The organism is bacterium (Candidatus Blackallbacteria) CG13_big_fil_rev_8_21_14_2_50_49_14, from assembly GCA_002783405.1.
In the GTDB taxonomy this organism is placed as follows: domain Bacteria; phylum Cyanobacteriota; class Sericytochromatia; order UBA7694; family UBA7694.
Genome location: PFGG01000078.1, coordinates 1 through 56,452, shown reverse-complemented (window position 1 = coordinate 56,452; position 56,452 = coordinate 1). Strand labels below are relative to the sequence as shown.

The following is a 56,452-nucleotide window of genomic DNA, read 5'->3' as shown; positions in this document are numbered from 1 at the left end:
TTGGTATTTGCCATTTCCATCTGACGCACGGTGCCTTCATCGGAGCTGTTGCCCATGGAGAGCAAATCTTGAAAGGTGCCGGTCCAGGTACGCCAGCTGGCACTGTTGAGAGCGGTGCTGGCTTGAATATTCAGGGCACGGGAGGTGGCATCGCTGGCATGGGCGGTCATATCGCGCACCGAGCGCAGAGCGCTTTCCTGACGGCTGATGGCCGAAGTATAGGCGCGGTTGCTGTCTACGAGTTTATTGTAGCGCTCAGGCAGGGTATCGTCTTGAAAGAAGGTGGGGGTAAACACATGGCCCCAGGAATTGGTGGCGGTGGCATGGACATTTTTCAGGGTTTCGAGCCCGTTGGTAAAAATCTGCATGCCTTTGCTTTCGGTGATCGTGCCCTGGCTGATTTCAACGGCATCATTCTGCAGGGCAGAAGTCAATTCGCTGCGGCTGATCTGGCCGTCTTTGTCGGTATCGACCTTGTCTTTGACACGGGGGTCGACCTTGAGTTCGTCCATGATATTGTTATTGTTTTTATCGAGTGCGCGGGTCAACCATTGTTGGTTTGAAAACTGAATACTTCCTGCCATGAATCTATTCCTCTTTAATTTTTTTTCACTTGAGCTTTATAAGTTCATTATCGTGAAGCGGTGCGCCAAACATTCTTATAATTGAGGTAAGTAAAAATTAATAAATAGTTAATTCCTGTTTGTCTTTATTGTGGGCTGTTTTGATTAAATTGGGCTTAAATTAAGAATCAGTCAGCTTTTGTATAACTTAACCTGTCTACCTGATCCTGGCCTTGCTTCCCCCTGGTACACTGAAATTATGCATGCAAGCCCACCCGTTCTCTATGCCGATGTTTTGATTGAAGATCTGCCCGCCCATGTGGAGCGGGAAATCTATACCTACAGTGTGCCCGAAACCCTGCGGCCAGAAATCGGTCTGGGACAACAGGCCACGGTTCCTTTCGGCTCCCGTCTGCGTTTGGGCTATATTGTGCGTTTGCATCAATCCCCCCCGCCCGTGAAAACCCGCCCGCTGCAGACAATTTCTGAACAACAATTGCTGGAGCCGGCCTTTCTCAAGTGGTTACACTGGATTTCAGCCTATTATCTCTGTTCGCTCAGTCAGGTATTGTCTACGGCTCTGCCCCGTCAATTGACGGGGTCTGTCAGACGTTTGCTGGCTCCCCTGGGATCGGTGGCGGAGTTTGTGGCTCAGCTTGAACGCCGCTATCTGCTGCAGCCTGACCTGGTTGATTTTGGCAAATACCTGATTTCTTCAGCCCCCAGCTGGAAAACCTGGCAAGGCTGCAAACGCAAATTCGGAGGTCGTTTTCAGGGCTGGGTGGACACCCTGCGCCAGGAGGGTCTGATTGAGGTCTTTGACCAGATTCAGCCCAAAGTACAGCCCCTGACCCGCCTGTTTGTGACCTATCTGCGTGAACCTACCGGGCTGACGCCGCGCCAGGCCGGTGTGCTGCGAACCCTGCGCCAGGCAGGGGGCTATCTCAGTCTGGCTGAATTGCTGGATCAGTCTGAAACCAATGCGGGTTTGGTGAATAAACTCGAAGAAAAAGGGGCGGTTGAAATTTCCAATGCCCGCATGCGCCGCGTGCCCCTGGCTTCACTTTCCAGCAAGATTCAGAGTGAACGCCCCCCACTGACCGAAACCCAGGAGCAGGTGCTGGCCAAACTGCTGCTTTTGCTTGAAAGCCCTCCCCAACCTGAACCCCTGGCGCTTTTGCATGGGGTGACAGGCAGCGGCAAAACCGAGGTCTATATGCATACCATGGCCCGTGTGGTGGAGCAGGGCGGCAGCTGTATTTTTTTATTGCCAGAAATTGCCCTGACGCCTATGATGTTGCAAAGGCTGCGCGGTTTTTTTGGAGAACAGGTGGCGATTCTTCACAGTGGCCTGGGAGAAGGGGAATACCTCGATGAATGGGAGCGCATCCGCGATGGGGATGCACCGATTGTCGTGGGGGCACGTTCGGCAGTTTTTGCGCCGGTTCAGAAGCTGCGCCTGATTGTGATTGATGAAGAGCATGAATCGAGTTATAAACAGGACAATGGGTTGCGCTATGATGCCCGCACCCTTGCGATGGGAAGGGTGTGGCTGACGGGTGGGCTGGTGCTCTTGGGCAGTGCCACCCCCCGGCTTGAAACCTGGCAGCGGGCCCAATCCGGTGAGATTCCCTATCTTGAAATGCCCCAGCGGATTCATGCCCAACCCCTGCCGCCTGTCAGCGTGGTGGATATGCGAACGGTTTTTAATGGCAGCAAGGCTTCAGCTTTCAGCCCGCCTTTGCGGCTGGCAATTGAAGCTGCACTTCAACGCGATGAACAGGTGATTCTACTTTTGAACCGGCGGGGCTATGCGGCCAGTGTGCTCTGTCGCAGTTGTGGAGAAACCCTGCACTGTCCACTTTGTGCGGTGAGTTTGACCTACCACCGCAGTGAAGAGCGCTTGAAATGTCATTATTGTGATTACCATTGCCCCATGCCTGAGCGCTGTGCCAAGTGTAAAAGTGTGGCGATTCATACCTTTGGTTTGGGCACTCAGAAGCTTGAAGAAATGACTCGCAAGCTTTTTCCTCAGGCTCGCACGATTCGCATGGACCGTGATACCACAGCCAATAAAAACGCCCATTTGGAATTGCTTGAAAGTTTTGGCTCGGGTCAGTCCAACGTTTTGATTGGCACCCAGATGGTCGCCAAAGGCCTGGATTTTCCGAAGGTGACAGTGGTGGGGCTGATGGTGGCCGATCTGGCCTTGAATCTTCCCGATTTTCGTGCTGCCGAACGTACCTTTCAGCTCTTGACCCAAGCTGCAGGCCGAGGTGGGCGGGGAGATCTGCCTGCACGTGTTTTTTTACAGACCTATGCCCCTGAGCATATGGCGATTCGCCATGCCATCCGCCACGATTTTTCTGCCTTTGCGCAGGAAGAACTGAGCTTGCGCAAAGACTTGCTTTACCCGCCCTTTGGCAGCCTGGTGCGTTTGGTCTTTGTGCACCCTCGCCAGGAGCAGGCCCAGCAGGTGGCTGAACACTTTGCGCAAGCGCTGCGGCAGGAGAATTTGCCAGATTTACAGATTTTGGGCCCGACGCCTGCGCCGATTGCCCGGATACGCAGTTTGTTTCTGGTGCAGATGATGCTCAAAATTCCCAATCTTCAGCATGTGCGCCCTGCTTTGCGCAAATTGGCGCGCAGTCATGCTGCTGAGGTTCAACGTCTGATTGTGGATATTGACCCCTATACCATGTTATGAGTGTTGGGCTTGAATTTGCTGGAATTTCGCAACTTTACCAATTGACAAGTTACTTCATATTACTTAATAATTAAAGGGAGCCAGCGAACTGCAAATTGAAGGGAAATACCGAATGAGCCTGATGATCTCTGATAAGACCTTGAATACCCTGGGCATGAGTGAAGAGGAAATGGCGCTTGAAATTACCCTGATGCTCTATCGCCAGAAACGTTTGAATCTGGGGCAGGTTTTGCGCATGACCCAACTCACGCCTTTTCAGTTGCAGTGTTTGTTTTCCCAAAGGCAGATCCCTCTGCGGGCCGAGCCTGAAGTCTTGGAAGCTTCGCTTTAACCGTTGCGCAGCATTTCAATACCGCGTTGGAATTCAACCATTTCCATTAATTTTTGCAGGGTCTCGCGGGTGACTTCCGCAGAGGGCAGGTAGCGCCCGCCATCACCTGAAATAGATTGAATAAAGCGCTGATTGCGCAGCATATCCTTGAATTCATCGGGGAATTGATACCAGCCTTCCGGAAAAGCTGCGGCAGGATCTGCTTCCAAGGTACGAAAAAATTGCAGGGCGGGTGCAATTTTGCGGTCTTCAGGATTGACCATTTCACTGCTCAGGCCGCGCAGCAGATTGTAACTTTGGGTCAGAGCCTGTTTGCTGAGCAGGGCAGAGGGTTGTTTCAGCGCCGTGCTGAAATAGTCTTTGGCATCCTGATAACTTTGCTGGTCTTGCATATCAATGCTTTTGCCCTGGTTGATGACAGAGGCATAACCCCCAATTTTACCCAAGGCCAGCATCATCGACGCAAAGGCCGGATCTTTCAGATTTTCACGCATGGTGGCTGAGGCTTTGGGAAAGCGTCTTTCAATTTCATTGGGGTTGGTAAAGCCATAGAAAAAGTCTTTGGCTTCTTTGTCGCTGCCATGGGATTTGATCAGGTTCAGCGTTTGCTCGTGTATCTGGCGCAAGACGGTATAATCAGCATCTCCCTTGCCCCGGATCTTTTCTGTGGAGATATAGGGCATATTCACGGCTTTGAGCAGATCCTGATGGGTATCGACAATCGCCAGTACGGTTTCGGCAGAAAGATTCAAGGGGCGTGGTGAAGCACCTGTGCCAATCATATTTTCAAAATGTTGGCGAATAAAACCATCGACTTGGGCTTGGGTCGGGTTGGTGCGGTATTGATTGCGCAGGGCTGCGCGAGCATATTCGATCACTGCGCTGTTTTGGTAATGCGTTTTTTCCTGTGCTCCACTGCCCATTTTGCGGCTTTGAATCGTGGGCAGGGCATTGATAAAAAAGAATTTTTCAGGTGAGCTTTCCATCAGTTGTACGGGATTGAGCACATAGGTTTTATACGATTCAGCAAAATCCTCCATGGGATCGGTGGAGGCGTATTCTGTTACAAAGACTTGGCTGCGTTCCTGGGGGGTCAGCTTCAGGCCATAATGGCCCTCATCCAGACGGGTGCCAGAAGCCAGTTGGTTATACACATCGACCATGTCCTCTGAGGTGCTGGAGCCCTGAATATAGCCATCGGCGGCTTCGCCTGTTGCGCGTTCCACCCAGCTGGAGAGTTTGCCAAACTCTGCAATATATTCGTTCTCATTTGAAAGCCCCAGTTGCAGATGGTGGCCCATCTCATGAATCATGACCTCTTCGGTGCGTGAAACCTGGGGGTTGGCGCGAAAAGCGTCAGAAACGTCGCGCAGCAAAAATTGCAGGGAGGCTTCACCAAACTGGCTTTTGGCAAGCTCTTGCAGTAGTTTTTGAACATGGGGTTCGGAGATTTTATCGAGGTTTTTCATGCGGTCCTTCAGGTTGACGACACGGGTAATCATGCCAAATTGAGGCGAGGCAGCCAAGTCTTGCAATTGCTGCAGTTCCTGTTTTTGAGCTAAAGACAGGGGGACATTGGCGTTGAGATATTTTTCAAGTAATTGGGCCTGTACAGTACGAATGCCCTGTTCGGTTTGAGCCGACCAGACCCCATCTTCTGAAATACTGGGCCGACCCCTGCCAATTAAATAGGGGTTCAGCATGCTTTGCAGGTTGCGGATTTCTGTCGGCTTGGCCTGCGGGCTGGCTGAACGGAGCGATTTTTGCAGTTCAGGATCCAGTTGTTGAGGCTCACAATTATTACAGGAGCAGTTTGAGAGCGCGCGCATGCTTTGCTCCATTTCGCTGTCCAGGTTGGGAAAGCTGTCCTGAACGCCCCGATCATAGAGAATTACAGAGCGGCTCTTCAGATCGTAATGGCCGGCTACCATTTTGTTTGCCATTTTCTCCATCAGGTCGGGGGCATGATCCTTATAGCCAAAGGCGGGTTCACTGTCTCTGACAAAATTGACGCCGTCGAGTTGTTTGCGGTGGGCCAGGGGCAATTGCTGAATCGCGTTGGTCAGATCGAGTAGGTTGCGCACGCTCCATTGGCGTTGATTCTGCTCTGAAAACTGAATATTTGCGCCTTTGCTTAAATCTTGAATCACGGACTTGATATTGGCGCGCAATTGGTTTTGGATTTGGCTGCTTCCTTTGGCTGCACTGACATTCAGGATTTTGATTTGGTAATAATTGGGCAAGCGAGCCAGTTGTTTCAGTTCATCAGGGGCAAGGTATTTAGAGGCGGGAATTGAGCGACCATCGCGGGTTTTAAGTGTCATGGCGGCATTGGATTGAGTTTGCTCTAGGTTGTAAAATGAATCAAAGAGCGCCTGATCGACTGCGGCTGTTTTCGGGGTCATTTGGTTCAAAACCTGGGTTTTAGAGACCTCAGGCAGGTGGATAGCGCCCATTTCTACCTTGGGCAGTGAGAGCGAAGAGCGAAAAATAGGAGACGCAGCGGAAATTGAAAAGCCACTGCCCAGGCGCTTGATGTCTCCCATGGTTGCTTGTTCCATCCTCCCGATCTTGTCTTCATTGCTATTATAGGCTCTGAGGAGCTGAATTTTGCTAGCCTTTACCGAGTTTTAAAGATCAAAAGGAGTTTACGCGGGTTCAAACTCCATCAGCACGCCTCCGGCTTGAACCTTGTCTCCAGCTGCAATCGCCACGTTTTTAAGGGTGCCACTGCGGGGAGAGAGGATATCATTTTCCATTTTCATGGATTCGATAATGCAGAGCAATTGACCGCTTTCGACGGTTTGACCGGCCTGAACCGCAACTTTGACAACGGTTCCTGCCATGGGGGCGGGGATTTGGGCCTGATTGCTGTCTTTGCGGTTGGATTTCGCACCGGCAGGGCGTGCCGTCTGGCCAGAGGGGGTGGCTGTGACTGTTTTCGCTCCTGCTTCAGGCAAATACAGCGCCACTTGAAAATAGCGGCCATTGACTTCGACATCCACCACTTCGCGCTGGCGGGCAGGGGGTTCTTCGGGGGCGGCGCTGGGAGCGGCTTCGGGCAGAAGCCCAGGCTCAAAATAGCTGGGCACAAAGCTGGTATCGTAATGGCCTTCGGCAAAGGCGGGCATATTCAAAGCCCATTGAAAGAAGGGGATCAGGGTGGTGACGCCTTCAATCCGATACTCTTTCAGAGCGCGTTGCATGCGCGCCAGGGCTTCTTCACGGCTGGGGGCCCAAGTGACCAATTTGGCGAGCAGGGAATCATAACTGCGGGGAATATCGTAGCCACTGTAGGGCATGCTGTCTACACGCACACCAAAACCAGCGGGTTCTTCATAAAGCGAGATCAAGCCGGGAACGGGTCTGAAATTTTGGCGGGAATCTTCAACGGTGATGCGGCATTCAATCGCGTGGCCTTCAAAATGAATTTGATCCTGGCTGTAACTCAGGGGCAAGCCCGAAGCAATCCGCAATTGTTCTTTGACCAAATCCACGCGGGTAACCATCTCCGTAATCGGGTGTTCGACCTGCAGGCGGGTATTGACTTCCATGAAATAGGCGTCCTGGCTGTTTTGAACCACAAATTCAAAGGTGCCAGCACCGGTATAACCAATGGCTTTAGCCCCTGCCACGGCGGCATTGAGAACCACCTGACGCACCTCTGCAGGCAGATGGGGGGCGGGGGTTTCTTCGATCAGTTTTTGATTGCGGCGCTGTACCGAGCAGTCGCGTTCCCCCAGATGAATCACATGGCCGTGGGTATCGGCCAGAATCTGTACTTCAATATGGCGGGGGCGGGTCACCAGTTTTTCAAGATAAACCGTATCATCGGCGAAATAGCTCTTGCTTTCACGCATGGCGGCGGCATAGGCTTCAGGCAGTTCTTCGGCGTTCATGACCCGTTTCATGCCCCGGCCCCCACCACCAGCACTGGCTTTGAGCAGCAAAGGATAGCCGATTTTTTCAGCCCAGTGCTGGGCTTCTTCGAGGGTGCTCAGGCGGGGGCTGCCGGGGGTAATCGGCACGCCCGCATTTTGCATCCGTTCACGGGCCAGCAGTTTGCTGCCCATGGCCTCGATCACTTCAGGGGAGGGGCCAATAAAGACGATGCCATTTTCACGACAGGCCTGGGAAAAGGCTGCATTTTCAGATAAAAAGCCATAGCCAGGGTGAATGCCTTCTGCACCTGATTTTTTCGCAATTTCAACCAAGGCAGGGATATTCAGATAGGTTTCGCTGAGTTGGCTGCCGGGCAGAAGATAGGCTTCATCAGCCAGACGTACATGTTTGCTCTGGCGGTCGTCTTCGGCATAAACAGCCACAGTGGCTATGCCCATTTCCTGGCAGGCACGGAGAATTCGGATCGCAATTTCGCCTCGGTTGGCGACGAGAACTTTTCGCAGCATGGTTCGTTTCCTGTCGGTGAGTGTGCATGCATTGTAGCAAATCTGGGCGATTCATGCCTTTGCTTTGTGAGTGCTTTTAAAGCAAGCTCAAAACCATTAAGAGCAGCATACCTGCCGAGAGCAGCGGCAGGGCCAAAGCGAGCAGGTTTTTGAATGGCTGGGTACTTTGAAACAGACCCTGCTCACGGAGCAGTTTTCCGGGAATGGCATCTACCAGATAGGCATTGGCTGGGTTTTCAGGCAGATAGAGAATTTCTTCAAGAGACTGATCGGTAATCGCTTCGATTTCATGGGTTTTGAGGGCTGTTTCAAAACTTTTACCATGCACTTCATAGCCAAAAATCAGCTGATAGATAGGGGCTTCTGTGCTCCCCGTTTTAACCACCGCTCCAGTCTCTTTCTGTGAGATCAGGCGGGCCGTGGTCAGTTTTCCGTTTTTGAGCAATTTCAGAATTTTCAAGCCCCGTTTGAAACCCGCCCCCCATACAAGCAGACCGGCAATGGGGAAAAACAGCACAGGATAGGCAACCCAGCTATGAAAGGTGGTTGCACGGAATCCGGCTTGGGTCATCCGGGCGGTTTCTGGGTTTTCAGGATTGAATTCGATTGAAACAGGCGTTTTCAGGGGCAATTCCTGACCTGTGGCATAGGAAACGGCTGTATAGTTTTTGCCCTGATACTGAAAGGCAAATTCATGGGCGTAAACTTTGACTTTGTTTTCTTTGGCTGAGGCGTATCTGACCTCAATGATCCGGGCTTGGGCCGTTTGCAGTGGATGATTGAACCTGAGCTGTGTCGAGAGCGTTTCGAGACTGAAAATCCAAACGAAAATCAAGGAGAAAGCGAAGAAAGCCCAGCCAAACTGGTTGATAAAACCGCCGAAAAGTGCGCCTGTTCTTACTGCAAAACCAACTTTGCGGGGAGCGGGTTGAAGTGAGTCAGACATAAGTGCTTAACAACCTTCTCTTGTTTGAAAGAATTATTCCATTTGAAAGTGACTCAGTCTAGCCTGGATTTACAAGCTGAACAAGCAAAGAGCAGCCAAGAGCTTATTCTTGCTGTTTGTTTTGGATTTGCTCATAGTTCTCTTTGCATTTTTCAATTCCCGTGATGAATCTCATGCCGGTATTGACTGCATAGCGAGACTTCATTCCCACTTTATAATTGGGTTTTGCCAGACTTTTATCATAATAATCATAGAGTTTGATGAGACTTAAACGCGGTACATCAAGACAAGGGCTGACTTTGAGGCGAAGCACAGATTTTTGATCCTGTTTGAGCTCCTTGCGAGTTTTTTGACGCGCTGATGGGGCTTTGAGTTCTTCTTTGGCCATGTAGCGGTTGAGATTTTGATAGTTTTGCTCCAGGCGATGCAGGCCTTCAAGCTCTTCAGGTTCATGAAAATAGTATTGCAGACCCACATAGACGGCTGTTGCCAAGAGCGCTATCCAAATAAGCGAGGACAGATGGAGGGTGGTTCCCTTTTTCTTGCCCTTATAGCGTGAGAGCTCTGCGTTTGAGACCATGCGAAAAGAAGGGGTGCGTGTATTTTCTTCTTCATCATCTCGGCTGATGGTTTCTTGGCCAGTATAACCACACAAAGAACAGGTTTTGCGCTTTGCGCCAGGCAAGATGGTAAGGGTCATATTGTCACACTGTGGACATTGTTCTGGTTTGGATTCAGCTTTTGAAGACACTGTTTGTTTACCTGAATATGAAATAAATGAGAATGGGAGATGCCTTATCGGGTGCAGGATTTATTGCAGGTTAAAAGATTATACAGGCTTATTCTGATGCTGAGAAGAGAAGCTTTTAAAAACAGACAGATAAATAGTTGTTGTTTTTGACTCTGAGTGAATGAATATATTAAGTTTTTTACTCGGTTTTGTTATTCCTGAAAAGGGTATTTTTTAAGCCGGGGTCGCTCAGGTCTTAGACGGAACAGTCTAGGAAACGGGTAAGGTAAACCAAAAAGTAGAGCCTTTGCCATGTTCACTTTCAACCCCAATGCGGCCCCCATGCAGTTCAACGAATTTTTGTACCAGTGAGAGCCCAATGCCTGCTCCGTCAAAAGCCTCTGCGTCAACAGCCCGTTGAAAACGCTGAAAAATAAGCGCATGATCTTCTTTGCGCAGACCCACACCCGTATCCCGAATCCAAATGAGGATTTCATTTTCTTCAAGCCGAGCGGCCACTTGAATATGGCCTTTTTCGGGAGTGAATTTAAGGGCGTTGGTCAATAAATTGAGCAAGACCTGGGTAATTCGCAGCGGATCCATTTCAGCAATCAGATCCGTTTCAGGCAGATCCAGTTCCAGGATTTGTTTTTTCTCGTTGGCTTTTTCAATCAGCATTTCAACGGCGTTGCGAATCACTTCACTCAGATTTTCAGCCCGGATATCCAGACGCATTTGTCCGGCCTCGATTTTACTCAGATCCATCAGATCCTCTACCAGGGCATAGACCAATTGCCCTTCTTTTTCAATTGCCTGGGCGGCCTGATAGACCCTGTCGGGCAGGCCGGGATAGTCAATCAGGATTTCGGGCCAACCCAAAATAGCGGTCAGGGGGGTGCGGATTTCATGCGAGAGATTGGCGATCAGCTCACTTTTGCGTTGGCTGAGGTTTTGCAGGCGTTGGTTATCGGCCTGGAGTTGCTGTTCTTCGGTCAGTGGGAGCAAAGCCAGACAGAGATATTCTTTTAGTACGCTCGGATAAACCATGATTTGCAGGTTTCCCTGCGCTGTGCGCAGGAGACTTTGAAAGGGATTCTGAAAGTCCAGATCGGCATGAATATCTGGTAAACACTGATTTGGACTGAGATTGAAGATCTCTGCTGAAGGCAGCCCGAGCAGGCGGGCTGCCGCTTGATTGAGATCCAAAAAATGGCTGAAGGCCCTGTCTGTCAGCATCAGGGGCATCAGTATCTGGCTGAAAAGCACCTGATACAGCTGTGCAGGCAAAGGGCCTTCTTGCATTATGCAGACTCCTTTAAAAGGAGTCTGCGGGTGTAATTCTTAACGACGACGATCTCCACCACGGTCTCCGCCACGGTCACGGTCTCCGCCTCGGTCGCCGCCTCGGTCGCCGCGATAGCCGCCACCACTGCGAGGGGGGCGAGGGCCACGGTCGCGATCTCCGCCACGATCCCGGTCACCACCCCGTTCACCGCGATCACGATCCCCACGGGGAGCGCCGCTGCGGACAGGTTCGGGATGTTCGCTTTCGCGGATTTCCACTTCCTGTTCCAGGCTGAGGTTGATACGGCCTTGGGCATCAATTTCGGCTACGCGGACACGTACGGTTTCGCCTACCGAGAAGACGTCTTCAATATGACGGGGACGGCCCGGCACTTTGGAGATATGCAGCAGACCATCCTGACCAGCGAGAACTTCGATAAAGGCACCAAAGGTAGTTAAACGCACCACTTTGCCTTCGTAGATCTTGCCAATTTCGGCTTCTTCGGTCAAACGCAGAATCCAGTTGCGGGCTGCATCGGCAGATTCCTGGTCAGGCGTTACGATAAAGACAATGCCGCTGTCTTCGATATCGATCTTGACGCCGGTTTCTTCGACGATCTGTTTGATCATCTTGCCGCCAGGCCCAATCACTGCCCCAATTTTTTCGGGGTTGATTTGCATGGTCAGAATCCGTGGCGCGTAAGCTGAAAGCTCAGGACGGGGTTTGTCGAGGGCTTCACGCATTTTGCCAAGGATATGCAAACGGGCGACACGCGCCTGTTCCAGGGCGGTTTTGAGGATATTCATATCCAAACCGTCGATTTTGATATCCATTTGCAGAGCCGTAATTCCCTGTTCGGTACCTGTCACTTTGAAGTCCATATCGCCGAGGTGATCTTCGACGCCCTGAATATCAGTCAGAACGGCATAGCGATCGCCTTCTTTGATCAGCCCCATGGCGACGCCACCGACCATGTCTTTGATGGGCACACCGGCATCCATCAAGGTCAGGGTGCTTGCGCAGGTACTGGCCATTGAGGTTGAACCATTGGAACTCAGAATTTCAGACACGACGCGAATGGCGTAGGGGAATTCATCTTCCTTGGGCAGAATAGGCAGAATTGCGCGCTCAGCCAGGTTGCCGTGGCCAATTTCGCGGCGGCCGGGGCCACGCAGAAATTTGGGTTCGCCCACGGAATAGCCGGGGAAATTATAGTGGTGCAGATAACGCTTGCTGGTTTCAGGATCTGTACCATCCAGCATTTGGGCATCACTGAGTGAGCCCAAGGTGGTCAAGGACAGTGCCTGGGTGGTTCCACGCATAAATATGGCCGAACCATGGGTGCGGGGAACCATGCCCACCATACAGTGAATCGGGCGGATATCTGCTGGCTGGCGGCCATCGATACGGACACCCTTATCGAGGATCGCTGCGCGCATCATGGCTTTTTCAATTTTGTAGAAGGCGTTGCCGATATCTTTGCCGCGTTCGGCAATCAACGCTTTGATTTCACTCTCATCAGAGAGCTCTGCCACGTGGGCTTCAAAGGCTTTGCGAATCACTTTGATCTGCTCACTGCGGGCTTTGTTGTCCACTATCTGCATGGCTTCCAGCATGGGCCCTTGAACCTGTTCACGCACATAGGCCAGGATGCGTTCATCCACGCTATAGAGCGGGGGAGCCATTTTGGCTTTGCCCAAGCGCTCAGCGAAGGCTTTGATCTGGGCGACAATATGGCGAATTTCTTGATGGGCGATGGTAATCGCTTCAAGCATCAGATCTTCGTTGACCATCTGGGCACCGGCTTCCACCATATTGATGGAATCATCGGTTCCAGCGACAATCAGATCGAGTTCGCTGTCTTCCATTTGCGGGAAGGTGGGGTTGATGACCCATTCTCCATCGATACGGCCAATCCGCACGGCGGCGGTGGGGCCATCGAAGGGAATATTGGAAATGCTCAGGGCTGCAGAGGCACCAATACAAGAGAGAATATCTGGCTGAACCACTTGGTCGCTGGAGAGCAGTTGAGAAACCACTTGCACTTCGTTGCGGAAACCATCGGGGAAAAGCGGACGAATCTGACGGTCAATCAGACGGGCGCTCAAAGTGGCGCTTTCTGGGGGACGGCCTTCACGGCGGATAAAACCACCGGGGAAACGGCCTACCGCATACATCTTGCTTTCGTAGTCAACAGTAAGGGGCATGAAGTCGATATCTTTGGGTTCGGCTGTAGCGACAGCAGCGACAAAGACCATGGATTCGCCAGAACGGACGATCACGGCAGCATTGGCCAGGGGAGACAAAACCCCTGTTTCAATGCGAATAACTTCTCCCCCCACCTCAAATTCAGTGAATTCGGGGGTTATATTCATTCAATCATTACCTGTACTTTCGCGGTTAATAGTTAACCAGCTTATTTTTTGAGTCCGAGACGTTCTACCAACTGGGCATGACGCTCAGGGGCATTGTTTAACAGGTAACGCAGCAATTTACGGCGGCGGCCCACCATTTTGATCAGACCACGGCGGGTTGCGAAATCTTTTTTATGCTTGTTCAGGTGCTCGGTCAGATATTTGATACGTGCGCTCAGAATAGCGACTTGAACTTCAGGTGAACCCGTGTCGGTGGGGTGAACATGATTGGCAACAATCAATTCGTTTTTATCAGTTTTCGTGAAAGACATAAACTAATCCTAATACCTCATTCTTTTATTGCGACCGGTGACTGGATTTTGATGTCCCGGCCTGTTCGGCTTGTGCGTGTATCACCTGCTATGGGGCTCATGAAACAGAGTCACGATGCATGCCGGCTGGGATCTCAGGGGACTCCCCCTGTACACACAGAATTCCATTTTATCCCTGTCATTGTAGCAACTCGGCGGTCAGCTAACAAGCAAACCGAAGCAGACAAGTGCAGATTTTAACGCAGATCAGCCCGTTTTTTAAACTCTGCGGCGATACAGCATGCGCACGCCGAGCCAACTTGTAATCGGCAAAGCCAGCGCAAACCCCATCAGCATAAAAAACAAAGAAACCAATTCGGCTAAAACGGGTTCCATTTGCATTAAACCAGGGGTTTCATTTTGGCCGTAGGTAGAGGTTAATACCTGGGCAATAAAGATCAGCAGATAGATGGAGCTTACCACTTCTACTGCTCCTCTGCTGGCCACCAGGGATTTTTTCAACAGTTCTGAAGGGTTGAGCGTGGGATCGTTGCGATAGTTTAAATGCACGGAATTGACGGTGGTGATCACCACATAGGCCAGACCGGCAGACATCTGCAGCAGAGCGCTGCCCGCCAGTAAGGCGCTGGGATCGACCAGGGAAAACCAACTGCCGATCCAGATCAGCACCAGCGTGGCTCCCAGGCTGAGGCTGGCTGCGCTCAGGGCGACGCTTAAACGGCGGGTTGCACCGAAGCTGAGCAGCCCGGCTGCGGTCAGGGTCACTGCCAAGGTGACCAGACTCAGCAAAAGCCAGGGCAGATGCAAGAGGTGGCAGACGAAAAAGCTGGCGACCATGCTGCCTGTGGTAAGCAGCGGTTTCAAGCCATACCAACGGGCAATTCCCAGCAGGATCAGAGCCGTGAGAACCATTGTCAGGGCGAGATGGTCGGAGCGTTGAACATCCACCAGGGTATAGTTCCGGCTGCCATCGACGAGCTGATCTTGAAAAAAGATGTATTTTTTGCCTTTGGCTGGCATGAGTTCCGTGGGGGTTTCAGGAGTATAGGCTTGCTCTACGATCACCGTTTCAGCCGGTTGGCCCTGTTTGCTTGGGAAACGAACCTTGAAACGGAATTTTTTTTCCTGGTGCCCAAAAGCCTCATCCACGATGGTTTTTTCGGAGAGGATTTCCTCTACCTGACCCGTGACATAATCCGGGCCATCAGTGGTTTTTGCTGCCTGGGTCTGCGCCGAAGACGGCGAACTGAAAAAAAGACAGAGGATCATCAAGGACCAGATCCAAACAGAGCGTAGATAAGCGAGCTTCAAGTGATTTCCTTTCCTGAACAAGGGCTACCGTGGAGGGAGGCTCCGCATTGTATTGTAACCGAGAGCAGGATCGGCGCAAAGAAAATCTTTTCGAAAAGTTAAGCTGAGGTTTAGGAGAATATTAACCCTATGATAAGAAAGCCGCTGTCTATTTTTGAGGATAAGTAAGCTAAGAACTTGGATGCTATTGATGAAGTGAAGCGTTTTTCTCAAATGAAAAGCATTTATTGCTTCGTTTAATTGCTTTTTATTTTTATTTTTTATTGTTAATTCAAAAATATGATTCAATTGGGTGGTTTTGTGGTCTATTCTGCTGCCGATTTTTCAAGAATGATGGACCCCCGTCTGCTTCAGCAGATGGCCCGGCGCAATGCGTTGCCCACACCCCTTGCCGCTCCGATTTCGGTGGCTCCTCCCCGTTTGAGTCTTGTCTCAGATCTGCTCAGGCAACAGGACCAGTTTCAGAGGGCTTTGCCACGTCAAACAACCTCTGTTGCTGTGCTTCGCCCTCTTTTTGGAACGAACCAGGCTGTTTCAGGCAATGCTTTGCTCAGTCAGAAACTTCAGCAGTCCGCACAGGCCGGTCTGGCGGAATGGCGCAAAGGGGTGCGTGAGACCGGTCGGAATACCAGTCCCCGGATCGACGCTTATGCCCGCAATGCGAAATTTGACCCGGGTTATGAATGGTGCGGGTTTTTTACAGCCTTTGCCCAAACCCAGGCGGGCTTTAAATACCCTGAACACTATGCTTCTTACCAAAAGGCCCGTGATTTTTTTATGTACCGCAGTTATACCAACCGCAGTGCCAGCATGAACCAGCAATTGGATCAATTGCGTGCTCAGCAGACCGCACAGGGCAGTACCCGTCAGTATTTTATGCTCGAGGAATCCCCCAATCGCCAATACGTGCGTGAACAGGGCAAAGTTTTCAGTCATTACAACCCGGATGCCCATACGTTTCGTTGGCAGAATCTGCCGGTTCAGGCCGGAGATGTTGCGCTTTTTCACCACGGGCATGTGGGCTTGGTCGTGAACTATAACCCGGCCACAGGCCAGTTGACCACCGTGGAAGGCAATACCTCGGGCAAGGGGCCCGATGGCAAACAATGGAGCCAGGCTGTGGTCATGAAAACCTATGATTTAACCCAAGCTTCAGACCGGGCCCGTTTCGATGGTTTTGGACGACCGGCCCTGGGGGATTTTAACTAGTCTGAAACGCTTTCTGTGGAGGGCTCCACAGCTTTCGCAGCGGCATCACGGGCCTTGCGAATCAGGTTTTCCAATTCGAGTTTTTCTTCACTCCAAATGGCCAGTTTTTCGCCGGTTTCCATCAGCAGCTGCCAGGTGGGGGTAAGGCTGATCTGGTACATCCAGAAACGAAAATCTTCACCGCCCTTTTGAATTTCTTTGATTTGGTTGAGCGGAATTTCTTTCTCACGCAGACGGTGGTGGGGAAAACGGGCAAAAAGCAGATCCAGGTTGCGTTTATAGCCCAGGGTCAGCCCCGTGCTGGAAAGTTTGAGTTTCAGGGGGAAATGCTGGTGCAGGCGGCGCAATGCGAAAATGCCCATGAAGTAGAAGGCTATCCCGGCACCCAGACCTGCAGACACCACGACCCGCTGTTGTGAGGCGTCTTTGACAAAGAAAAGATATTGCACGACCAGAATAATTGCCAGACCGATATACATGCGGTTGATCGCGGCATGGAGTTCGCGGGCCAGGGCTTCGTAGGAAATATCCAGTTCGAAAGGCAGGGTAAAAGCCGGCTGTTTCTTTTTCACGCAGGGCCTCCGCTTTTTACACGTTCATTGGCATTATAGCAGGTGTGACTCAGGGGCGCTGAGGCATTGTGACCTGCCGCTTGAATGCCGGGTGCCATGTTGACTCTACCTCTGCCTGTTTTTGAATTTCCTGAGTCTGCGATGGCCCCGATCAGGTCTTTTTGAAGCCTTTTTCTGTTGTCTCTCCTTGATTTTATGGCTCCCCAGACCCTATAAGACTCTGAAACTAGACCTCTCTTTTCCAGCGTGAGCATTCACTTTTCGGGGGGGAGTGACGATTTGCTCTAATGCCTCAGCGACGCGAATCAGCTCAAGATCGTGAAATCTTCGCCCCACGAGCTGAATACCGATAGGAGCGCCTTTTTTGTCGTGACCGATAGGCAGTGTTATGACAGGGCTTTCAGTCAGTGAAAATAAGGTCGTATAGGATTGTGTTGCCACGTAATAGGGGATGTTTTCAGCATTTACCTTCATCGGAGCATCATAGACTGAAAAGTTTCCAAAAGTTCGCGTTGACTTGAAATGAGGGAAGGCTGTGACTGAGGCGACAGGGACGATGAAAACATCATAGGGCTCTGTAAAGCGCTCTAAAATGTCAATACACTGATCTTGAATTTCCATTGCCTGCATGTATCCGGGCACAGAGATGGGGCCCACGATCTTCCTCTGCATCGGCGTATTTGCGACCGTTGCTTTTGTAAAAAAATCTCCAAGGCTGCGCATAAAATTGGATTGCTCATAACCCCCCTGTAATCCGACAAAGGCTCCCCAGGTTTCCCAGGCTTTTTCATAGGGGAAATCAGGGGGGCTACCTTTCTGAACCGATACGCCTGCGTTTGCCAATTGCTCGATATAAGTGGCCATCGCGTTTTGAATCTCAGTTTCGACCGGTATTCCCCCCAAGTTGTCGGCCCAGACCACTTTGAGTGGCCGCTGGGACAAAGGTGCCTTTTTTGTATCCTGGAGTGGTTTTACACGGTAGTCACCGGGCCCCGGCCCGGCAACAATCCTGAGTAGAAATTCTAAATCTGCCAGAGTGTGCGTAATCGGCCCTGCAACGGCCATTCGCCTGATTCCATTTAGTTCAGTGGGAAGCGGGGGGATATGCCCTCTCATGGAAACCAGTCCGTGACTTGGCCGCAGCCCGTAGACCCCGTTAAAGGCGGCTGGTAGCCTGATCGAACCCGCCAGGTCAGAACCAAACTCAAAGGGCGTCATTCTGAGCGCTACAGCGACAGAAGCACCGCCACTGCTTCCTCCTGCTGACCAGTCGGGATTCACACTGTTTCCTGTCACCCCAAAAATCGGGTTGGTGGTTTGCATGTCCATGGCCAGCGTGGGGGTATTTGTCTTTCCAAGCAGAATGGCCCCGGCGTCTAAGAGGCGCTGAACCACAACCGCATTTTCTTCGGGAATAAAATCTTTAAGTGGCGGGTATCCTGCGCTTGTGCGGACCCCTGCTGTTTGATAGGTATCCTTGATGGTGAATGGAACCCCGTGGAGGGGGCCCCATCTGATGCCTGAACGCAGCGCTTGATCTGCTTCCCGTGCCCGGGCCAGAGCCGACTCGGCATTTAAAGTCACGATTGCGTTATAAGCCGGATTGAGCGTTATAATCCGTTCAAGAAAAGAGACAACAACTTCCTCACTGCTCAGGGCGCCACTTTGAATTTCTGAGGCCAATTCTTGTGTGGATTTATTGATGATTTTTGAAGCTTCAGTTTGCCATGTGAGGGCTCTTGGTTCTTTGCTGATGGCAAATAGCATTTTTTTGAGTTCCATATTCAATTTTTCCATGCTGGGCTCGCCTCTTTTCTCCTGTGCTGCGTTGCGTGATGCGCAAGAACTGATCAGTATTGATAAACTCAGCATCAGGATCCAAACTCTGTTCATAATGAACTTCACGGAGCCTTTATAATGGATTGCTGAATCAGGCGAATGCCATTTTCAAGAAATTCAGTCCGGCTGATTTGATACTGGGCAAGCATGGAGTGCTCCAAAAGCAGACAGAATTGGATGAGTCCACTGGTTTGAGCCCATAAGGAGAGAGCGACGGAGAGAGGATCTCCCAGGTCTGAGCGAATCGAACCCTCTTTGATCCCACGCGATAGTTCGTCTGCAATCAAGACGTTAATCTGGTGACTCAGGTGATTGAGGCCCTGAAGTTCCGCTTTGAATTGCTGATCAAGCGCTGATTCTGTAGGGCTGTTTAGAGAAAGCCCTTCTCTGCTGAATCCTTGAAAATCCTGAATAGATTGATACTGTTCTGGATGTTGAAAAGCAAATTCTATATAGGTTCGCCCCAAGGCAGAAACCCCTTCCACCCCTGAGCCAGAAGCAGAGGCCTTCAGCGTTTCTTGGAAGGATTCATGCAAAAGGCTCAGTGCGTTAAATGCTGCGGAACAGAGAATGTGGTTGAGGTCTTTAAAATAGGTATAGATCAGGCTACGACTCAATCGAAGCGAATCAGCCACTTGCCCGATGGTTACATTCCTGACGCCATGGTTGTAGAAGAGTTCTTGGGCCGTCGCAAGGATCGCGCTTCGCCGCTCTTCTCTTTCTTCTTGTCTTCGCTGTTCTAATTTGTTCATAATTAAGATTATGCAATGTTTCTGACAATGTGTCAATATATGACATATTGTCAGAAACTTAAAAGATTTCGAAGTGGCTTCTCAATAAATCAGATCCGCTGATACGAGTATTTTCTGAGATAAAGCCCTTGATTTCTTTGCCTTTCGATTTGTATGATGGTCTGAAGCCGGGCAGTATTTTCTCCAGGGCCAGCGTATGGAGGTTGGTATACGATGCAAAAAAACTTTGTTTATTTAGAAAATCCCAACGGCAGCCCGGTCAAAGCCTGGGTCAAAGGCGTTCCTTTTGATCCGGGAACAGAACAGCAACTGCGCCAGGTGGCGAGTATGCCCTTTATTCACCACCATGTGGCAGCCATGCCCGATTGCCATTTGGGCAAAGGCAGTACGGTGGGCTGTGTTTTGCCGACCCGTGGCGCGATTATTCCGGCGGCGGTAGGGGTGGATATTGGCTGTGGTATGGTCGCTGTGCGCACCAGCCTCAAAGCCCATGAATTGCCTGATGATCTCAAGCCCCTGCGCGACTGGATCGAATCAGTCGTGCCTGTGGGCAGCAATGACTGGGGCCATTCCCCCTTTCAAAAAATGCAGGTCACCCGTTTCCGGCGGCGTGCCGAACGGGAATGGAAGCCCCTTGAAAAAGGCTATCTGGCACTTCTGGAGCAATATCCCAGGGTGGCGCCGCCTAAAAACCACCCTGTCCATCAGGTGGGCAGTCTGGGCGGTGGCAATCATTTTATTGAAATCTGTCTCGATGAAGCCGATCGGGTCTGGGTGATGTTGCACAGTGGCTCACGTGGGATTGGCAACCGCATTGGCAGTTTCTTTATTGAAGCGGCCCGCCATGAAATGGAGCGTCTGTTTATTCATTTGCCGGATCGTGATCTGGCCTATCTGGCAGAAGGTTCTGATCTTTTCGACGACTATGTACAAGCTGTGGAATGGGCGCAGCACTATGCCTACAGTAACCGTGAAGTCATGCTTGAAAACGTCTTGGCAGCACTTGAAGATTCCGGGCTCTTGCCCCCCTTTGAATCTGAAACTGAGGTGGTCAATTGTCACCACAACTATATTGCCCGAGAACACCATTTCAACGCCAATATCTGGGTCACCCGCAAAGGAGCCATTCGGGCCCGTGCCGGAGATTTGGGTATTATTCCCGGCAGCATGGGGGCGCGTTCGTTTATTGTGCGGGGCAAGGGCGAGCCTGAAAGTTTTGACAGTTGTAGCCATGGGGCAGGGCGCACCATGTCACGGGCCCAGGCCAAAAAGCGCTTCAGTCTCGAAGATCATCTCAAAGCAACCCAGGGGGTCGAGTGCCGCAAGGATTTGGGCGTGCTGGATGAAACCCCGGCAGCTTACAAGGATATTGATGCGGTGATGCAGGCTCAGAGCGATCTGGTTGAGATCGTGCATACGCTCAAACAGGTCGTCTGCGTCAAAGGCTAAAGTTTATTTCTGCTTGGTAAACCAGCGGGTCTTGCCGTCTTCATGAATGATGGCAAGACGCCGTTCGCGTTTGAGGTGGTTCAGAAACGAAACAATTGTAGATGAGAGCATATAAAAATTGGGAATGGTCTGTTCAATGCCAAAGGTTGCAAAAATCAGGGCCACCAGTTCTTCGCGTGTACGGGGCATTTGCAGATGCAGCAGAATCGCGTCTTCAATCATTTCGATCTGGCGCTTGTGAAAAAGCACCTCTGAATTGATGCTGAACTCCAGGGGTTTGCCGTGGGTGGGCACGAAATTGGAGTAGGCAGTGGCGAGCAGATAGTCCAGGGTTTTTTTGAAGGCTTCAACGCTTTCAAGATAGGGAATTGGTTTTTCTGCCAGTTCATCGAAGGTATACAGGGCGTCGCCGATAAAAAAGACATCATCGGGGGTGACGACCCCGCACATCCCCATCACGTGCCCTGACAGTTCGACAATCTGAAATTGTTTGCCTGTAGACATTGAAAAAGGTTTTTTGGGGTCGAGGGTTCCGTCTACCTGGCAGGGTTTGGGTTTGATAATGGAGCGCTTGTGTTCGCCTTCTAAAAATTCGACAACGGGTTCTGTACCCAAATCGTCTGATGCTAAGCTTTCTGTTTCGGGAGGGACTTCGGCCGAAGCCCCTTCTTCAGGGGGGGCTTCCTGTTTCTGATTTTCTGCCTTGAGTTGGGCCCTGCGCAATTGTTTTTCGGTTTCTTCGCGTTCTTTATCGACCACGGCCTGTACCATGGCCAAATAATTGGAGCGGGAAGGGTTTTCTAAAAAGGGGCGTTGGGTTGCTGTGGCGTAAATCTTACAGCCCATTCGCTTTTTTAAATAGGAGCTGCCCCCGCTGTTATCGGGGTGCGCATGGGTATTGAGAATTGCTTCAAGGCGAATGCCTTCGCTTTCGAGCAGTTCGGCGATCCAGTTTGCGTCTTCTTCAGTATAGCCGGAATCAATCAGGACGCCTTTTTTCTTGTGCACATAGAGCCCCAGATTGGAGTGCTCAAGTGCCATGAAGGATGTGGTTCCTTTGATGCGGCGAAATTTAGGCAGATGTTCTGTGTTCATTGTTTGTTTACCGTCCTCTCTTTATACCCTGATTAGAACCTGATTATCAAGCGCTATGATTTCTTGCTTGGGAAGGCCTTCATGATGCACTTTGTGCTTACCACGTATTCGGCTTCAGACAGGCAGCATAAATTGGGGAGCAAGCGGGTATAAACTAAAAAGAAGCCCAGAATAAAATCAGGACAGGATCTTTTGCCATGCAAGTCAATCCCGCCAGTCGTCAGGAATTTCTCAGTCAGGTCAATAGCACTATTTCTGATCGCCAGGTCACGCCTCAAGAAATGGAAAGCTTAAAAAAAACGCTGGCCGAGAGTCCGCTTTCTGCTGAAGATAAACAGGCTGTGGGCCAGTTGCTGGATAAATTGGGGGAGTTTACCCAAAAAGAAGGTGATTATTATTTGTCTGAACCTGAATTGAAATCGATTCAAACCATGGCTGAGCGCCTGAATTCTCCGGCTGCTTCGCGTTTCAGTGAAGAAATTGCCTCCCGCAATACCCCGGCTGCATCAGACAGTCCTGCCACGCCCGGAGTGAGCAGTGCCGAATCGACAGGCAAGGCAGGCAAAAGCCGCAACTTTTTTCAAGTGATTTGGGATGCGCTCAAAAGTGTCTTTAACTGGATTGCCGGCTTGTTTGGTGGGGGCGATAAAAACGACACCAAAAGCCATGCCCAGGCAGGTTTTGATCCGGCTTCAACCACACTGGGACCTGGCAATAACCCCCCACCCCTGAGCGATGATTATTATTCCGACTATGCCCGCCCGCAGGTTTCTGAGAGCAACCCTGATTTCGACAGCTATCTGGGCGATACCGCAGCCACGGAGGGCAGCACCTTGCCTCCGACCACAGCGATGGGCTCCGGGCGCATGTACCAACGTTCGCCCTACCATGACGCTACAAAATTCGTGCCCCGTTTTCCGATGGCAGCCTTTCACGAATCGGGGGTCTATCGCAAAGCCAATGATCCTTATGCGGTTGGGGCGATTTCGCGTCCACGCAAGAGCGACGATTTGGGCGGAAAAACCTACGGCACCTATCAGTTTGAATCTTCGGTCTATACCGATGGCTCCTCTCGTGACAATCGGGGCGGTGCGGGCAGTACGCTTTCCCGTTTTATGAATGACCCTGAAAATCCCTTTGGGTCACAACTGAAAGCCGCAGCGACGCAATATGGTTTGGCCAGTCCCCAGTTTGACGCGCTTTGGGCCCAGTTGTCGAATCAAAACAACAAAGAATTTGGGCAGGCCCAAGAGGCCTTTGCGCTCAAAGACAAGGGCCAGAATATTCAAAACTTTATGGACAAAGCGCAGCTCAGCCCTGAGGTGCGCTCAGACCCCCGCATTCAGGATTTGATTATGGGCACCACCAACCATGTTGGCAACCTGGCTGACAGTGCGGCTGAGCATATCGCCACACTGCAGCGTCAATTGGGCCGACCCATGACCGCCAACGAGGTGGGCAAGGCGATTGCTGAATTTAAAGAATCGAGAATTTCATCCTGGTTCCGCTCCTCACCCGGAGCCCAGGCAGGGATTGCCCAGCGTTTCCAGGATGAAGCTACTGCTTTTGCCTAAGCGGATGATTGCGTGCTCTGCGCCCTGAATGGGTTTTGCGCTGCAAAATAGAAGCATGTCAGTGCTTATTTTTGTCTATACTTATGAAGAGTAAGGTGCCCAGTAAATGGATAGGAAACGCGCATGCAAGTAAATTCAACCCGCCAGGATCTGCTTCAACAGGTGAATACGGCGATTTCTGATCGCAGGATTACGCCTCAGGAAATGCAGTCTTTGCAAGGGCTTTTGGCTTCAAGCAATTTGAATGCTGGTGACAAGCAGGCTGTTGGCCAGATTTTGAATAAATTAGGCGAATTCAGTCAAAGCGCAAGTGACCGTTTGCTTTCTGTTTCTGAAATCCAAACCATTCAAACCATGGCTGCACAATTGGATTCTCCTGCGGCAACGCAATTTACTCAGGAATTGGAAACTCAGGCTGCACAGCCCCCTCAGCGTTCTGCTCCACGGATTCATATGGTCAAAGCGCCTTCAGAGGGCGGAGAGACAGAAGCCAGTGCGCCGAAAAAACACCGTAACTTTTTTCAGATGATCTGGGATGCTTTAAAAAGTCTGTTTAACTGGATTGCCAGCCTATTTGGTGGGGGAGATAAAAACCATGTCAAAGGGCCTGGGCCCGCAGGTTCTGCTGCCAGTGCTGTTTCTTTTGACGAACAGCCCCCTGTTGCCGCGCCCCCTGAACTGGCATCTTTTGATGCTTCGCAGGATTATTCCGCCACTGAGTTTAAAGAGAGTGAATACCTGAACGAATACCGTCAGCCTGAGGTTCCGATTAATTTAGAGAGTTTTAACCAGTATCTGGCGGTACCTTCGCGCTTAACGCGTGAAGATGCAGGGGACACCACACCTCCTGGGGTAGATCCAGCCGATCCCAGTGCCGCCCCCACTGCAGCACCAGACAAGCCGACCTCTGCCCCCTCTTCTACACCTTCTGGCCCGATGTATCAGCGTTCTCGTTACCACGATGCTACAAAATTCGTGCCCCGTTTTCCAATGGCAGCCTTTCACGAATCAGGGGTCTATCGCAAAGAGGGAGATCCTTACGCTGTGGGTGCCATTTCAAAACCCAAAAAGAGTGATGATTTGGGAGGCAAAACCTACGGCACTTACCAATTTGAATCTTCAGTTTATCTGGATGGCAGCTCGCGTGGGAATCGCGGTGGCGCAGGCAGCACGCTTTCTGCTTTTATTAACGACCCCGCCAATCCTTTTGGCCCGCATTTAAAAGCTGCTGCCCAAAAATATGGCTTGGCAAGCAAACCCTTTGATGCGCTTTGGACCAAGTTTTCACGCGAATACAATCAGGAATTTGGCCAAGCCCAGGAAGCTTTTGTGCTCAAAGACAAGGGCGATAATGTGCAGCGTTTTATGGACAAAGCCCAGCTCAGCCCTGAAGTGCGCCAGGATTCACGCATTGTCGACCTGATCATGGGCACCACCAACCATGTGGGCGATTTGGCTGACAGTGCCGCCACCTATATTGCCAACCGTCAGCGCCAGTTGGGGCGGCCCATGACCGCCAATGAAGTGGGCAAAGCGATTGCTGAGTATAAAGAAACCAAGATTACTTCTTGGTTCCGCTCTTCTCCGGGAGCCCATGCCGGTATTGAAAATCGTTTTGAGGCTGAGGCCCGCGCGTTTAGTTAGGGTTTAATTTTAGTAAAGGATATTGCTTCAATGAAATTATTAAAAACAGTCGCTGTATTTGTTTTGGGACTCAGCTTTTTCTCCTTTGGTTTTTCAGCTCAAGCTGAGGAAATTGTGCAAACTTATCTGAAAATAGTCAAGTTGGAGAAGGGGCAAGAAAAATTGGTCTCTGCTCCAAAAATTGAATCTGAATTAAATCGAGAAGCCCAGTTATCCATTCACGCTTCTCAGGATTGTCCTGCTATTCTTGTTAAAATTCAAGTGAAGAAAAATGACAGTGGTTTTTATGATTTTTTGAGTGTATTTGAAGTGGATGGTAAAAAAGGGCAGTTTTTGATCTCGCATCTTGAAAAGATGGATACCCAGGCCAGCATGCTTTTGGAAACACAAAAGGGCACTTACCGAATTGGTGTTCAGTCACACCTCAAGAATTGATTTTTTTCCCTAAAGTTTGTTGTTTTTAAACCACTTTCTTCAGTCGTCTGAAGAAAGTGGTTTTGTGTTCTGGGCGGGGCAGAGGGGGAGATTCTCTCCGGCTTGAACAAAAATCAGGGATAATGGTGGAGAGATTATTTCAAGGAGCCCCTCTATGTCAGCCCATTCTTCCCCCGATTTGCAAACCCCTACCTGGGAAATGGAAAGTGAATATTCTGGCTTGGATGCCCTGCAATTGGCAGAAGAGCAGGATCAGATCCGCAAAGCTGTTCAGCAAATGGAAAGCCATGCTGAAGATTTTCGTGCGGCATTGAATCAAATGGAAGCTCTCTCAGAAGAAGCTCTCCAGGTGCTTGCTGAAAAAGCCTGGAAGATGATGGGGCTTGAGCATGAGGCGGAGCTTCTGCTCGATAACCAGCTCAGCTATGCCTATATGGTTTGGAGTACCAATGCCCGTGATCAAGATGCCAAAACCCTCTTGGAAAAACTCAAACGTCTGCGGGCCTGTTTAACCCAGGCTGGTCAACCTGTAGACCTGTTTTTATTGCATGCTCCCGATGCGGTCTTTGATTATTTTTTAAGTGGAGAAGCCGTGCAAAACAGCCAGTTTCTGCTGCGTTACCGCCGCCGTCTGAGCAAACGTTTGCTCAGCTTGCCCGAGGAAAACCTGATCACCTCACTCAGTCTCGATGGCCCCAATGCCTGGGGCAATCTTTATAGCAATATTACTGGTTCTGTCAGCTATGAAATTGAAAATGAGCAGGGCATCAAAGAGCAGGTGGGAATTGCCCGACTGCAGTCCCTTTTGGGTGAAAACAGTGAGCCCATGCGCAAAAAAGCCTATCAGGGTCTGGAAACGGTTTTTAGCCAGCATGAGGAAAGCTGTGCCGCCATTCTGAATGCCCTGGCCGGTTGGCGCCTGGAAACCTGCAAACGCCGCTCGCATACAGAACCTGTCAGCTTTTTGGATGAACCCCTGCACCACAACCGTATTTCCCGTCAGACCCTCGATACCATGATGCAGGTGGTTAAAGAGCATCGGGCCTTTGGGCAAAAGTCCTTTCATTTGATGGCAAGCTTGATCGACAAGCCCCGCCTGGACCCCTGGGACGTCAATGCTTCTGCGCCGCCCTTCGGCCATGCCCGTCGCCATATTCGTTTCCCTGAGGCGATTGATTTGATTGAAGAAGCTTTTGGCAAGGTGAATCCTGAAATGGGAGCTTTTGTGCGCATGATGGCGGATAAATGCTGGATTGATGCCGCTCCGGCCTCTAATAAAACCCCAGGAGCTTATTGCTCGGGTTTTCCCCGTTCGCGCAATCCCCGCGTTTTTATGACCTATCTGGGCAGCTATGTGGATTTGATTGTTTTGGCCCATGAATTGGGCCATGCCTTTCACTCTTGGGTGATGCGTGAAATGCCGATTGAGCAGACCCATTACCCCATGACCCTGGCGGAAACTGCCAGCACCTTTGGCGAAACGGTGGTGCGTGATTTTCTGATTCAGCGTTGCCAGACCCCGCAGGAAAAACTTGAAATTCTCTGGCAGGAAATCAGTTCCATTCCCCGTTTTACTTTGAATATTCCCACCCGCTATGAATTTGAAAAGCGTTTTTATGAGCAGCGTGCTGAACGCAGTTTTTCACCCCAGAATTTCAGTGAGCTGATGAGCACGGTTTGGCAGGAATGGCATGGGGATAGCACCTCTGCTGCAGATGCGATGTTTTGGGCCACCAAACTGCATTTTTATATCGTTGAACCCAGTTTTTATAATTTTCCCTATACCTTTGGCTATCTCTTTTCACAGGGAATTTATGCTGAAAAAGAAGCTCGCGGGGCTGATTTCTACCCCTTTTATGTTGAGCTTCTGCGCGATACCGGTCGCATGACGGCAGAAGAACTGGTGCAAAAGCATTTTGGGCTGGATTTGCGTGAGCCTGAGTTTTGGCTGCGTTGTATGCGTCCGCTGGAGCGCAATCTCACGACCTTTGATCAGGCAGTGAAGGCTTGGCTTGATTAAGTTCTACGTCTTGCCCTTTGGCAAAAAGCTGTGTCAAAGGGCAAACTGACTAAATGCTTCATACATTAAAAATTTGGATTGACTTGGCCCACCGCTGGCTCGGGTTGCTGGTACTGCTGCAGGTGCTCTTTTGGAGTGCCGGGGGGCTTGTGATTTATTTTCTTGATTTTTCAGATCTTTACCGTGAACCTCCGGCTCAGGCTCTGAATTTGGGAACCTCTGCCCTGAGTTTTCAGGCCCTTGAACAGAAACTCAGGCAAGCCGGTGTTTCGCAGAAGCTCACGGGCTTTAAGTTGGTACAACGAGGAGGAAGTACTTGGTTTCAGGTGCAGCCCCAAGGAGGAACCTCTCTCTTGCTGACTCCTCAGGGAGATAAGATCAGTCCTTTGCAGGCCGGGCAGATCGCTGATTTTGCCAAAGGCTACTATACCGGCCAGGGAAGCCTGCAAACAGTTGAAAAACTGGCTTCTTTGCGTGGCAATTATTATTCGGATGCTCCGCTCTGGCGGGTACGCTTTGCTGATTCAGTGGGCACAGAAATCTATCTTGAGCCTCAGACGGGCGAGCTTTTGGCCCGGCGCAAGGCGATTTGGGGATTGTATAACTGGATGTGGGAATTACACCTTACCAAGTACACGCCTTGGCCTGCTTTTAACAAGGCTTTGCTGGCGTTTTTGGCAGTGCTGAATATGATGGTGGCTTTAACAGGATTGTTTAAGTTTTTTCGCTGGGGGCGCAAACGGATGCCTCCCGTTCAGATTGTCTAAAAGGGAAGGGCTGCTCCCAAACCCAACCCAAGCGGGCTGACCTCTACCCCATAGACCAGAACCTCGAGACCTGCCAGACGGGCTTTTTGCAAGCCCTCAGCATAGGTCGGATCAATTTCATGTGCAGCACGAAAACTGTATCCGTCGCTGCGCTGAACTGCAAAAAGCAGCACCGCCCGTGCGCCTTGGGCCTGCATGGCCAGCAGTTCGTTTAGGTGTTTGAGTCCCCTTGAGGTAACGGCGTCTGGAAAGGCATAGTCTTTTTCCAGCAAAAGACTGACGTGTTTGATTTCAAGATAGCAATCGGGCAAGCCAGGCTGGGTCAATAAAAAATCGACCCGGCTGTTTTCGCCATAGCGTACTTCAGGCTTGACGCTGTGATAAGCCACCAGTTCCGCGATTTGTTTCTGCTGCAGCGCTTCGGCGATCAGGGCGTTGGTGCGCAGGGTATTCACACCAATCCAACAGCTGCCGTTGTACAGCATTTCAAGGGTATAGGCCAATTTGCGCTTGGGGCTGGGGTTGTGGCTCAGGCAGACAGGCCATCCTGGTTCCTGGCAGGAGCGCATGCTGCCAGGATTGGGGCAATGGGCGGTAATGATTTCACCCGTTTCAAGCTCTACGTCTGCCAAAAATCGTTTATAGCGTTTGACAAGCGTGCCTTTTACCAGCGGTGGCTCAAAATGCATCAGAGCTTGCGGTGGCTGCCATCGCAGAAAGGCTTGTTCTCGGAATGTTTGCAGCCGCACCATGCCACTTTTTTGGCTTCTTCAATTTCGGTTTTGAGCGGACGAAAGCCACTGCCAGCATGAGAACCATCACAATAGGGTTGATTCTTTGATTTACCGCAGGCACACCAGAAATAAATACCAGGCTCTACCTCCAAAACATAGGGGGATTTCTGTGGAATTTCAGGCTGGCTCATGCAGGGCTCCTTGTGTCTGTCATCTAAGATCTTCTTTTTCATTATAACAGTTGATGCAGGTGATATTTCCACGCTGAGGCTGGTATTCAGGGGCTTCCTCTGGCCGAAACCCGCTGCCAGGCGTTAAACTTGGGCATTGACCTTTTCCTGCAGGAGCTTGCGATGACCGTTCAGATTGCCACTTTTTACCGTTTTTTCTCGTTTCCGGATTACCAAGCGTGGCAACCCCGTCTGATTGCGTTCTGTCGGGCCCAGGCGCTGAAAGGTACGATTCTGCTGGCTGCAGAAGGACTCAATGCAACCTTGGCAGGCTCTCGCGAAGAGCTGGAAACCCTTTTGGCCTATCTGGGAGAAGATTCTCGGCTACTGGATCTTGAGCCCAAATGGTCAGAAGCCGCAAACATGCCTTTTCAGCGTCTTAAGGTGAGGCTGAAAAAAGAAATCGTCAGTCTGGGAGTGCCGGTGGATCCGGTGCGCAAGGTGGGTGCGTATGTGTCGCCCGAAAATTGGAATGCCCTGATCTCGGATCCAGAAGTGCTCTTACTGGATACCCGCAATCACTATGAAGTTCGGATTGGTACCTTTGCAGGCGCAGTTGATCCCCATACTGACAGTTTTCGCGAGTTTCCAGACTATGTGCGCAAAAACCTTGACCCACAAACCCATCGCAAGGTCGCCATGTTCTGCACAGGCGGCATTCGCTGTGAAAAGGCAACTTCCTATCTGCTTGAACAGGGGTTTGATCAGGTTTACCACCTCGAAGGCGGCATTCTCAAATATCTAGAAACCGTGCCTGCTGAAGAAAGCCGTTGGCAGGGGGAGTGTTTTGTCTTTGATCAACGCGTTGCTGTTGAACAGGGAGTCTCTGAGGGCCACTATGTGATGTGTCTGGCCTGTGGCGAGCCTGTCAGCCAATCAGATTTGGCTTCACCTGATTTTGAAGCGGGTGTCGCCTGTCCTGCCTGTGTGGCCACGCACAGCGCAGAGCAGAAAGCAAGGGCGCGCGAAAAACAACGTCAGAAAGTCTTGGCTGAGGCTGCTGCGAAAAAGCGGGCTTCCAGCGTTTCATCCCAGACCTGAAACCCCAGCTGCCATTGCTGGGTAAAAGCCTGGGTCAGTGTATCGATCAGATCTTGGGCGCATAGCTGGGGGTTGATTTCAGCGAGTGAGATCTGCTCTCTCAGTCCTTTTTCTGGAAAGAGCGACAGCCACAGGCTCGGGTCGGGGGCGATAAGTGGCAAACTGCTCTGTTGCAGAAAGGCGCGGCGGTTGCGCATTTGAGCTGAACCCACCAGCTTTTTACCCTGAATTTCAAGATCTGCAGGCGTTAAGCTGCCAAAGCAGGAGACTTGGCGTCGATAGGGATCTTCTGTGCTGGGAAAGACAGCGTTAATCTCCAACCGCTGCAGTGCTGCGATGACAGCCTGGGCAATCAGATGGTAGCTTTCGAGCAGGTTTTTTCCCAAAAATCCTTGGCTTGAGCTGACTATGCTCCAGCACAGATCCTGTCCGTGCAGAATGGCTTGGCCTCCAGTGGGGCGGCGTACCGTGGGGCACTTTAAGGCCTGAGCTTGGGCCTCAAGTTCTGGGGCGTTCTGAAAGCGTCCCAGTGAAACAGTGGCTTCTGACCATTGAAAAAAACGCAAAACCCCTTCGGCAGGCAAGGCTTCAAAATTTTGATAGAGCAGGCGATCGCGCTGCATATTCAGATCTCCGCTCAGGGGGGGATCGATGATCAAGAGCCAATTAGGCATGCCAAAGGGGCTTACATATCTCTGAAATGGTCAGGGCGATATTCGATTATTTCAATTACGGTGGGCAGTTCACAGAGGGTTTTACTTTGCACCTCAATGGCGCGGATACTCATTTGCAAACCTTCGTGAAGAATCTGGCTACTGGGAGTGATCACCTCATAATAACGGTGTTGATCATCCATAAAGACCCAACAGGTTTCTCCCAGGTGTTGGATCTTGGTCATTTTGCCATGCAATTGCATGGCTCTATCGCCCCCACAGCTCATCAGAGCCAGGGTGCCGACCAGAATCGCCAGACTGCGTTGAAACTTTTTCATGATGGCTATTATACTAGGCAAGCGGCTGGAGCGCCAAATATTTTTCTGAATAAAAGGGGTTTATGAAGCAGATCTTTTTAGCAGGACAGGGAGTACTCGGTTTTATCCTGATTTTGTTTTGTTTGAAATGGCTTTGGGGGGCTTGGCATTTTTTTGATGGCCGGAGCCCTTGTGTATTTGCCGAAGAAACAGGCCTCTTCAGATTTTAAATCGCAGAGAGGCTCTCTGATCCAGGCTTTGATTCCGGTTGTTTTGTTGGCGGGTTTGTGGAGTTTTAACTTTGATGAATTGAATATTGAGCCATTTTGGGCTTGTTTGTGGTTGTATGGAGGGCAGGCGCTGGTTCTAAGTGGTGGGCCTGGATTTTGGCAAGGAAGGTATAAAAGATGAAGAAAACAGGTCTGTATCTGGGAAATGCAGAGATTCAAATGCGTTTGCCGGGTCTGCGTCAGTGCTTGAAGGCTGAAGGGATTCAATCCGGTCAACGGGTTGCATTGCTGGGGCCTCCCAGCCCTTTTTATGGGCTCTTGTTTTGGGGGCTTTGGTCGCTGGGGGCCATCACTTGTCCTCTGAATCCAGCTTTTCCTGCCATTTTACGCCAAGGTTTGAGCGCAGACTGTGACAGGGTGATTTCTGTCCAACCCGAGGGATTGAGTCTTGAGCGCTGGCTGGACTGGAATGCATTGGCTGAGTCTGTTTCTGATTCTTCTGAGGGCCTCTCTGCCTTGCCTTGGCAGACCTTGAATCCGGAACAGCCGATCTGTCAGATTCTTACTTCGGGCAGTAGCGGTGCCCCCAAGGCAGCACTGCACAGTTGGGGCAATTATCGCTCCAGTGCCGAAGGCTCTGCGCACGTCTTTCCTCTGGGGGTTGAGGACCGCTGGTTAGTGGCGCTTCCGCTCTTTCATGTGGGAGGACTGGCGATTCTGGTGCGTACGGCATTGGCTGGTGCGACTGCAGTTTTTCCTGAGCCAGGACAGTCTCTGGCAGAGGCTTTGCAAAGTTTGAAACCGACACATCTCTCCCTGGTGCCCACACAGCTGTATCGCCTGTTGGATCAGCCACTGGCCCATGAGAGCTTGCGTGCCTGTCGGGCGATTCTCTTGGGCGGCAGTGCCATTCCCTCCGCTCTGATTCAGCGTGGAGTGGACTTGGGCCTGAAATTATATACCAGCTATGGTTCAACTGAAATGAGTTCGCAAATTTGCACCACTGCAGCCGGGGCTTCTTTTGAGGAATTGCAGACTTCTGGCAGGCTGTTGCCGGGCAGGGAGTTAAGCTTTTCTCCCCAGGGGGAATTGTTGGTGCGGGGTTTAACCCGTTTTCTCGGCTATTGGAAAGAGGGAGATTTGGAGCAACCCTTTGACACAGAGGGCTGGTTTGCAACTGGAGATCTGGGGGAATTTACCTCTGAGGGTTGGCTGCGTGTGCTGGGGCGCAAAGATCACCGTTTTATTTCTGGAGGTGAAAATATTCAACCCGAAGTCATTGAACGGGTATTGCTGACCTATGAAGGGGTTTATCAAGCCCTTGTGGTACCTCTTGCTGACCCTGAGTTTGGACAGCGGCCTGTGGCCATTTTAGAGGCTGATCCTTGGCCTGAACGGTGGGCTCTGCGTAATTTTCTGAAGCAGTTTTTGCCCGGTTTTATGCTACCCGACCATTTTTTGCCCTGGCCTCAGGTGGCGGAGAGGGGATTGAAACCCAATCGTCAAAATTTTCAGGCCTATGCGCAAAAAATTTTAGCTCAGGGTTGAGTTTAAGTGACTCGATCTGGAAGCTTGATCTGATCAGGGTTTGAGATCTTTGAGCGGGCTGATCATGGCGTGAACTGTGACGAATGGTCCATTTTTCTTCCAACATCTGACACAGACGTTGATCGGGGGGACGGGTAAATTGAAAAGAACAAACTACCCTCACCCTTTAGAAAGCGGAACGATTAACAGCCATGAGTCGTGTTCAAAACCTTGCCGTACTTCGGCGGGAACCCCTCTCAGATACCCAGCATCCCAAACCCTTTCTCAAGTGGGCAGGGGGCAAACGTCAGTTGGTCCCAGTCCTGCGCGAGCATTTACCCCCAGCCTTCAAGGGCTATTATGAGCCTTTTGTCGGAGCCGGTGCCCTGCTTTTTGAATTACAGCCCCGTCAGGCCGTGATCAATGATCTTAACCATGATTTGATTACCTGCTACCGTGTGCTCAAAAAGAATCCCCAGGCTTTGATTGAAAAACTGCGCGAGCACCGCAACGAAAAAGATCATTTCTATGAAACCCGTGCGCTGGATCGCCACCCTGAGTTTTCTCAATTTTGTGAAATTCAGCGCGCGGCCCGCATGATCTACCTGAATAAAACCTGTTTCAATGGCCTCTTTCGGGTCAATCGCAAAGGGCATTTTAACGCGCCCTTTGGCAATTATCGCAACCCAAATATTGTCAATGAAGAGGGCCTGATGGCGGTTCATCGGTATATCAGCCGCAGCGCACTGCAGGTTTTCAATACTGATTTTGAAGAAGCCGTTCAAACCGCACGTCGGGGCGACTTTATCTATTTTGATCCCCCCTATGATCCGGTTTCTGAAACCGCTTCTTTTACCGGTTATCAATCGGGGGGCTTTGGGCGCTTGGAACAGTACCGCCTGATGTGCGTGGTGACTGAGCTGACCCGCCGGGGTTGCCGGGTGATGCTCAGCAATTCGGCCACTGAATATATCCGCTCACTGTATAAGGATTTTAAAATTGTACGCGTGGCAGCCCATCGCATGATCAATTCTGTGGGCAGTCGGCGCGGCAAAATTGACGAATTCCTGATCACCAATTATGATCCCGAAACCGGCGCACTGTTGGGCCAAAAAGCCCGGCGCAGTTATTCGAATCTGATTCTTTGACTTTGCTTGATTTGAGCTTTGGGCAACCCTTGATTTTCAGGGGCTGCCCAAATTTTTTTACCGGAGATGCCGTAAAGCCCCTTCCTTATCTATGCTGTCCTGATCTGTAGCGTTCACTCGCGTTCACGAACAGCTCAAGGCTAGGTGGGGGAGTTCTGCCCGTATGGGTATATAAGGCATACCCAGCGTAGCTGGGTCATAAAACCATTCAGCCACCATTATTTTATACTGTACTATTTGGCGTAACATGTTGTATAATATCCTTATGTTGGTGTATGAATTCAAACTCAAAGGCAAGCCTCATCAATACCAAGCGATAGATGAGGCGATTCGTGTTGTGCAGTTCATTAGAAACAAAGCTGTACGGCATTGGATGGATAATCGAGGCTCAGGCAAGAATGACCTCTACTTCCGTTTAGCCCGCTAAGTGCCTGCGCTCTGCCTCTGATCTATGCTAAGCTGGAGCGGATGTTTACCTACAGGCATGCCGTTATCCGGCAAGATTTAAGCATCCATGCTGATTATGCCCGTCAAGGAGTCCGCCCTATGAAAATCCTCGTCAGTGGAGCCAGTGGCCTGATTGGTTCAGCCCTGATTCCTAACCTGACAGCTGGGGGACATGAGGTTTTACGCCTGGTGCGCCGCCGCAGTGAAAATCCCAGCACGGTTTACTGGAACCCTGTCAAGGGTGAAATCGACCAAGAAGCTTTGGAAGGTCTCGATGCCGTGATTCATTTGGCGGGTGAGAGCATTGCCGACGGACGTTGGAGTGAGGCCAAAAAGCAAAGCATTTTAAAAAGCCGTGTAGAAGGCACCCTTTTGGTGGCCGAGGCTCTGGCCCGTTTGAAAAAGCCCCCGGAATGTATGATCAGTGCTTCTGCGATCGGTTATTATGGCGACAGGGGCGAAGAAGAATTGTGCGAAGACAGTCCACCCGGTGATGATTTTCTTGCTGAGGTCTGTCAAAAATGGGAAGACTCCTGTGAGCCCGCCCGCCAGGCAGGGATTCGGGTGGTCAATCCCCGGATTGGCATTGTCCTTAGCTGCAAGGGGGGAGCACTTGAAAAAATGCTCATGCCCTTTCAACTTGGTTTGGGGGGCGTTTTGGGCAATGGACATCAATACCTCAGTTGGGTTGCGATTGACGATGTCTTGGCTGCGTTTCTGCATATCCTGGCAACTCCCAGTATCCAGGGGCCGATTAATCTGGTGGCCCCAGAGCCCCTGACCAATTCTGAATTTACACGCACCCTGGGGAAAATTCTTTTGCGCCCCACGATTTTGCCTGTGCCGGCTTTTTCATTGCGGGCTTTGATGGGGGAAATGGCAGATTCACTTTTGCTTTCCAGTGCTTTTGTCAGTTCTGAAGCGTTGATGAATACAGGTTTTCGTTTTCAATATCCAGATATTGTCTCTGCTTTGCGCCATGTCTTAGGGGCCAAACGCAAGTAGGTTATCTAAAGTTTAATTTTTGACAGATCTTCATTTAAGACTGACAAGTTCTTCTTCCCTACACGCCACAATTAACTTATCTCAAGCGTGTAGAAGAGGTTGATTGTATGCAGGTTCGTTTTCTCAAACTAAATTTTGCACTTCTGCTTTTGTCTGTAAGTTTGACTGCCTGTGGAAGATCGACCTCGCCTGTTCAAACTGTGGCCAATACCTATACAGGGCTTCCGCAAACAGCGACAGGTCAAACAGCTAACCGATCTACCTATGCAACGATGCAGCCCGCGAATACCAGTGCCCAGCCAATTCAAGGGGGGCGTGCTGTCGCTACGGCCAATGGCTATGCCTACCAGGCCGATCCTGCCAGTACCCAGGCAAACCCCTATGCGGGCATGAACTTTCCCAGCGGCAGTTATGGCTCCAACTATGGCATGAATAGCAGTACTCCAACCTATACAGGGGCCACAGGCACTGCTGGCTATGGTTCTGCCTATGGTACTGGGGCCGCTTACGGAACAAGCTATGCGACCGCTCCCAATGCAGCAGCCTATGGCACCGGCACCTATGGAGCTGGTACGGCCTACGGAACAGGCTATGCGACCGCTCCCAATACCACAGCAAGCTATGGCACCGGCACCTATGGAGCTGGTACGGCCTATGGAACAGGCTATGCGACTGCTCCCAATACCACAGCAAGCTATGGCTCCTATGCTGCTCCCAATCGGGCGCAAGGCTCAGGCTATATTCAATACAACGTGGCCCAGGCGCAGCAAAACCAGGCCAAACGTTAAACAAGATTTTCTTTAATTCTCTACGCTATCGGGCGGGATTTGATTCCCGCCTTTTTTCTTGCCTGAATTCAAGCTTTCAGCCAGTCTTCCAATCCCTTCAACAGACTGCCCTCAGCGAGCAGTTTGCTGGCTTTTTCGAGATCTGGGGCCAGATAACGATCGGCTTCGAGCATGGGAATTTGGGTTCTGACCTGGGCCAAGACCTGCGCGGCAATCGGTGAGGGTTGGATGGGGGCGCGCAGATCAAGCGCCTGACAGGCGCAGAGCAGCTCGATGGCCAGCACCTGACGGGTTTGCTCTAAAATTTGTAAGGCTTTGCGGGCTGCGATCGTGCCCATGCTAACATGGTCTTCCTGGCTGGCTGAGGTGGGAATCGAATCCACAGAGGCTGGGTGGGCCAATACCTTATTTTCAGAAACCAAGGAGGCTGCTGTATATTGGGCAATCATAAACCCAGAATGCAGGCCTTCGCGCGGGGTTAAAAAGGCGGGAAGGCCCTGATTGAGTTGGGGGTTGACCAGGCGCTCAATCCGGCGTTCAGAAATATTGGCGAGTTCGGCCAGGGCGATTGCGGCAAAGTCCATCACCAGGGCGATGGGTTGGCCATGGAAATGCCCGCAGCTGATAATTTCGTTGCTTTCAGGCAGAATCAAGGGATTGTCAGTCACCGAATTGATTTCTCGCTCCACGACCTGGCGGATATGGTTCCAACTGTCACGGCTGGCACCATGCACCTGGGGAGCGCAGCGAAATGAATAGGCATCTTGTACACGGTCGCAATCGGCGTGAGAGTTGACGATATCACTGTTTTGCATGGCTTTCCAGATCCGTTCGGCGCTCAATAATTGGCCTGGGTGGGGGCGCAGTTGGTGCAATTCCTTGCGAAAGGCTTGAAAAGACCCCAAAGCCCCTTGAATACTCAGTGCTGCAATCAGATCGGCCTGATCGAGCAGCTTTTCCATGCCAGAAACCACTGCGCAGGCCACCGCTGACATGGGCTGCGTGCCATTGATCAGGGCCAGGCCTTCCTTGGCTTCGAGTACCAGCGGCTCAATGCCTGCTTCTGCCAGGGCCTGAGCTGCCGGCCAGAGGGTTCCTCTGAATTCGACCTGACCTTCGCCCAGCAGCGCCAAAACCAGATGTGAAAGGGGGGCTAAATCGCCACTGGCTCCTACCGAACCCTGACTGGGTACTTGGGGGTGAATGCCGACATTGAGGCAGGCCAAGAGGGTTTCTACAACAATGGGGCGTACGCCTGAATGCCCTTGTATCAAAGTATTGGCCCGCAGCAACATCATGGCCCTGACCTGTTCCCGAGCGAAGGGTTGACCCACACCACAGGCGTGGCTGAGAATCAGATTGCGTTGCAGGCTGCGGATATCTTCAGCTGGTATTTGGGTATTTTTTAAATAGCCAAAGCCGGTATTCACGCCATAGACGATCTCTCCTGAAGAAAGGGCGTTTTCAACCACCGCACGGGCTTTTTCAAGGGGTTCCTTTACGCTGGCTGCCAGAGTCACCTTGCGGCCGGTCTGGGCGACTTCCTGTACAGCCTGAAGGGTCAGGCTGTGTCCATCAATGGTCAAAGCAGTTTTCATGGGGGTCTCCATCGGCATTAAATACAGAATTTGTGTGCCCAGAAAAGCTGATAGCGGTTTCGATCAGGTGTTTTTAACCGTACCAGGTTTGGGTTTGGTATTTGGGATCATTGTTTTGTTTTTGCTCATCGGCTGCCAGCCAACTGTAACGGGCTGGAAACATGCAAACTTCCAGAACCAGACTGACCACATTTGCATACTCCTGAATTTGAACCAATTTAATCGCCTGGGTGCGTTTTTTTTGGAGCTGAGCGAGATCATTCAGAACTTCTTGCAATCTTTGTTTTAGTTGCGCGATTTTTTGCTGACGTTTAGAGCCACCAAAGATGCCTTCAAACATACCTCTTTTGGTTTCGGTTTGAGAAATTTCGTTGCGCAGGCGTTGCTCTTCCTGTTCCAGTTCCTGGATTTGTTTTTCCATTTTCTGACGCCAGCTGTTGATATTTGGGTATTTCGAGCGTTGAAGATCGCCGCCTGCTTCATGGAAGAGTTTGTTCAGACCAAAGAGCATGGTACGGGCCAGGTGCAAGCCAGGCAAGTGGCGAGGCTCATTCTCAAATACGTTGATCAGGTTAAAAATAGCGGCTTCCGTATCGCGGATGCTTAAATCACGCAGTGCCGCATTATACGACTGTTGCGTAGAGACCAGCTGGGTTTTGCGTTCTTTGACATAACGCTTGTATTGCTGGGGGGTTAGGTAGTGCTCAAGCACCTTGATGAGCGAAACACGTAAAGCACTCATCTTTAAATATCATCCTCCGCAGAAAGCTCGCCCGTTACATAGGGACGCAGGTCAAGTTGACCCGTCACATAATTCTGATCGATCGGAATATCGCTGTTGCGCGAGAAAAACTGTTTCAGCACAGGATTTTCGGAGTCTTGAATCTCCTGGCAGGTACCCGAGGCGATCACCTTGCTTTTATACAGCATAATAATATGGTCGGCGATCTGAAACGTACCTGGGATATCGTGGCTGATGACAATAAAGGTAGATTTTGTGCGCTCTTTGGTGCGGATAATCAGTTTGTCAATGGCGTCAGACATGACGGGGTCAAGACCTGAATTGGGTTCATCGAAGAGAATAATTTCAGGATTTAAGGCCATGGCGCGGGCCAATCCGACACGTTTGCGCATGCCGCCACTCAGCTCAGAGGGGAGTTTATACTCTATCCCAGGCAAACCCACCTGTTCCAATTTATCTGCGACGATTTTCATGATTTCCTTGTTCTTCAGACGGGTATGACGTCTCAATGGGAAGGCGATATTTTCAGCGACATCCAGTGAATCAAATAATGCACCATCCTGAAACAGCATACCGAACTTTTTTCGAACTTCAAAGAGATCCTTTTTTTTCAGGCGGGTAATATCTACTCCATCGACCAGGATCGATCCTGAATCGGGTTTGAGCAGACCCACCAGCAATTTCAAGAAAACACTTTTGCCTGTGCCACTGGGGCCCACAATCACGGTGGTTTTTCCGCGCTCAATTTTGCAGGAAACGCCATTTAAAACAACCTGTTTGCCAAAGGCTTTGTATACGTTTTGAAATTCAACGGAAAAATCAGCCATAGATTGCCGCCGTCAGAAAAAAATTAAAGATCACAATAAAACTGGCAATGGTGACCACCGACAGATTGATCGCCCGACTGACCCCCTTGGGGCCAGGTTGTGAATAAAAACCAAAGAAACAGGAAAGCAGGCAACCGACCACCGCAAAGAGCGAGCCTTTCAACATGCCATTGAAAATATCTGAAAGCAGCACGTAGTTTTTGACGTCATTGATAAACTGTCCCGAATTTTGGTGAAGCTGAAAAACTGCCACCAGATAGCCCGCTGCTACAGAGAAAAATGAGCCAAACAAAACCAGCAGGGGAGCTGCAAAAATAAAGGCAATCAGGCGCGGTACGATCAAGAATTGAAAAGGATCGACAGACATCACTTCCAGGGCATCAATCTGTTCTTTCACACGCATGGTGGCAATCGTGGCTGAAATATCTGTTCCTGGCTTTGCTGCCATCATGGCGCCGGTTAGGATGGGGGCCAGTTCGCGTACACAGCTTAGGCCGACATAGGCTCCCAGAAATTCCTGTCCGCCAAAACTCTTGAAAATATGAAAACCCACCAGGGCGATATTGGTGCCCACAAAGATGCAGACGGCGATCAAAACAGGCAGGGTTTCCACTCCAATTTTATACATGTGCAGAATGACCAGCGAAAGATCCGGCCAACCTGAAAAAAGGGACCTGAACATGCGGCCTGCGAAAAAGCCCAGTTCTCCAAGGCTTACAAGCACTTTTTCAAGCTGTGTCATGGGGATGCTTCCTGTCTGCTGCCGGAACGAGGTTTAAAGGGGGAACATTACTGCATAAATCTGCATTTCGAAGTATAACAGAAACGTCCAGAATACGTCTATCTCTGCCACACAGCCTCTATCTTGAGAATTTTCAAGCAGAGGGGTGAGGTTTGTATTTTGCCAACCGTGTTTCCAAATCACGGGCGATTTGAAGTCTGCAAGCGCCTTTTTCTTCGGTATTAAAGTTCTGAAGGTATTCGGCAATCTCTACGATTTCAAAACAGATTTGCAATTTTTTAAACAGTTTTACTTTTTTTTGACCCGGAATATTGACATGGTGAAGTCCGCCACTGTAGCCCAGCATCATTTTTCCATGGCCTATTTTCTGTAGAATATCCGCAATGCCTCCCCGCACGCTCATGGGTTTGCCTTCTGAATCCAGTCCATTGGCCCGCATCATGCGCCCTTCGGGTGCTAAAGCCACCATAACCTCTGGGGTGATACCCTCCAGGAATAAATCCCAGGATTCATCGCGTTTACGTGAGATCGAAATCGTTTGGGGGGAGAAAAATTTATAAAACCTGCCAACAATGGGGCGGTTCATGGTCTTGTCTGCGCCTGGAACGCGGGTTCGCGAGGCTGCATCCCAGAGAAAAGAGGGCGGAAAGGCCCCCAGAAAGAGCGGTTCTAATAAACTGGTATGGTTCAAAAATGCGAAAACACGGATATTTTTCCAAACATTTGCAGGAGGTGTTTTGACCCAGCTGACTTCAAAGCGGTAAAAAATTCGACTGAAACACCACAGGCTGAGTGCGAGCAGACGGCTGATCAGGATATGCAGGATCATGGTTAGAACGCTTCACTTTTAGTGTTTTGGGTTTGTTTAGGCTTTTTAATTATGCGCCAAAAACAAGCTTGCTGTGCAGTTTTATTTGGCTTTGAAGCATGAATTATTAATTTTTTGTTATAATTTTATTAAGCCATTTTTCTGGGGAAGTTTTTTTAATGTCATCATTCATCAAAAAATCAGTGCCATTCTTTTTTCTACTGACGGCCTGTCAGGCACAGCCTTTGATTTCTTCAAGTCCCAGCAAGGCAATGCTTCGTGCTGCTTCCTTGCATGCACTGCCGCGTACCCTTTTTCCTGAGGTGCCTGTTCCGCCCGGCAATCCGATCACCCAGGCCAAAGTGGAGTTGGGGTTCCGTTTGTTTTTTGAACCTCTGCTGTCTGCCAATAATAAAATGTCCTGTGCTTCCTGTCATCAGCCTCAACGTGGCTTTTCCAATGGTCAGGCCAACGCTGCCGGTGTCAATGGTCAGCGCGGGAATCGCAATGTGCCCTCTATTTATGCCAATGCCTTTTACAGTTCACTTTTTTGGGATGGCCGTTCTCCCAGTCTTGAAGATCAGGCTTTGGGACCGATTCAAAACCCGATAGAAATGAATGAATCGCTTGAAAATGTCGTCAAGAAACTGTCTGGGCACCCTTATTACCGGGCCAAATTTCAGCAAACCTTTGGCACCCCTGTAACGCCTCAAGGCATCGGCATGGCGCTTGCAAGTTTTGAGCGGGCCTTAAATCTGCAACCTTCGGTCTATGATCGTTATCTGCAGGGCGATATTGATGCCCTAAGCCCTGCTCAAGAGCGGGGCATGGTCCTTTTTGGCCGTCAGGCCCATTGTGCCACCTGTCATAAGGGGGTACAGACCAGCGATAATAAATTTCACAATCTGGGGGTGGGCATGAATTTGCCGCAGCCAGATCTGGGGCGTTTTAACGTGACCCACAACTCTGAAGACAGAGGCGCATTCCGTACCCCTTCCCTGCGCAATATTACCCGTACGGGCCCGTATATGCACGATGGCTCCCTGCGCAGCCTGGAAGAGGTGATTGATTTCTATGACAAGGGGGGCATTCCGAATCCCACCCTTTCGAATGAAATGAACCCGCTCAATCTGGCGCCTGAAGACAAGGCCGATCTTTTGGCCTTTTTAGAGGCCTTGACCTCTGAGGACAATCTCAGAGAAATTGCGGCTTTGCCAGGGATTCAAATGCCAGCTGAACGTCTGCCGGAAACCATCGCGCGCCTGCGTTGATCTGTCTGGCGGCTTCTCGGATCAGGAAAGCAAGCACGGGGCTTCTGAATTATTTTTTTTAGGGTCTTTTCTGCTCTTTTCTTGGATCTGATGATAAAACAGGTATAATAATAAGCACGCTGTATGACTCATTTTTGCAAGCTTTTCTTGTGAAGGGTTCTTTTGACACATTCATTTCTTGGGAATTCTGGCAAAATAGTGAGACAAATGTTTAATTTAAATTTTGATACAGGCAGAGGTGCGCTTTGAAAGTCAGGTTCTGGGGTGTTCGTGGGTCTATCCCTACCCCGTGGAAAGAGGCCATGGAAGTAGGCGGAAATACCTCCTGTGTTCAGGTCTTGCCTTCTACTGAGACCTTGATTATTCTTGACGCAGGCACGGGTATCCGTCTTTTGGGCAATGAAATGATCCGCAATCAAAAGGCCCAAAATTTGATGGGGCATGTTTTCCTGTCGCATACCCATTGGGATCATATTCAGGGTTTCCCCTTCTTTTCCCCTGCCTTTATCGCCAGCAACCACTTTAAAGTCTATGGTGCAGGAAAAGCTGAAGAGCGCCTTGAAGATGTGCTCAAGGGTCAGATGAATTACCAATATTTTCCCGTCCAATTGGATCAGATGGGGGCGCGGATTGAATTCGTTGAACTTCAGGAAGAAACCATAGAAATTGAACCGGGTTTGAAAATTTCGAGCCGCTCTTTTAACCATCCTGGGGGGGTTTACGGCTTTCGCATTGAACATGAAGGCTGCAGTCTGATTTATGCGACCGATATGGAATATACGCTTGAAACACTCGATCCCCGACTGGTGGAGTTTGCCAAAGGGGCTGATTTGTTTATTTACGACTCCCAATACACCCCAGAAGAACTTCAAACCAAAACTGGGTGGGGGCACAGTACCCATACTGCAGCAGCCCATATTGCACAAATGGCAGGAGTGAAGCGTTTGATGCTTTATCACCATGACCCGATGCATTCTGATCAGCAATTGGCGCTGATGGAAGCGCAGGCGCGGGAAGTTTTTCCCGAGTCGTATCTGGCCCGTGAATCTTTGGAAATTGATTTGAAAGCCCTTTAGTTGGCTTGATACCTGCTCGGGTTTTGGTTATGATTGAACCTGAGTTTGAATGGAGAGGAATACAATGCATAGACTGACACGTTTTCTGGTTGCACTTTTTGCCCTGGCTGCGGTGGTGTCGCCCTTGCTTCCCATGCCTGTTCAGGCTGAACCCTCAAAACCTTTGGGCAAGCGTGGAATTTATGGCCACGATTCTTTAAACGCGCCAGAAGAGGAGTCCAGTGCTCCTGCAGAAGAAACTGCAGAAGAAACCCCTGAAGAAGCTGAAGCCCGTAAAAAATTAGAGGCCAAATATCCGCTTTCAATTACCTCTCAGACCAAAACCAGTCAGGCGGCACATGAGGCTTTTCTGGCAGGTTTGAAGAATTATTATGTTTCCAAATCCATTTTTGAAGCTGCGAATGAGATCAAAAGTAAATATGATGATAAGAACTATATTCTGAAGGTTGAGCAAAAAGGGGTGATTCAATCCAAACTGATGCCCCAGGATATTCTCTCCTATGGTCCAAGTTATGCCCATATTCCTTTGCGTGTTCGGGCCCTGGGGGAAGCGCAAAAAGAAATCAGTTCTGCGATCACCCATTTTTCAAAAGCTGCTTCTTTGTCTCCCAAAAGCAAGCCGATCAAAGAGTGGTTGCGTATCTCCAAAGATACCCTCAAGGTTTTTAAATACCATGTGCGTTTTTATCAAATTACGCTTCAGAATATTAAGCGGGGAATGACAGATGATCAGCTGAAACTGCTGGCCTCCCGCTGGAACAGTGGCAATCCACCTGATATGAAACCCAGCGATTCACTGACAACCCGGGTCATGTTGGGGCCTATGGCCTCTCTATTGGAAAAACAATTTCAAGCCAAGGGTGAAACCAAGGGTGAAAGTAAAAAGATGAATCTCGATAGTCTTCAGAATTATCTGCCCACGATGGAATTTAAAGTCAATAAACTTTAATTTATCTGATTATCTGATTTCTAAGCCCCTCAAGCCCTGCTTGGGGGGCTTGTTTATTCCTGATAGAGGTTGGCGTAAACCCAGGAATGTGTGAGCACTTGCTTGACGTAACGACGGGTTTCATCATAGGGAATCTGCTCAATAAAGAGATCCGCTTCAAGTTCTCCGAAACTTCTTTTCCAGCGGCTGACTGCTCCTGGCCCAGCGTTATACGAGGCGATGGTGGGGATCAGATCGCCCTGCCAGCGATTGAGCTGCTCGCGCAGATAAAAACTTCCCAACTGAATATTGATTTCAGGTTGAGTCAATTGTGTCTGTTTAAATCCTTTGAGTCCGGCTTTGGCGGCGGTTTCCCGCGCGGTAGCGGGCATGAGTTGCATTAGGCCGACAGCTCCTGCTCTTGAACGGATATCCGCCTTGTACATACTCTCCTGCCAGGTCAGACCGGCCACCAGCGCCTGAGGAAGTGCATATTTCTGTGAAAACTTCTGCATTTCACGTTCATAAAGCAAAGGATACATCAGGCTCAAAACTTCAGGATCCCGACTGGGTACCAGCCAAAGGGTGCGAATTGAGCGAAAATAATGCTTGTTTTTAAGATAGGCATAGGCTTTGAGCAGCGGCTCTTGTTTAGGGGCTACGCTTAAAAAGGGAGCAATCACTTCCAATATCTCGTGTTGGGCATCTTCGGCGATTTCTTTGAGCAGGGGATTGGCTTCTAGAAAATCCAGACTGACAGGTTTGTTTTTGAGGGGGGGGTAAGCGCGCTGATAACAGGATTGATGGTTTAAATGGCATTGCCCCAGGTGCGTATAGTATTGATTCAGTGGGCCCTGTGCCAGTTTCTGATAGAGTTTTTGTGTTTCCTGCGAGGGGCCGCTTTGCGTTTCAAGGGAGCGTGCCAACCAGTAACGTGCAGCGGGGGCTTCGTCTGCATTGGGATGGTATTTGAGCAGGATGCGGGCCAAGGGAATGATTTGATTGGGTTGGAAGGGCCTCAGGGCTTCTTGCAATAAAATCCACAAGGCTTCAGGGGTTCGAACATGTTGGGGATAGTTTTGGCTGAGTTGATTGAGAATTTGGCTTGCTTGATGGCCTTGACGCTGAGTCACCCGTGCTTTTTGCCAGAGCATTTCAGGGTAGTTTTCCTGATCTTGAGGGGAAAGCTGTTGCCACCAGAAATCGGCATTTTTGCTATTTTTCATGCGCGCCTGACAGAGTCCGGCCTGTACCAGTGCCTGTTGATGCCATTGCCTTTCCTGGGCTGTTTTGGCAGGTTGTTTTAAGAGCTTGGAGAGCAGGGGATAGGCGTGCGCATCGTCCTGGTTTTGGATGAAAACCTGGGCACTCTCAAATAAGGCTTCGTTGCTCTGTGGATTTTTGAGCAGGCGAGGAATGAGCCAGTAAAAACGATTTTCTTTAAGCCATTGGGCTAGATTTAGGCGTTGAGATTCGGGCAGGCCCGCTGAACAATGCAAGCGTTCCTGAATTTGACGTGAATCAGTAAGTGTCGGTTTGACTGAGGTTGTGGGCAGTAAGCGGGATAGAATTTGCCAATCCTGACTACAGAATTTGGCAGGTGTTTTCAGGGCTCTCCAGGCATAATACGCGGCACTGAGCGATCTTTGATTGTGTAGATAATTGCGGGGGTCATCCTGACTGGGGCGCAAGCCTGCCAAAAGGTAGAACCAATAGGGGCGCAGCACGGAGTCTTCTTCCTTGCGTAAAAGATTAAACAGGGCGGTTTCGGCCTGACTTGTCTGCTTGGCTTTGATTTGGGCTTCAATCCGGTGGGTTTCGGCCAGTTCGGCTGTATTCGCCTTGGCCCAGACACCGGGCGTGGGATAGAGTGCAGCCAAGAGCAAAGCACACAACCCGACTTTTTTCATGCTCAACTTTTGCCCTTGGGGGGCACAGGATGGGCTTTGGGGCGGGCGAAACTCATGCCGATCAGGCGTTTGCTTTTCTTCAACGAAGCAATCAACTCGGGAAAGGGTGTATCGACCACTTGTTTGGGACTGAGTGAGGTGGCATTGCGCAGAAAGACCTGATTGCCCTTGCGTATCACCAAGCCAGTATGGGCAGCAAAGATCCCAGGCAGATCCTGAATTAAAACCCCAATATCTCCTGTTTTGAGCAGGGGCAGTACTTTTTCAAGTTGGTCGTCGGGAATATAGGCCTGCTTCAGTCTGCGATCGGGCTGTCTGACCTGAATGCCTTTAAACCCTTGATTTGCAAAAAGTGTTTTGTGGCTGATCGTGCGTTCCAGAGGTTTTGAACCCGGTAAGCGCGCTGTAATATCTTCTACCAACCAGCTGTTATGCGGAATCCAGTCTGCCATAAAATAATGGTTGCGGCATTCCATTTTGATTTCGCCCTGGTCATAGCGAATTTTTTGTAGAGTCGCTACGGCTTGTTGATAATTGCTGCTGAGGGCCAGGGCCAGGCTTTGCTCGCAAAAAGTAACACAATCCACCTGTTTCAGGTTGATCAGCGGCTTGCTGTCATAGGGGCCTCTTGGGCCTTCACCCAAGGGGCCCAGCAGATAGGGGGTGCCGAGTGCTCTTTCTGAAACCGCCTCCAGACGTTCCAGAAAGGGCTTTGTGCTCAGGCTTTTCAACCAGCTTGAGATTTCGCTTTCGGAAAGCTGATTTAAAGGGCGCGTTTGTGTCTGTACGGCAGCCACAGAACTGGGGTGCGTTTGCAAGACAAAGGGTACTGCCAGTACGAGGGGGGCCAGGCTGCCGATCAGGAATTTTCTCATATCACCAGCGTGACCTTCAAACTGTCGAGAAAATGCCCTTGTTGATTGGCTTCAAGCACTTTTTTTGCTGCTGCGTCATCGAGCAGAATATCGGTATTGGCTGGGTTGCCCTGAGCGGCTTTGGCTTCAATCACCAGGGGGTTGGCGCCAATGCGATCATTGTCTGATTTGGCCTCATCAATATCTTCGACATAGTGAACAGGGCCCTGCTGCACGATCAGATTGGGATCCATGCCGATCGCGTTATTGGGGTGAATGCGTTTGGCTGCGCCAATAATAAACGGACCCATGGCAGGCTCTGCGCCCAAGCCACTGGCATCGATGATCAGACCTGTATAGCCTGCTCCCTGTGCCTGTTGCCAACGCTTTCCGCGTTCAGGCTGAGGTTTCTTTGGGGGGGGGGCTAGGCGCAGCAGGGGGCCTATAAAGGCCAGACGGCCATCGAGCATGCTATAGGGTTTGCTCATCTCTTTTTGCAGGCTCTTGCCGAAATCAAGCCCTTGGGCCAGACTGTCGGAACCAAAGACGGGCATTTCAATATCGACTTCCACTGAACCATCAGAGAGATAACGGGTTTGCCCTACCACGCGCGCGCCTTTAATCACCGCCTGTACCTGTAAACGAATCACATCGCTTTCAGTCACGAAATTTTTAACCGTGGTTTCAGAAAAAACCCTTACGCCATTGACGGCCTCTGCCAGTTGGCGATAGCCATCGGTAATCGCTGCCCGTTTGGCCATCAGGCGTTTTTGCGGTGCACTGCCTTTGGCCGGAGGAGCGCCTGAACCGGTGACGCGAATCATTGAAGTGCTCCAATTGACCGTGCCGCTGCCCAAGGGGCGTGTCACGCCTTTGCCGGCACTGCGTGCTGATGGGCTCCATGAAAGGCTGAAGAGTGGCAAAAGGGTTGCCAGGGCAAGTATTTTGAGATGGGTTTTTTTGTGAAACATGGCATACTCCTTGGAAATGCGGGTTAGTTATAAAGTTGCTTTTTGTCTTGATTTTGTTCCTTGAAATTAACTGCCCCGCAGCATCTTGCGTTGGGTGGTGATGCGAATCGATTGGATGTCTTCCCAGAGGTAATATTCCTCTTCGTTGGGAGAAATACGGTAAATGATAAAATCATCGGTGGTGGAAAAATCATGTTCCAGACAAATCGATTGAATCGAGTTAATATCTGTGGTAGCTGGCGGAAAATAGAGGTAAACCCTGATATCTGAGGGCAAATGAATTTGATTCTGTTTGAGCCAGCCTTTTTCTGCGAAAAGGTTTTTCCAGGCTTCGGAACGGTTTTCAGAGGCAGTCATAGATTGTTTCCTGTTTGCGTTCTATCTCAAGTATACCGGATTGGGAACCTTGATACAGTTTTCTAAATAGTGAATAATGAAGGCAGAGTCATGAATAAACGAGGAAATCTATTGTGAAAAGAGTGACTGGCAGTATTCTGTTCTGGGTGGTAATGCTCGGGGCTTTGGCCTATGGAATCTATGCTTTTTATAACCGTCCCCCCAATCCTGAAGAAGTAACGCCCTTACCCCAAAAAGTTCAAACTCAGCGCCAAGAGCAAAGTGCGCCTCCCATGAAAGCATTTGAAAAACAAATGGAAGAACGCGTTGAGCGTTCCAAGGATCGTGGCGTCGATTTAACCAAGCCCAAAGAAAAACACTGAAATCAGGTGAGTTTTTATTTCATTTTCTGAATCGCTGAAGGTCAGGGGAGATGCTGCTCAGGAAGCGGCCAATGCGGTTCGTTTCTTTGCTGCTCAGGGGGCGTTTCAAGAGGCTTGGTATTATTTGCTGGATTTGCCGGAAGTGGGCAAGGCCTATTGGTTCCGCCATACTTTAAGCCGGAATCTGCAGGGAGTAGCCCAGGCTGAACTGTGGGCGCTCTGTTTTCAGGAGGGGAAGCCTCCCCTCCTCTTGTCTGAAAGTTTTGAGATTGAGGCTGTACGCAGTTCTGAGCGTTTCTTTTTTTTACAGACCGGCAAATCTTGGCTGCGTTCCCAGGGCGCTTTGGGCTATCTTCAGTCAGCAGATCAAGCCTTGCACTGGGAGCTTGAATTTGAAGCGCTGGCCCCTCCCTTGCAGATGCTTCCTGCCTGGTTAGGGCGCAGGGCTGACTTTTGCAGTCCCCAACCCAATTTGCTCTGCTCAGGGCGAATCCTGAGCCAGGGGCAGGAGATCCGTCTAGATCGCGAACCGGGTATGCAGGGGCATATTTGGGGCTCCCGGCCTGCACGTGAATGGTTTTGGGCCCATTGCAATACCTTTCTCGAAGATGAAAATACCTGGCTGGAACTGCTTTCTACGCGCCATCCACGCTTTCATTTCCCAGCTCTGTTTCTGCACCTTCGTTACCGAGGCGAAGATTTTCGCTGGCTGCCCTGGCAGCGCTTGCGTCTGCAAAAGGGCCAAGCGCCTTGGACAGTTCAATTTCAAGCAGAAAAGCAGGGGCTGCGCTTTCGCTGTACTTTGTCTGCGCCTGAAACCGCTTTGGCCCATGCTCCCTGGCAGGTGGTTTCGGGCCGGCCTGGGCATTGGAGCAGCACGAAACAGGGCAATGCCCGTTTAGAGGTTTGGAAACAGCAAGGCGGCGCTTGGGTTTTGTATGAATCCCTCTCAGCTTTTGAAACGTCTTCGCTGGAATGGGTAAGCCTCCAGGAGCCGAAAACATGAATCTTGAAAGTTTGATCCGTTTGGGCAGTTTTGTAGGTGTTTTTGCCTTCATGACACTTTGGGAGCTTTGGAAACCCTGTCGTCAGGGATTACTGTTTCAGCGTCGCTGGTGGAGTAATTTGGGTTTGGTGGTCTTCAATACCCTGCTTTTGCGCTTTAGTTTAGGGGCTTTGGCCTATCAGACTGCGGTTTTTACCCAGGCCCAGGGGTGGGGGGTGCTCAATCTTGTCAATGCGCCCGTGACTTTGGAATTGCTTTTCAGTGTGGCGGTTCTGGATCTCGCCATTTATTTGCAACATGTGCTCTTTCATGCCCTGCCCCTGTTTTGGCGCTTGCACCGTGTCCACCATGCAGATTCAGGGTTTGATGCAACTACCGGCCTGCGCTTTCACCCGCTTGAAATTTTGCTTTCAATGCTTTACAAAACGGTGCTTGTTTTGGCTTTGGGCCCTTCCCCCGGTGCGGTTTTGCTCTTTGAGCTGCTTTTGAATGCCAGTGCTGTTTTTAACCATGGCAATATTCGTTTGCCGGGTGGGCTGGAGAAAATTTTACGTCTGCTGATCGTGACACCTGATTTTCACAGGGTACACCACTCTCAAGCAGAAGACGAAACCAACAGCAACTATGGTTTTTTTCTTTCCTGTTGGGATCACCTGGGGGGAACCTACCGGGCAGAACCCCGTCAGGGACATGCAGAGATGCAGATTGGGCTTGCAAATTTTCAGGGAGCCGAATGCGATCGACTCCCTGAAATGCTCCTCTTGCCCTTGCGTTCCTTGAAAAAGGATTAGAGCACGAAAATAACGTGGGCCAGGCTGAGTACTTTTGCCTTGGCTTCGAGTCCCAGCACCTGTTGGGTTTCTTTTTCTGGCAAAACAGCATCTGCTTTGAAATTGCCACTGGCGGCGACGGCTTTGACAATCAGGGGGGAATTGCCGGCCCGTTCATGGCGGCGGGCTTCATTCAGCGAGGTGCTATAGGCCACGATTCCTCTGTTGATCACGAAATCTGGATCGATCGGCAAATGGCCGACATAGATTTCGCCGCCACTTTGGTTGAGCAAGGCCGGGCTCATGGCGGGTTTCAGACCCAATCCCCGGCAGTCAATAATCAGGCCGGTATAGTCCCCTGGGTTGGGATCGGGTTTGACAGTATCGGGTACAGGGGGAGGGGGGGCCGCATTTTTCTGGGGTTGCAGAATGCCGCTGAGGCCCTGTTGGCTATAGAGTTTGACGGCCATATCCACTTCAATCGAACCATCTGAAAGAAAACGACGGTCAATCTTCTGGGCACCTCGAATTAAGGCACTGACCTGCAGGCGAATCGTATCGCTTTCGGTGACATAATCTTTGACCACGGTTTCAGCATTGACGCGTACCCCATTGATGGCTTCTGCCAATTGACGATAAGCATCTGCGATGGCTGCCCGCTCGGCCATTAAACGTCTTTGTGAGGCGCTGCCGCGATCGGGCGGCGCACCTGTTCCCGTAACACGCACAATGCCTTCGCTCCAGTCAATCGTCACATTGCCAACATTTTCGCGAACACTTTGAATGATCTGGGGATCGCTACTCTGGGCATGTCCTGGCAGGGGAGAGAAACTGGCGAGCAAAAGGGCTGAGGCCAGAAAGAGGATAAGGGATGAAGGACGCTTGATCATAGAGGGGTTCCTTTCGTGCAGAACTGGCAGGATAAAAGCATTGAAAGATGCTATACAGTTGTATCATACTCCTGGCCTCAGATGGAAATCCGAGCAGGCTCTTCTTTGCCTTTACAGACCCGTGCGGGAGTGAATTTGTTCCTGGCCTTGCCTGATTCATGTGCTTCGTTTCGATTTGAGGTTATGTCATAATGTGGTTATGACTCAAAATCCACCCTTTCAAAAAATATTAATTGCCAACCGTGGCGAAATTGCCGTGCGGGTGATCCGCTCCTGTCGCGAATTGGGAATTTCTCCTGTTGCGATTTATTCAGAGGCCGATGCCTCGGCCTTGCATGTGCAATTGGCAGATCAGGCTTTTTGCGTGGGGCCTGCGCCCGCCCTTGAAAGTTATTTGAATATTCCCCGAATTCTGGAAGTGGCCCGTGAAGCAGGGGTGGATGCGGTGCATCCAGGTTATGGTTTCTTGAGTGAAAATACAGCGTTTGTTGAAGCCTGTCAGGCAGCTGGGATTGTTTTTATTGGGCCTTCAACCGAAGCCATGGAGTTGATGGGCAGTAAAATTGCCTCCAAGCGCTGTATGGATCAGGCGGGTGTGCCTACGGTTCCTGGCTATTACGGCGATGACCAATCCCTTGAGCGTTTGCAGAGCGAGGCGCTGAAAGTGGGCTTTCCGCTTTTGGTTAAAGCCTCGGCTGGAGGGGGCGGAAAGGGTATGCGGGTGGTTGAAAAGATTGAAGATCTTCCCGCAGCGTTGGCCAGTGCCAAGCGTGAAGCCTTAAACGCTTTTGGCGATGATGCTGTATTTTTAGAGCGTTATTTTACCTCGGTTCGCCATATTGAATTTCAGATTCTGGCAGATACCCAGGGCCAGGTTTTGCATCTCTGTGAACGTGAGTGTTCAATTCAGCGCAGGCATCAAAAAATTGTAGAAGAAGCGCTTTCTCCGGCCCTCAGTGAAGATTTACGGGCACAGATGGCAGCGGCGGCTGTTCAAGCGGCCAAAGCTGTTCATTATGTCAATGCGGGTACAATTGAAATGCTGCTCGATGCCGAAAACAGATTCTATTTTCTTGAAATGAATACCCGTCTGCAGGTAGAACACCCGGTGACAGAACAGGTTTTGGGCTTAGACTTGGTCAAAGCCCAGATTCAGGTCGCAGCAGGACAGCCCTTGCCCTTTTCCCAAAACGATATTTCTGCGCGGGGACACGCGATTGAGGTGCGGGTCTATGCCGAAGATCCTGCCCGTCAGTTTATGCCCACCACGGGGCATATTTTGGCGCTCAAACTTCCCCAGGGGCCAGGCATTCGTGTGGATTCTGGCTTGTACCGCACCCAGGAGATTACACCCTATTATGACCCCATGCTGGCCAAATTGGTGGCCTGGGGCCCTGACCGCGAAAGTGCCCGTCTGCGTTTGATTCAGGCCTTGAAAGATTTTGTGATTTTGGGGGTAACCACCAATATCGCCTATCTGATTCGTGTCTTGGAACATCCCCAGTTTCAAGCAGGGCACTTTGATACCCATTTTGTGGAGCATTATGCAGCTGATTTACAGCTTGCTGCTGAGCTGCCTCTATCCGTTCAGGCCGTGGCTGCCCTTTTGGGCAAGCAAATGCAGGGGGGGCAGCGTTCAGTTCAAAACTTTGCCCAAGGGCAGGATGCTCATAATCCCTGGCTGCGTACCGATCTCAAACTGCTTTAGTTTTCTTGCTTAAAAAAATCTTGCGATTGTCTTGTTCCCCTGGGACAAGCGTGCCACAATGAGTGCGCGTTTTTGCACATTTTTGTGTATTTTGGTTTGAGAGAAAGGTACTGTTCCATGATGATCAGCAAAGAAGAAGCTCTGGATTATCATTCCCAGGGCAAACCCGGAAAAGTTGCGATTCGTTCGACCAAGCCCTGCTATACCCAGCGAGATTTGGCTTTGGCCTATACGCCCGGCGTTGCCGAGCCCTGTTTAGAGATCGCTAAAAACGAAGATGACTCTTACACCTATACCTCGCGTGGCAACCTGGTGGCTGTGGTTACCAATGGAACTGCCGTTTTGGGCTTGGGCAATATTGGCCCCTATGCCGCCAAGCCGGTTATGGAAGGCAAGGGGGTACTGTTTAAACGCTTTGCGGATATTGATGTCTTTGATATTGAACTCAATGCCAAAGATCCTGACGCGGTGATTGCGGCTGTACAGGCTATGGAGCCTACCTTTGGGGGCATTAATCTTGAAGATATCAAAGCCCCTGAATGCTTTTATATCGAAGAAAAACTGCGTGAAACCATGCAAATTCCCGTCTTTCATGATGATCAACATGGCACTGCCGTGATTGTTGCTGCGGGTTTGATCAATGCACTGGAATTGGCTGGCAAGAAGATTGAAGACTGCCGTTTTGTCTTCAGCGGCGCTGGCGCTGCGGCTGTGGCCTGTGCCAAGCTGGCTATCAGCCTGGGAGCCGATCGTGGCAAGATCATGATGGTGGATTCCAAGGGGGTGATTTATAAGGGGCGGACAGAAGGCATGAACGCTTTTAAAGAATCCTTTGCCCAGGAAACACCGCTGCGCACTTTGGCTGAGGCTTTAGAGGGGGCCGATGTATTTATTGGCGTCTCTGGCAAAGGGCTGATGTCTCAGGCCATGGTCGCCAGTATGGCCGCGCATCCGATTGTCTTTGCCTTGGCCAATCCTGATCCTGAAATTACCTATCCTGATGCGGTGGCTGTGCGTGAAGATCTTTTGATGGCCACAGGCCGTTCAGATTATCCCAACCAGGTCAACAATGTTTTGGGCTTTCCCTATATTTTTAGAGGAGCTTTGGATGTGCGGGCCCGCACGGTCAATGAAGAGATGTTGCTGGCTGCAGCCCATGCTTTAGCCGCCTTGACCAAAGAAGAGGTTCCTGCCAGTGTCTGTCAGGCCTATAACCTCGAAAATATCGCCTTTGGCCCTGAGTATCTGATTCCCAAGCCCTTTGACCCCCGGATTTTGGTCTGGGTGGCTTCAGCCGTTGCAGAAGCAGCCATGCGCAGTGGGGTGGCCCGCCTGCAGATTGACCTCAAAGAATACCGTCAGGAATTGGAACGTCGCTATGGCGTTTCGCGAGAGTTGATGCGTTTGATCAGCAATAAGGCGCGCACTTCACCCAAGCGGATTGTCTTTGTGGAAGGTGAAAACGAGAAAATCGTTCAAGCGGCCCGAATTTTGGTGGATGATGGGATTGCACACCCTGTTTTGCTGGGCTATGAAGAAACCATCGCCAAAATTGCCGCTGATTTAGGCGTGACGCTCAAGGGGATCGAGATCATTGCGCCCCGGCTTTCTCCCCGTCTTGAGCACTATGGCCAGAAGTATTATCAAAAGCGTCAGCGCAAAGGCATGATTTTGGCCGAAGCCCAGCAATGGGTGCATAACTATAATTATTTTGCGGCCATGATGGTCGATTGTGGCGATGCTGATGGCTTTATTGCCGGTTTGACCCAGCACTATCCAGATACCTTGCGTCCTGCTTTGCAGTGTCTGCCCCTCAAAGAGGATTTTTACAAGGTGGCGGGTTTGTATGTGCTGATGTTTGAAAACAAGCTGTATTTCCTCTGTGATGCCACCGTCAATATAGATCCTTCCGCTGAAGAACTCTGCGGCATTGCCCTGTCTGCAGCTGATGTGGCCCGGCGTTTTGATATCGAGCCCAAGGTGGCGATGCTTTCTTTTTCCAATTTTGGCAGTGTACGCAACAATCCCCAGGTGGAGAAGGTGCGTAAGGCGACTCAATTGGTCAAAGAAAAAGCTCCTGACTTGGTGGTGGATGGTGAAATGCAGGCCGATACAGCCGTTTCGGCGACCCGTTCACGGGTTTTTCCCTTCAGCGGGATCAAGGGCGATGCCAATATTCTGGTTTTCCCTGATCTGCAATCCTGCAATATTGCCTATAAGCTCTTGATTGAGCTGGGGGGCGCAGAGTCGCTGGGCCCGATTCTGATGGGCATGGCCAAACCTGTGCATGTGCTTCAGCAGGGGGCTTCTGTCAGTGAAATCGTCAATATGGCTGCCCTGGCCGTGGTGGATGCCCAGGAGCTGAACGCTTGACTTTTTAAAGCTTGTATTTAGCGTTTTTCGCGGCTTGACTCGCAAGAGGATAAGCCGCGATTTACTTTGTTTTGTGGGTGTTTTATTGTTTGAATTTGTGCAAAGAGAAAGGCAAACTGCCAGGCAAATTTGGGGTGCTTGAAGCTCTGAATTATGCTCTGTTCCTTCGCTTGTGTTTTCTCTTCTTTTAGCGTATGATCAGGGAAAATCCAGATTTTCAGGAGGCCTCGGCATTTATGGCAGGTGGCGTAAATTTTTCAAACCAGGAGTGGCTGGTCCGCTCTTTTGACAGCAATAATAACAAAGTGATGGACGAACTCAAGGTCGACCCCCGTGTTAAAGACAAGGTCGACACCGACAAAGACGGCCAGATCAGTAGCGGTGAATTGGTCTCTGCCTTAAAAGCCGATGCGGTTGAAATCAGCCAGGGCACGATCACCGAAAGCAAAGGCATGCAGCTTTTCACCAATGGGCTCGAAACCCTGAAAAATGTTCATGCCACTGCCACCAATTCCTGGGGCCATGTGTTTACCCCTACCTTCTTTCAAGACGATACCCTGCCCGAGCGCTACAATAAACTCGTAGACAGCAACCGCGCCTATACCTCAGCCATCAGCCGCCAGGAAAGCGCCCTGCGCTCTGTGCGTGACATGACGGCCAACGCCAGCGACGCCACCTCCCGTGCCCTGAATATTCAGGCCAGCACCGCTCTCAACAGTGCCAGCTGGCGTACCTGGACTGGTACCTTTCAGGATTTGCTCTCCATGGGCAACAGCTCCGATGAAGGCACCGTGCGTCAGATGGAAATGGCAAAT

General features: G+C 50.5%; 50 protein-coding genes and 1 pseudogene. 24 read left to right on the top strand and 27 right to left on the bottom strand.

The window, feature by feature from the left end; translation table 11 throughout:
* A partial coding sequence (locus COW20_22915) for a hypothetical protein (protein PIW44820.1) occupies nucleotides 1-584 on the bottom strand: 584 nt, incomplete at its 3' end.
* 238 nt (nucleotides 585-822) lie between these two features.
* On the opposite strand from COW20_22915, the gene priA reads away from it, so the two are divergent.
* Nucleotides 823-3,270 carry a primosomal protein N' gene (gene priA / locus COW20_22910; protein PIW44819.1) on the top strand — a complete coding sequence of 816 codons (2,448 nt, stop codon included), beginning with the start codon at nucleotides 823-825 and terminating at the stop codon, nucleotides 3,268-3,270.
* Nucleotides 3,271-3,382: 112 nt separating this feature from the next.
* A complete protein-coding gene (locus tag COW20_22905) occupies nucleotides 3,383-3,601 on the top strand; it encodes a hypothetical protein (protein ID PIW44818.1) in 219 nt (72 codons plus the stop codon).
* Here the strand turns inward: COW20_22905 and COW20_22900 are convergent.
* The 8 genes from COW20_22900 to COW20_22865 form a co-directional block, all read right to left on the bottom strand.
* Nucleotides 3,598-6,162 (bottom strand): hypothetical protein, encoded by a 2,565-nt coding sequence (locus tag COW20_22900; GenBank protein ID PIW44817.1) that lies wholly within the window; start codon nucleotides 6,160-6,162, stop codon nucleotides 3,598-3,600. The two genes, COW20_22905 and COW20_22900, sit on opposite strands and share 4 nt — an antisense overlap.
* 87 nt (nucleotides 6,163-6,249) lie before the next feature.
* A complete protein-coding gene (locus COW20_22895; GenBank protein ID PIW44816.1) occupies nucleotides 6,250-8,010 on the bottom strand; it encodes a carbamoyl phosphate synthase in 1,761 nt (586 codons plus the stop codon).
* Between the two features lie 76 nt (nucleotides 8,011-8,086).
* Nucleotides 8,087-8,956 carry a hypothetical protein gene (locus tag COW20_22890; GenBank protein ID PIW44815.1) on the bottom strand — a complete coding sequence of 290 codons (870 nt, stop codon included), beginning with the start codon at nucleotides 8,954-8,956 and terminating at the stop codon, nucleotides 8,087-8,089.
* Between the two features lie 103 nt (nucleotides 8,957-9,059).
* Nucleotides 9,060-9,707, bottom strand: coding sequence for a hypothetical protein (locus COW20_22885; GenBank protein ID PIW44814.1), 648 nt, complete (start codon nucleotides 9,705-9,707; stop codon nucleotides 9,060-9,062).
* A gap of 249 nt (nucleotides 9,708-9,956) precedes the next feature.
* Nucleotides 9,957-10,988, bottom strand: coding sequence for a hypothetical protein (locus tag COW20_22880; GenBank protein PIW44813.1), 1,032 nt, complete (start codon nucleotides 10,986-10,988; stop codon nucleotides 9,957-9,959).
* 39 nt (nucleotides 10,989-11,027) lie between these two features.
* Nucleotides 11,028-13,346, bottom strand: a complete 2,319-nt coding sequence (pnp, locus tag COW20_22875; GenBank protein ID PIW44812.1) for a polyribonucleotide nucleotidyltransferase — start codon at nucleotides 13,344-13,346, stop codon at nucleotides 11,028-11,030.
* A 41-nt stretch (nucleotides 13,347-13,387) separates the two neighbouring features.
* Nucleotides 13,388-13,657, bottom strand: coding sequence for a 30S ribosomal protein S15 (locus COW20_22870; protein ID PIW44811.1), 270 nt, complete (start codon nucleotides 13,655-13,657; stop codon nucleotides 13,388-13,390).
* Nucleotides 13,658-13,915: 258 nt separating this feature from the next.
* Entirely contained in the window at nucleotides 13,916-14,968 is a 1,053-nt protein-coding gene (locus COW20_22865) for a hypothetical protein (protein PIW44810.1), read from the bottom strand.
* 279 nt (nucleotides 14,969-15,247) lie between these two features.
* Here COW20_22865 and COW20_22860 point away from each other — a divergent pair, with 279 nt between their 5' ends.
* On the top strand, nucleotides 15,248-16,177 hold the full coding sequence (locus COW20_22860) for a hypothetical protein (protein ID PIW44809.1): 930 nt from the start codon (nucleotides 15,248-15,250) through the stop codon (nucleotides 16,175-16,177).
* Here the strand turns inward: COW20_22860 and COW20_22855 are convergent.
* The 3 genes from COW20_22855 to COW20_22845 all read right to left on the bottom strand — a co-directional run bounded on the left by COW20_22855 (nucleotide 16,174) and on the right by COW20_22845 (nucleotide 19,340).
* Nucleotides 16,174-16,749, bottom strand: coding sequence for a hypothetical protein (locus COW20_22855; protein PIW44808.1), 576 nt, complete (start codon nucleotides 16,747-16,749; stop codon nucleotides 16,174-16,176). The two genes, COW20_22860 and COW20_22855, sit on opposite strands and share 4 nt — an antisense overlap.
* Before the next feature lie 210 nt (nucleotides 16,750-16,959).
* Nucleotides 16,960-18,642 carry an amidase gene (locus COW20_22850; protein ID PIW44807.1) on the bottom strand — a complete coding sequence of 561 codons (1,683 nt, stop codon included), beginning with the start codon at nucleotides 18,640-18,642 and terminating at the stop codon, nucleotides 16,960-16,962.
* Between the two features lie 8 nt (nucleotides 18,643-18,650).
* Nucleotides 18,651-19,340: a hypothetical protein gene (locus tag COW20_22845; protein PIW44806.1), complete on the bottom strand. Its 690-nt coding sequence runs from the start codon at nucleotides 19,338-19,340 to the stop codon at nucleotides 18,651-18,653.
* Between the two features lie 213 nt (nucleotides 19,341-19,553).
* Between COW20_22845 and COW20_22840 the strand changes: the two genes are divergently transcribed.
* Entirely contained in the window at nucleotides 19,554-20,789 is a 1,236-nt protein-coding gene (locus tag COW20_22840; GenBank protein PIW44805.1) for an RNA-splicing ligase RtcB, read from the top strand.
* 3 nt (nucleotides 20,790-20,792) lie between these two features.
* Here COW20_22840 and COW20_22835 read toward each other — a convergent pair whose 3' ends face one another.
* Nucleotides 20,793-21,884, bottom strand: coding sequence for a hypothetical protein (locus COW20_22835; GenBank protein ID PIW44804.1), 1,092 nt, complete (start codon nucleotides 21,882-21,884; stop codon nucleotides 20,793-20,795).
* A 197-nt stretch (nucleotides 21,885-22,081) separates the two neighbouring features.
* On the opposite strand from COW20_22835, the gene COW20_22830 reads away from it, so the two are divergent.
* From COW20_22830 to COW20_22810, 5 genes are all read left to right on the top strand, one after another.
* Nucleotides 22,082-23,458 carry a hypothetical protein gene (locus COW20_22830; protein ID PIW44803.1) on the top strand — a complete coding sequence of 459 codons (1,377 nt, stop codon included), beginning with the start codon at nucleotides 22,082-22,084 and terminating at the stop codon, nucleotides 23,456-23,458.
* 123 nt (nucleotides 23,459-23,581) lie between these two features.
* The gene (locus tag COW20_22825) at nucleotides 23,582-25,102 is read left to right on the top strand and encodes a hypothetical protein (protein ID PIW44802.1); all 1,521 of its coding nucleotides are present in this window, start codon (nucleotides 23,582-23,584) and stop codon (nucleotides 25,100-25,102) included.
* Nucleotides 25,103-25,132: 30 nt separating this feature from the next.
* Nucleotides 25,133-25,537: a hypothetical protein gene (locus COW20_22820; protein PIW44801.1), complete on the top strand. Its 405-nt coding sequence runs from the start codon at nucleotides 25,133-25,135 to the stop codon at nucleotides 25,535-25,537.
* A gap of 154 nt (nucleotides 25,538-25,691) precedes the next feature.
* Nucleotides 25,692-27,557 carry an oligoendopeptidase F gene (locus tag COW20_22815; protein ID PIW44800.1) on the top strand — a complete coding sequence of 622 codons (1,866 nt, stop codon included), beginning with the start codon at nucleotides 25,692-25,694 and terminating at the stop codon, nucleotides 27,555-27,557.
* A gap of 53 nt (nucleotides 27,558-27,610) precedes the next feature.
* Nucleotides 27,611-28,324 carry a hypothetical protein gene (locus COW20_22810; protein PIW44799.1) on the top strand — a complete coding sequence of 238 codons (714 nt, stop codon included), beginning with the start codon at nucleotides 27,611-27,613 and terminating at the stop codon, nucleotides 28,322-28,324.
* Here the strand turns inward: COW20_22810 and COW20_22805 are convergent.
* Both COW20_22805 and COW20_22800 read right to left on the bottom strand, forming a co-directional pair.
* Nucleotides 28,321-29,013, bottom strand: a complete 693-nt coding sequence (locus COW20_22805; protein PIW44798.1) for a DNA/RNA nuclease SfsA — start codon at nucleotides 29,011-29,013, stop codon at nucleotides 28,321-28,323. The genes COW20_22810 and COW20_22805 overlap by 4 nt on opposite strands.
* Nucleotides 29,013-29,249: a glutamate synthase gene (locus COW20_22800; GenBank protein PIW44797.1), complete on the bottom strand. Its 237-nt coding sequence runs from the start codon at nucleotides 29,247-29,249 to the stop codon at nucleotides 29,013-29,015. The genes COW20_22805 and COW20_22800 overlap by 1 nt, the downstream gene beginning before the upstream one ends.
* 162 nt (nucleotides 29,250-29,411) lie before the next feature.
* Here COW20_22800 and COW20_22795 point away from each other — a divergent pair, with 162 nt between their 5' ends.
* Nucleotides 29,412-30,329 (top strand): hypothetical protein, encoded by a 918-nt coding sequence (locus tag COW20_22795; GenBank protein PIW44796.1) that lies wholly within the window; start codon nucleotides 29,412-29,414, stop codon nucleotides 30,327-30,329.
* Here the strand turns inward: COW20_22795 and COW20_22790 are convergent.
* The gene (locus tag COW20_22790; GenBank protein PIW44795.1) at nucleotides 30,266-31,003 is read right to left on the bottom strand and encodes a hypothetical protein; all 738 of its coding nucleotides are present in this window, start codon (nucleotides 31,001-31,003) and stop codon (nucleotides 30,266-30,268) included. The two genes, COW20_22795 and COW20_22790, sit on opposite strands and share 64 nt — an antisense overlap.
* A gap of 11 nt (nucleotides 31,004-31,014) precedes the next feature.
* Nucleotides 31,015-31,320, bottom strand: a complete 306-nt coding sequence (locus tag COW20_22785; GenBank protein ID PIW44794.1) for a hypothetical protein — start codon at nucleotides 31,318-31,320, stop codon at nucleotides 31,015-31,017.
* 386 nt (nucleotides 31,321-31,706) lie between these two features.
* On the opposite strand from COW20_22785, the gene menE reads away from it, so the two are divergent.
* The 5 genes and pseudogenes from menE to COW20_22760 all read left to right on the top strand — a co-directional run bounded on the left by menE (nucleotide 31,707) and on the right by COW20_22760 (nucleotide 36,444).
* Complete coding sequence (gene menE, locus COW20_22780; protein PIW44793.1) at nucleotides 31,707-33,077, top strand: o-succinylbenzoate--CoA ligase; 1,371 nt, start codon at nucleotides 31,707-31,709, stop codon at nucleotides 33,075-33,077.
* Nucleotides 33,078-33,268: 191 nt separating this feature from the next.
* Nucleotides 33,269-34,204, top strand: coding sequence for a DNA methyltransferase (locus COW20_22775; protein PIW44792.1), 936 nt, complete (start codon nucleotides 33,269-33,271; stop codon nucleotides 34,202-34,204).
* A gap of 265 nt (nucleotides 34,205-34,469) precedes the next feature.
* Nucleotides 34,470-34,628 (top strand): annotated as a pseudogene (locus COW20_22770) (transposase).
* 122 nt (nucleotides 34,629-34,750) lie between these two features.
* A complete protein-coding gene (locus COW20_22765) occupies nucleotides 34,751-35,656 on the top strand; it encodes a TIGR01777 family protein (protein ID PIW44791.1) in 906 nt (301 codons plus the stop codon).
* A gap of 107 nt (nucleotides 35,657-35,763) precedes the next feature.
* On the top strand, nucleotides 35,764-36,444 hold the full coding sequence (locus COW20_22760; GenBank protein PIW44790.1) for a hypothetical protein: 681 nt from the start codon (nucleotides 35,764-35,766) through the stop codon (nucleotides 36,442-36,444).
* A 68-nt stretch (nucleotides 36,445-36,512) separates the two neighbouring features.
* Here COW20_22760 and hutH read toward each other — a convergent pair whose 3' ends face one another.
* The 5 genes from hutH to COW20_22735 all read right to left on the bottom strand — a co-directional run bounded on the left by hutH (nucleotide 36,513) and on the right by COW20_22735 (nucleotide 41,182).
* Nucleotides 36,513-38,042 carry a histidine ammonia-lyase gene (gene hutH / locus COW20_22755; protein ID PIW44789.1) on the bottom strand — a complete coding sequence of 510 codons (1,530 nt, stop codon included), beginning with the start codon at nucleotides 38,040-38,042 and terminating at the stop codon, nucleotides 36,513-36,515.
* A 73-nt stretch (nucleotides 38,043-38,115) separates the two neighbouring features.
* Nucleotides 38,116-38,784 carry a hypothetical protein gene (locus COW20_22750; GenBank protein PIW44788.1) on the bottom strand — a complete coding sequence of 223 codons (669 nt, stop codon included), beginning with the start codon at nucleotides 38,782-38,784 and terminating at the stop codon, nucleotides 38,116-38,118.
* A 2-nt stretch (nucleotides 38,785-38,786) separates the two neighbouring features.
* A complete protein-coding gene (locus COW20_22745) occupies nucleotides 38,787-39,611 on the bottom strand; it encodes an ABC transporter ATP-binding protein (GenBank protein PIW44787.1) in 825 nt (274 codons plus the stop codon).
* Entirely contained in the window at nucleotides 39,604-40,353 is a 750-nt protein-coding gene (locus COW20_22740) for an ABC transporter permease (protein ID PIW44786.1), read from the bottom strand. Before COW20_22740 ends, COW20_22745 begins: the two co-directional genes overlap by 8 nt.
* Nucleotides 40,354-40,486: 133 nt before the next feature.
* Nucleotides 40,487-41,182 carry a hypothetical protein gene (locus tag COW20_22735; GenBank protein PIW44785.1) on the bottom strand — a complete coding sequence of 232 codons (696 nt, stop codon included), beginning with the start codon at nucleotides 41,180-41,182 and terminating at the stop codon, nucleotides 40,487-40,489.
* A gap of 158 nt (nucleotides 41,183-41,340) precedes the next feature.
* Between COW20_22735 and COW20_22730 the strand changes: the two genes are divergently transcribed.
* The 3 genes from COW20_22730 (at nucleotide 41,341) to COW20_22720 (ending at nucleotide 44,457) form a co-directional block, all read left to right on the top strand.
* Entirely contained in the window at nucleotides 41,341-42,432 is a 1,092-nt protein-coding gene (locus tag COW20_22730) for a cytochrome-c peroxidase (GenBank protein ID PIW44784.1), read from the top strand.
* A 302-nt stretch (nucleotides 42,433-42,734) separates the two neighbouring features.
* Nucleotides 42,735-43,508 (top strand): MBL fold metallo-hydrolase, encoded by a 774-nt coding sequence (locus COW20_22725; protein PIW44783.1) that lies wholly within the window; start codon nucleotides 42,735-42,737, stop codon nucleotides 43,506-43,508.
* Between the two features lie 64 nt (nucleotides 43,509-43,572).
* Complete coding sequence (locus tag COW20_22720) at nucleotides 43,573-44,457, top strand: hypothetical protein (GenBank protein ID PIW44782.1); 885 nt, start codon at nucleotides 43,573-43,575, stop codon at nucleotides 44,455-44,457.
* Between the two features lie 53 nt (nucleotides 44,458-44,510).
* On the opposite strand, the gene COW20_22715 is transcribed toward COW20_22720, so the two are convergent.
* The 4 genes from COW20_22715 to COW20_22700 form a co-directional block, all read right to left on the bottom strand.
* The gene (locus COW20_22715) at nucleotides 44,511-46,346 is read right to left on the bottom strand and encodes a hypothetical protein (GenBank protein ID PIW44781.1); all 1,836 of its coding nucleotides are present in this window, start codon (nucleotides 46,344-46,346) and stop codon (nucleotides 44,511-44,513) included.
* Between the two features lie 2 nt (nucleotides 46,347-46,348).
* A complete protein-coding gene (locus tag COW20_22710) occupies nucleotides 46,349-47,221 on the bottom strand; it encodes a hypothetical protein (GenBank protein ID PIW44780.1) in 873 nt (290 codons plus the stop codon).
* The gene (locus tag COW20_22705; GenBank protein PIW44779.1) at nucleotides 47,218-48,171 is read right to left on the bottom strand and encodes a hypothetical protein; all 954 of its coding nucleotides are present in this window, start codon (nucleotides 48,169-48,171) and stop codon (nucleotides 47,218-47,220) included. Before COW20_22705 ends, COW20_22710 begins: the two co-directional genes overlap by 4 nt.
* A 66-nt stretch (nucleotides 48,172-48,237) precedes the next feature.
* Nucleotides 48,238-48,528: a hypothetical protein gene (locus tag COW20_22700; protein PIW44778.1), complete on the bottom strand. Its 291-nt coding sequence runs from the start codon at nucleotides 48,526-48,528 to the stop codon at nucleotides 48,238-48,240.
* A 113-nt stretch (nucleotides 48,529-48,641) separates the two neighbouring features.
* Here COW20_22700 and COW20_22695 point away from each other — a divergent pair, with 113 nt between their 5' ends.
* The 3 genes from COW20_22695 to COW20_22685 all read left to right on the top strand — a co-directional run bounded on the left by COW20_22695 (nucleotide 48,642) and on the right by COW20_22685 (nucleotide 50,687).
* Nucleotides 48,642-48,890, top strand: a complete 249-nt coding sequence (locus COW20_22695) for a hypothetical protein (protein ID PIW44777.1) — start codon at nucleotides 48,642-48,644, stop codon at nucleotides 48,888-48,890.
* A 124-nt stretch (nucleotides 48,891-49,014) separates the two neighbouring features.
* Nucleotides 49,015-49,896 (top strand): hypothetical protein, encoded by an 882-nt coding sequence (locus tag COW20_22690; protein ID PIW44776.1) that lies wholly within the window; start codon nucleotides 49,015-49,017, stop codon nucleotides 49,894-49,896.
* Nucleotides 49,893-50,687, top strand: coding sequence for a hypothetical protein (locus COW20_22685; GenBank protein ID PIW44775.1), 795 nt, complete (start codon nucleotides 49,893-49,895; stop codon nucleotides 50,685-50,687). Before COW20_22690 ends, COW20_22685 begins: the two co-directional genes overlap by 4 nt.
* On the opposite strand, the gene COW20_22680 is transcribed toward COW20_22685, so the two are convergent.
* Complete coding sequence (locus COW20_22680) at nucleotides 50,684-51,556, bottom strand: hypothetical protein (protein ID PIW44774.1); 873 nt, start codon at nucleotides 51,554-51,556, stop codon at nucleotides 50,684-50,686. The genes COW20_22685 and COW20_22680 overlap by 4 nt on opposite strands.
* A 199-nt stretch (nucleotides 51,557-51,755) precedes the next feature.
* On the opposite strand from COW20_22680, the gene COW20_22675 reads away from it, so the two are divergent.
* The 3 genes from COW20_22675 to COW20_22665 form a co-directional block, all read left to right on the top strand.
* Nucleotides 51,756-53,264, top strand: coding sequence for a pyruvate carboxylase subunit A (locus COW20_22675; GenBank protein ID PIW44773.1), 1,509 nt, complete (start codon nucleotides 51,756-51,758; stop codon nucleotides 53,262-53,264).
* 120 nt (nucleotides 53,265-53,384) lie between these two features.
* Nucleotides 53,385-55,637 carry an NADP-dependent malic enzyme gene (locus tag COW20_22670; GenBank protein PIW44821.1) on the top strand — a complete coding sequence of 751 codons (2,253 nt, stop codon included), beginning with the start codon at nucleotides 53,385-53,387 and terminating at the stop codon, nucleotides 55,635-55,637.
* A 236-nt stretch (nucleotides 55,638-55,873) separates the two neighbouring features.
* Nucleotides 55,874-56,452: hypothetical protein (locus COW20_22665; protein ID PIW44772.1), on the top strand; the 579-nt coding region annotated here is incomplete at its 3' end.

Bases quoted from the DNA above. Each gene is read 5' to 3' on its own strand.
- COW20_22870 (PIW44811.1), bottom strand. From the start codon at position 13,657: ATGTCTTTCACGAAAACTGATAAAAACGAATTGATTGTTGCCAATCAT.
- COW20_22860 (PIW44809.1), top strand. From the start codon at position 15,248: ATGATTCAATTGGGTGGTTTTGTGGTCTATTCTGCTGCCGATTTTTCA.
- COW20_22795 (PIW44796.1), top strand. From the start codon at position 29,412: ATGACCGTTCAGATTGCCACTTTTTACCGTTTTTTCTCGTTTCCGGAT.
- COW20_22840 (PIW44805.1), top strand. From the start codon at position 19,554: ATGCAAAAAAACTTTGTTTATTTAGAAAATCCCAACGGCAGCCCGGTC.
- COW20_22900 (PIW44817.1), bottom strand. From the start codon at position 6,162: ATGGAACAAGCAACCATGGGAGACATCAAGCGCCTGGGCAGTGGCTTT.
- COW20_22720 (PIW44782.1), top strand. From the start codon at position 43,573: ATGCATAGACTGACACGTTTTCTGGTTGCACTTTTTGCCCTGGCTGCG.
- COW20_22775 (PIW44792.1), top strand. From the start codon at position 33,269: ATGAGTCGTGTTCAAAACCTTGCCGTACTTCGGCGGGAACCCCTCTCA.
- COW20_22760 (PIW44790.1), top strand. From the start codon at position 35,764: ATGCAGGTTCGTTTTCTCAAACTAAATTTTGCACTTCTGCTTTTGTCT.
- COW20_22700 (PIW44778.1), bottom strand. From the start codon at position 48,528: ATGACTGCCTCTGAAAACCGTTCCGAAGCCTGGAAAAACCTTTTCGCA.
- COW20_22850 (PIW44807.1), bottom strand. From the start codon at position 18,642: ATGAACAGAGTTTGGATCCTGATGCTGAGTTTATCAATACTGATCAGT.
- COW20_22680 (PIW44774.1), bottom strand. From the start codon at position 51,556: ATGATCAAGCGTCCTTCATCCCTTATCCTCTTTCTGGCCTCAGCCCTT.
- COW20_22810 (PIW44799.1), top strand. From the start codon at position 27,611: ATGCTTCATACATTAAAAATTTGGATTGACTTGGCCCACCGCTGGCTC.
- COW20_22710 (PIW44780.1), bottom strand. From the start codon at position 47,221: ATGAGAAAATTCCTGATCGGCAGCCTGGCCCCCCTCGTACTGGCAGTA.
- COW20_22820 (PIW44801.1), top strand. From the start codon at position 25,133: ATGAAATTATTAAAAACAGTCGCTGTATTTGTTTTGGGACTCAGCTTT.
- COW20_22815 (PIW44800.1), top strand. From the start codon at position 25,692: ATGTCAGCCCATTCTTCCCCCGATTTGCAAACCCCTACCTGGGAAATG.
- COW20_22785 (PIW44794.1), bottom strand. From the start codon at position 31,320: ATGAAAAAGTTTCAACGCAGTCTGGCGATTCTGGTCGGCACCCTGGCT.
- COW20_22830 (PIW44803.1), top strand. From the start codon at position 22,082: ATGCAAGTCAATCCCGCCAGTCGTCAGGAATTTCTCAGTCAGGTCAAT.
- COW20_22750 (PIW44788.1), bottom strand. From the start codon at position 38,784: ATGAGTGCTTTACGTGTTTCGCTCATCAAGGTGCTTGAGCACTACCTA.
- COW20_22905 (PIW44818.1), top strand. From the start codon at position 3,383: ATGAGCCTGATGATCTCTGATAAGACCTTGAATACCCTGGGCATGAGT.
- pnp (PIW44812.1), bottom strand. From the start codon at position 13,346: ATGAATATAACCCCCGAATTCACTGAATTTGAGGTGGGGGGAGAAGTT.
- COW20_22895 (PIW44816.1), bottom strand. From the start codon at position 8,010: ATGCTGCGAAAAGTTCTCGTCGCCAACCGAGGCGAAATTGCGATCCGA.
- COW20_22735 (PIW44785.1), bottom strand. From the start codon at position 41,182: ATGATCCTGCATATCCTGATCAGCCGTCTGCTCGCACTCAGCCTGTGG.
- priA (PIW44819.1), top strand. From the start codon at position 823: ATGCATGCAAGCCCACCCGTTCTCTATGCCGATGTTTTGATTGAAGAT.
- COW20_22715 (PIW44781.1), bottom strand. From the start codon at position 46,346: ATGAAAAAAGTCGGGTTGTGTGCTTTGCTCTTGGCTGCACTCTATCCC.
- COW20_22745 (PIW44787.1), bottom strand. From the start codon at position 39,611: ATGGCTGATTTTTCCGTTGAATTTCAAAACGTATACAAAGCCTTTGGC.
- COW20_22845 (PIW44806.1), bottom strand. From the start codon at position 19,340: ATGAACAAATTAGAACAGCGAAGACAAGAAGAAAGAGAAGAGCGGCGA.
- COW20_22880 (PIW44813.1), bottom strand. From the start codon at position 10,988: ATGCAAGAAGGCCCTTTGCCTGCACAGCTGTATCAGGTGCTTTTCAGC.
- COW20_22685 (PIW44775.1), top strand. From the start codon at position 49,893: ATGAATCTTGAAAGTTTGATCCGTTTGGGCAGTTTTGTAGGTGTTTTT.
- COW20_22825 (PIW44802.1), top strand. From the start codon at position 23,582: ATGCAAGTAAATTCAACCCGCCAGGATCTGCTTCAACAGGTGAATACG.
- COW20_22805 (PIW44798.1), bottom strand. From the start codon at position 29,013: ATGCATTTTGAGCCACCGCTGGTAAAAGGCACGCTTGTCAAACGCTAT.
- COW20_22765 (PIW44791.1), top strand. From the start codon at position 34,751: ATGAAAATCCTCGTCAGTGGAGCCAGTGGCCTGATTGGTTCAGCCCTG.
- COW20_22790 (PIW44795.1), bottom strand. From the start codon at position 31,003: ATGCCTAATTGGCTCTTGATCATCGATCCCCCCCTGAGCGGAGATCTG.
- COW20_22800 (PIW44797.1), bottom strand. From the start codon at position 29,249: ATGAGCCAGCCTGAAATTCCACAGAAATCCCCCTATGTTTTGGAGGTA.
- COW20_22705 (PIW44779.1), bottom strand. From the start codon at position 48,171: ATGTTTCACAAAAAAACCCATCTCAAAATACTTGCCCTGGCAACCCTT.
- COW20_22675 (PIW44773.1), top strand. From the start codon at position 51,756: ATGACTCAAAATCCACCCTTTCAAAAAATATTAATTGCCAACCGTGGC.
- menE (PIW44793.1), top strand. From the start codon at position 31,707: ATGAAGAAAACAGGTCTGTATCTGGGAAATGCAGAGATTCAAATGCGT.
- COW20_22890 (PIW44815.1), bottom strand. From the start codon at position 8,956: ATGTCTGACTCACTTCAACCCGCTCCCCGCAAAGTTGGTTTTGCAGTA.
- COW20_22835 (PIW44804.1), bottom strand. From the start codon at position 21,884: ATGAACACAGAACATCTGCCTAAATTTCGCCGCATCAAAGGAACCACA.
- COW20_22740 (PIW44786.1), bottom strand. From the start codon at position 40,353: ATGACACAGCTTGAAAAAGTGCTTGTAAGCCTTGGAGAACTGGGCTTT.
- hutH (PIW44789.1), bottom strand. From the start codon at position 38,042: ATGAAAACTGCTTTGACCATTGATGGACACAGCCTGACCCTTCAGGCT.
- COW20_22730 (PIW44784.1), top strand. From the start codon at position 41,341: ATGTCATCATTCATCAAAAAATCAGTGCCATTCTTTTTTCTACTGACG.
- COW20_22725 (PIW44783.1), top strand. From the start codon at position 42,735: ATGGAAGTAGGCGGAAATACCTCCTGTGTTCAGGTCTTGCCTTCTACT.
- COW20_22670 (PIW44821.1), top strand. From the start codon at position 53,385: ATGATCAGCAAAGAAGAAGCTCTGGATTATCATTCCCAGGGCAAACCC.